Below are 57671 nucleotides of genomic sequence, written 5' to 3'. Positions count from 1 at the left end.
AATAATGTTTGCAAACTGCTGCAGGCTAAATTGGTACACCAATTGTTTTGTGTAGGATAAAAATATATCACAATGAAAAAAATAATTTTTCTATTGGTTGCTACTTCTGTTTTTGCAGCATGCAGCCGGAATGCAGTAACAGGGCGCAGGCAACTAAGTTTATTGCCGGAAAGCCAGTTGCAGGAAATGGCCTTAACAGAATATAAAACCTTCCTTTCCCAAAACAAGGTTGTAAGTACAGGTGCTAGTAAAGATGCAGAGATGGTCCGCAGAGTAGGGTCAAGAATTGCCTCAGCAATTACAGAATACTACACCAAACAAGGTAAGGGAGACGTATTATCGGGCTACAACTGGGAATTTAACCTGGTAGACAACAAAGAAGTAAATGCCTGGTGTATGCCGGGGGGGAAAGTGGTAGTATATACCGGCCTGTTGCCGGTTACCCAAAATGAAGCAGCATTGGCTATTGTGTTAGGGCATGAAATTACCCATGCTGTGGCCAGGCATGGAAACGAGCGGATGAGCCAGGAAATGCTTACGCAGGGACTTGGTTCGCTTGTAAACGTTGCTACCGCTAATAATCCCAAAGTAAATAGCATCTTTAATACTGTATATGGACCCGGGAGTCAACTAGGTTATTCGCTTCCCAATTCCCGGAGCCAGGAGTATGAGGCCGATCATTTTGGATTGATATTCGCTGCTATGGCAGGCTATAATCCCAGGGAAGCAGTTACTTTTTGGGAAAGAATGGCTGCAGCCAGCGGAGGGCAGAAACCACCTGAATTACTAAGTACGCATCCTGCAGATGCCAACAGAATTGAGAAAATAAAGGGATTCATGAATGAGGCATTGAGTTACTACAAGCCTGTAAAATAAAATTGAATTTAGTTGTGAATAAAAGACCTTCCTTCAGGAGGGTCTTTTTATTTGCCGTTCCAAAAAAAGCGGTAACTTTGCGCATTCCAATTACATTTTTGTCGCAGTATTATCCATTTCTTTTTAAAAACTCCTTACTATACCTATTAGTGTATGTACAGGTAATCTATTTTTACCACCTGTTTAAATCATTTTAATTATGGAAGTATTAGTACCGTCACAAACAATTTTAGAAAAACTTCAGTTAAAGGATGAAAGAAATCTGTTGATACAAGGTCTGCCGTCCACCATTGAAAAACAGTTTATCAAATTATCATTTGCCAAGAATATCACCCCGCTTTTAAAAATTAAAAAGATTGATTTCGCCTTAGTTTTCGCCATCAGTAAGCAGCAGCTAAGAGATATTTTAAAAGACGTGTTGCCAGCATTAAATGAAGATGCGAAACTTTGGATTGCTTATCCCAAGCAGACATCGAAAATTGTAAGCGATTTATCCAGAGACTGCAATTGGGAATGCGTAGCCCAGTTAGGATATGAAGGTGTCAGGATGATTTCGCTGGATCATGTATGGTGCGCCATGCGTTTTAAGAAGGCTGAAAAGGTGAAACATATTTTTGAAGATTCAGTTCAACTGGACTATGTTGATACCCACGCAAGAGTAATAACTACACCGCCGGAGCTGGAAGAATTATTTACTGAAAATGCCACGGCCAGGCAATTTTTTGACGGCCTTTCTTTTACCAATAAAAAGGAATATGTTGTTTGGATAACCGGATCCAAAAAAGAGGATACAAGAACAGCCAGGTTAAAATCTACCATAGAAAAATTAAACAACGGCAGAAAAAATCCCTCTGAAAAATAGTTATTCAGTGCCCGTTACCAACAGGTGATTGATGCGTTTTGCAAGCCAGCTGTCTTTAACGGGAACCATCCAGTTTTGGAGTAATTCCTGTTTTGAGGTAACAGTATTATTGAAATAAATAGTAGACCCATCAATAAAATTGTTTTCAACAGCATAATTCAACTGCGATAACGGCAGCAGTTGTACTTTATCTTTTATTATAAAAGCAAGCGATTGCCGGTCGAATAAATCTACTTTAAACAACTTTTCAATTTCTTTGATTACATGTACCGAACTGTCGGTACTGCAGCCACTAACACCGGCTGCAGATTCGTCCGCCATCAGCACAATAAACTGTCCAAAAAATAAGTTGCCATATCCTTTTACGGTTGCCCCGTGACTTTTCCAGCTACTTACAAATTGTTCCAGAATCTCTTCTATCTGCAATGCCTCGCTTAAAAAAAACAAGCGGCTGCACTGGTAAATCCACACCCTGGAGGACGGTAAAAAATCGGCTGGTATCTGTTCTTTAAAATTGATATTCATACTACAAAATTATTATAAACTTGCGGCAATAAGCTCAGCAATATCCAGCACCTGAATATCTTCTTCCTTATTACTGTTTTTTACGCCATCTGTCATCATGGTATTGCAAAAAGGGCATGCCGCGGCAATAATGGTTGCACCTGTTTCCAGCGCATCTTTTATTCTTTCCTGGTTAATGCGGATGTCTCCCTTTTCCTCTTCCTTAAACATCTGGGCGCCACCGGCACCACAGCACAAACCATTGCTGCGACAGCGTTTCATCTCCACCAGTTCGGCATCCAATGCTTCCAATACCTTCCGAGGCGCCTCATAAATATTATTTGCCCGCCCAAGATAACAGCTGTCGTGATAGGTAATTTTTTTTCCTTTAAAGCTGCCGTTTTCCCGCAGTTTTATTTTCCCCTCGTCAATTAATAGTTGTAAAAAACTGGTGTGATGTACCACTTCGTAATTGCCGCCTAATTCGGGGTATTCATTTTTTAAAGTATTAAAACAATGCGGGCATGCAGTCACGATTTTTTTAACATTGTAGCCGTTCAACACCTGTATGTTCTGGTAAGCCATCATTTGAAACATAAATTCATTACCGGCCCTTCTTGCCGGATCTCCCGTACACATTTCTTCTTTGCCCAATATGGCGTAGCTGATTTTCAACCGGTCCAGAATGGTAACAAAGGCTTTGGTAATTTTTTGCGCCCGCTGGTCAAAGCTGCCTGCACAGCCAACCCAAAATAATACTTCCGGACTTTCGCCTTTTGCCGTCATGGCCGCCATTGTTGGTACCTGCATACATTTTGAGTTGAGTATAGCAAATGTATTAAATGTTCATTGTTTTGTAAGGGTGTTTATTTGCAGGGAAGTGGTTAATTTTGACTGACAACTTATCTAGTGAAAAACATTTTACACCGCATTACAAACTGGGAAGCATGGCCATTTGGAATATTATACGCACCATTGTCTGTATTCTGGCTGTGGTATATCATCAGGTCACGTGCAGTGTGGTTTTTTACTTCCAGTAATCCTAAAATTACTTTTGGTGGATTGGAAGGAGAGCCCAAAAAAGAGATGTATGATTTGTTGCCTAAAGAACTTTACCCACCTACATTTTTTGTTTCAGCAAACGAAGCCATTTCATCTGTTGAACAGCAATTAACAACCCACAATATCAACTTTCCTTTTATAGTAAAGCCGGAAGTGGGCGAACAGGGCGTTCTTTTAAGGAAAATCAATAACCAAAATGAATTAATACACTATCACACTTTGATGCCATGGGACTATATTGTACAGCAACTGGTGCAATATCCCATGGAAGTGAGTGTATTTTACATCCGCCATCCCAAAGAGAGCAGGGGAGTAGTTACTGGTTTTTTACATAAAATGCCGCTGCAGGTAACTGGCAATGGAACTGATACATTGCAGCGCCTTGTGATGCAGCATCCCAAGGGTAATAAACAGCTTGCTTTGCTGGAATCAAAGCACAAGGAAAACTGGCTGCAGGTTATACCGGAAGGGGAAAGATACCTGCTCAGTTATGCTGCTAACCATAACCGTGGCGCCCGTTTTGTGAATTTAAAGCATGCTATAGATGACCAGCTCACCGCTTTGTTTGATGGTATCAGCAGTACAGGGAATGAGTTTTATTATGGCAGGTACGATATTATGTGCAGCAATGTGGAAGACCTGAAGGCAGGTAAAAATTTCACCATTTTGGAATACAATGGTTGTGGTGCAGAACCAAATCATTTTTACGATACAGGATATACTTTATTGGGTGCTTACAAAGAAATATTAAAGCATTGGAAAGCACTGTACCAGATCAGTAATTATAACAGGCAACAAGGTGCTTTACCCTGGTCGTTTAGCAGGGGCAGAAAGTTTTTAGCGGCATCAAGAAAAGTGGGTGCAGAAAGAAAAGCCCTGGATTTAAAAATGGGATAGAGAGCATAGCTGATGCCTGATTTTTTGATGACTGAATTTTTTCGATTGTAGACTATCCCAACATGGTTGTACGCTTTTTAGAAGGAATTTTTTGAAGACATTAAAATGGCTGACCATGAGTTTGCTTAATCAGCCAGCCTGTTAAAAACGGCAGCCTTTTCATTATGCTGATAAAAAGATTGGTGATCCATGTTTTGCCAAAACCCTCCTGTATAAGCCTTCCGGCAAATACCCTTTTACCAAATAATTGTTGCCAGTTACGGGCATAGACAGCTTCCATCTGTGGCCTGGTGGTAATATGTTCTAAAAAATCAGTAATAGCTTCCGCTGCAATTTTACTGCTGTGCAAAGCCATGCTCATACCGTTCCCGCACAGGGGTGTGATGATTCCGGCGGCATCACCACATAATAATACATGGTTTTGTACCTGCGATTTTTTTGCAAAAGATATTTGGGAAATGGTGACGGGTGTAGAAAACAGCATGGTGGCTGTTTCGAAAATATTTTTTAAATGTTTGTTTTTATACAACACATTTTTTTCCAGCTCTCTGATGGAATTATCATTGTCTCTTAAATTGGCAGCATTGGTTAAATAACAAAGACAGTAAGTATCATCCTCTACCTTTGAGATGCCGCAGTAGCCATCCTTAAAATTGTGCAGTGCAATCGTGTCAGCCGGAAAGTTTGTTTTAATGTGGTATTTTACGCCGACATAATTACTGAGCTTATTATTTTTTTTCAGGATGAAACTTCGTTTCCATTTTACATCCAGGTTGCTTCTTTTACCAAAGCTTCCTGCACAAATGGTACTGGTAAAGTTTCCCTTTGCGGTATGCAGTTCAAATTGCCCGTCTGCAAAAATTACATCTTCTACTTTGCAGTGCTCATGCACGCTTACTCCGGCAGCTTCAGCAATTTTCTTTAATTCAAAGTCAATAACGTAACGGCTGATGCCAAAACCGCCCAATGGCAATTGATGTTGCAATGCATTTCCGTTAGGAGAACTTACGATTAACTTTTTTATAACAGGCAATTGCATTGCTGATAACGGTAGTCCTAATCGTTCAATAAAATCCCAGCTTTCAAGACTGATGTACTCGCCACAAACTTTGTGAAAAGGATATTCTTCTTTTTCAAAAAGCGCTACTGAATATTTTTTGGCCGCCAGTTGAATAGAAAGTGCCAGCCCGGCAAGACCGCCCCCGATAATAGTTACATCGTATTGTGTCGTTTCAGTCATTGATGCAAACAATTAAATGCCGGAAAGCCCACTTCCAGCTGATAGAATAATTTTTTATGGCCGCACCTGTAAATATACTATTCCATTCACATAATTTAAAACCCCGGGCAACAGAAAGGGGCGCATCATTTTTTACAAGATAAGAGGAAGAAAAAATTCGCGTAATGAGCCGGATAGAATAATACGCCAGCCAATGCCTGTGGAGATCGTTGATAAAAAAGCCGGTACTACTTTGCTTGCGCATCCACTGCATCATTTTAAGCAATTGCTCATTTGTAAAGTGGTGACAAAAAAGTGAAGAAAATACAATATCCGGCTTCATTTTGTCAAACCAAACATCCCGGTAATCTTTTACCATCCAGTGACAAGGCAAATCGGGATATTGTTGTTTTGCAAAGTCAATACATTCCTGTTTGATATCAATCCCGATAAAATTTACAGCAATACCTTTTTTTGTGCACCATTTGTTTATAGCCTGTAAATTATCACCGCCGCCACAACCAATTTCGCAAATAGTGACAGGCTGATTTGGTTTAAAATGCTGCAGTAATTGTTGCATGCCCTTGATAGTGATTCCATGCCCACCGAGCCAGGTATTGATTACGTTCAGCTCCCGCATGTTTTGCTTGATATCGGCAAAAGCAATATTGTCGTTGTCCAGAATTTCTTTTTCAGCGGATCTGTTGGCAAGGTTAATCATAGGTTGCTATAAATGTTTCCATAGTTAACCCGGGGCCAAAGGCAGCTCCAAAAACAGCGGCATCTTTGATAGCCGTGCCCTCTTTTAATTCACGCAATATTTTTTCTAAAACAAACAAAACTGTGGGGCTGCTCATATTGCCATATTCCCTTAACACGTCGTAACTAAACTGCAACTGTTCTTCTTTTAAACCGGTACTTTGTTGGATGGCTTCCAGTATTTTTTTTCCGCCGGGATGTATACACCAATGACTTATACTTTCCTTGTCCATCCCGGCATTCAGGAGGGCCTTGTTTAATAAACTGTCAAAATCTTCCTTTACAAGATCAGGCACATACCCTGTTAAAGTCATCAAAAAGCCGCGGGAGGAGAGTTGCCAGCTCATATCTTTTTTACCTTTAAAAGCAACATCAGAAAAAAAGTTTTTCAGCGTCATACCTCCTGCGCTTGCGGCGTTATGCTGCATTAAAACTGCGGCGCAACCATCGGCAAACAGCAGGGTTGAGGTAATATTATCAATTGAATTTTCTTTTTGAAAATGCAGTGTACAAAGCTCAGTACATACGATAATTATATTTGCTTTTTCGTCGCCATTGCAAAGTGCATCAGCAATTTTCAATGCATGGATAGCAGCATAACACCCCATAAAATTTACCGATGTGCGGAAAATATTGGGAGATAAACCTAATGTTTCCATAATGTCAAGATCCATTCCCGGCGCACTCATACCCGTGCAACTAACCGTTATCAGGTGTGTAATTTCGGCTGGCTCAATTTTGTCTGCAATACAATCCCGGATGGTTTCTACAGAAAGTTTAGCAGCGTTACAGGCAAACCACTGCATTCTTTTTTCAAGGTCAGGAAAAGGTTCCAGGCTCTTTGATTTGGAATAGAATTGGCGGTCTTCCGCATTGCTGCTATAATCGGGCAGTACACTATACCTGGTGTCTATCCCGCTGTGACGATATAAAAATTTTAATTTCCTGCTGTCGGTTTCACTTTCACTATAAATAGTATCAGCAAACTCAAAAATAGCATCCTGCTGGTGTTTATATTGTGGTACACCTGTGGCTATTGAAATAATTTTGCTCAAAGTTTTTCAATTAAAAATAAAGTAATAAAGGCCGCATTGATGCAAACAGATGCCAGCAGTGTCATGCGCATGGTGTTAACAAAATTTGCCGCTGTATGTTTAAGGGTTACCTGCCTGAACCACCAGAAAAAATATACGAGCACAGGGATAAAAAAGATTTGAACGATAAAAAAACTGTTTTTCTGAAGTGTGGATAACAATTGATATGCCAGTGTTGAAACAGCAACGAAGTACACAATGGCGGTAAAAATAAAAGTTCCTTTGTACCCGAGTAGTAAACTCAGTGTATTTACTCCATCGGCTTTATCCTGCTGGTGCTGGTAAATTTGCGTAAGGGGATAAAAACCGCCAATCAGCAGGGAAGCCGCAATCATGCCAAACACTGGTACAGCGAGTGTTTTATCGTTGCTGCCGCCATGCATCACCAAAAAAAAAGTGACCGCTCCCTGGAAAAAGATCACGGTTACATAACCTGCGATTGGATATTTTTTTAAACGAATGCCGCGGTAACTGTAAGCCCTTGAAGCGAGAATGTAAGCCAGTATACCAAGCACAAAATAAATGCTGATGAAACAACTCAAAGCAATTGCAATGGCATCCAGCAAAATCGTCACGTAAAATAACTGCGGTGTGGGTTGCATGGGGTTTTTTATCCCCCCAACGCTTTCAGTATCCCTATCCATATAACTATTATAACCATTACTGGCGGGATATACCAGCAAATGCAAAATGACAAAAATCAATATAGCCCGGCCAGTATTGATTTGCGGTGTTTGGCTCAAAGCAAACCAATACACCGGCATCAGGAAAAACGAAAAATGAAACCGCAGTAGTTGTATAGTGGATGATTTTATCAAGAGCATAATTTATGCTGTAATTTAATGCACTTAAGCCAGCAGGTCAAAAAACCTGCTGAGGCAGACAGCATTAGCACGCCAAAATATTCAACCACTTATCTTTGCGTAATGCCAAATATTATAAAGGTTTTTCTTTGGGGACTTGTCATCAGTTTTTTAGGATCGCTTCCATTGGGCACGCTGAATGTAGCCGCTATGCAAATTGGCATACAGGAAAGTATCCGGGAAGCCATCTGGTTTTCTTTTGGTTCGTTGCTGGTAGAAATGATTTACGTGCGTATTTCGCTGGTTGGTATTGATTGGGTGCGTAAACAGACCCGGCTGATGAAATGGATGGAATGGATTACGCTGGCTATTATTGTGGCGCTGGCAATTGGTAGTTTTATTGCGGCTGCCAAAGGTGGTGGTAACACAAAAAATATCATGCTCAATAACCACCTCCACCGTTTTTTGTTGGGTATGCTGATGTGTGCTATTAACCCTGTGCAGATACCATTCTGGTTTGGCTGGAGTACAGTGTTATTTACAAAAAATATCCTGCAGCCTGTACAAAGTCAGTACAATGTCTACATCATTGGTATCGGCATCGGAACATTGATGGGTAACTGCGTTTTTATTTTTGGTGGTAAATGGATGGTCCAAAGAATTGCCAATAGTCAGCAATATTTAAACTGGGTAATCGGTGGCATATTCGCTTTAACAGCGGTGATACAACTTGTAAAAATGTTGCTGCATAAAGATGGGGTGTCTAAATTTCACGGGGAGAAGTAGGGACATGGAATGGATAATTGATTAGTGGATAATTAAATGCAGTCCGACCGACCACCGTACACAACTCGCTATCCACCATTGACAAGTCACCACTCACGCCTCATCTGAAAATAACCGTTCCCAACTGTTTGGTCAATTCAATTTCCATGTGTTTCAGGTGCTGGTGAATCTGCAGAAATACCAGCTGTTCTTCCATTGTTTGCTCTTTCTCCATGTCCCGCTGGTTCTCGTCCATCATGCGTTTTATCTTTCGCAATTTTAAATAATTCAGTGTGCTGAAAACTTCTTCCTTATATAAATCTTCTCTTGTAGCTATCTTCCCTTCAAACACATTTTTCCAGTTATGGCTTATCTCAAAATTATAGTCCATTACACTTACCACCAGGGCGCTCAGCGCAAAATCTTCATGGTATAAAAATGTTTTCGCATTCGGCTCCAGCCCGTTATCGTACCAGGTTTTATAGGTCTTTATCAGGTCAATCAGGCTTTTATTGTCAATCATTTCTTCCAGCTGGTTGTGCTCAATTTCTGCAAACATATGGTCTGCAACACGCTGTTCACCATCCCATTCTTTTAAACCGAATTCAAGCAAACTCCTTACCATGGCCCGTTCCTGCTGTTCATCCCTGTTTAATAATCCAACAGCGTCATCTTCAATTTCAAAAGGAGCGGCAGGCGCAGCAAAATTGTCATTGGCTTCTTTTCGGTTCGTTTTATTTTCTTCACTGGTAATTTTTTCCCGTATAAATTTATTCACCAGCGCATGCAAACCACCTTCTTCGATCTTTAATAATTCAGCGCTTTGCTTAATATAATCCTGCTGACGGGTAAAGTCTTCCGCCTTGTTTATTTTAGAAATCGTTTCTGCTACCTGGTTTACCACCGCCGATTTTTTTGCAGAATCATTTCCGGCATCTTTTAAAGAAACTTCCAGCTGGAACAGGATAAAATCTTTTTTATTGGCCGCAATAAATTCCTTAAATGCGGCAGCACCTACTTTATTTACATAACTGTCCGGATCTTCTTTATCCGGTATCAATACCAGTTTTACGTTCAGGCTTTCTTCCAGCGCAAGATCCATCCCCCGCAGCGCCGCTTTAATACCGGCACTATCACCATCATAAATAATCGTGAGGTTGTTGGTGTATTTTTTTACCAGCCGCAACTGGTCGGGTGTAAGCGATGTACCGCCGCTGGCCACTACGTTCTCAATACCGGCCTGGTGCAGACTCACTACATCGGTATAGCCTTCCACCAGCAAACATTCATCTGCTTTATCAATAGCCATGCGGGCAAAATAACTTCCGTATAAAATTTTACTTTTTACATAAATTTCATTTTCCGGTGTATTGATGTATTTTGGCGCCTTATCATTTGTTTTTAAAATTCTTGCCCCAAAACCAACCACTTTACCGCTTTGGTTATGTATTGGAAAAATAATTCTACCGCGGTAATTGTCCACCGGCCGCTCATCCCTGATGGCCACCAACCCGCTTTTTTGCAGCAGCTCCACATTGTATTGCGCCTGAATGGCTGCTTTTGCGAAACTATCCCTGGCCTCCGGGTTAAAGCCCAGCTGAAACTTTTTAATGATCTCTTCCCGGAAACCACGTTGTTTTAAATAGCTCAGGCCTATATCCTGGCCTTCCTCGGTATTTAATAAATGATTGGTAAAAAATTGCTGTGCAAAATTGTTGATGATAAATAAACTCTCGGCACTCTGTTGTTGTAATTTTTGTTCCGGCGAAACTTCTGTTTCTTCAATTTCCACATTGTACCGTTGTGCCAGCCAGCGAAGCGCTTCTACATAGGTGTACTTTTCATGCTCCATTAAAAAGCCAATGCTGTTGCCACTGCGGCCGCAACCAAAACACTTGTAAATTTCCTTTGCCGGCGATACCGTAAACGAAGGTGATTTTTCGTTGTGAAAAGGGCACAGGCCCAGATAGTTGGTGCCTCTTTTTTTTAGTTTTACAAAAGTGCCCACTATCTCAATAATATCAATCCTGCTGAGAATTTGCTGTATGGTATTAGGAGAAATCAAAAGTTAGGTGTTGTTTTATTTAAGCAAATGTAACAACAATGTCTTTATGATGAAGAGAGCATTGCTCCAAGCGCTGATTCTTTCAGGCGCCCGGCGGGCTGTCCGCTCTACTCCGCAGCGCCATAGTTACCACCTGCCAATAACCGGCATGTTTACGGCGCTTTGCGGGGTGCCGCTACCATCCCTGGCGCAACCGAATCGAAGTGTAAGCGGTTTCAGCCTGTACCTTTATAGGACCGATAAACGCAATGTTTTCCGTGCAGCGGCAGTTTTGGCAATAATTTTTAAATGTGCCCCCAATTATGGCATGGTTTATGAAATTTCCATGATCTTTTTATCCTAATTAACAACAAACTAATACCTTTAACGCCTAAAATAAAATTTGAAATGAAGAAACTTTCCTTTTTCGCAGCCGCAGTACTGTTGGTTAACATTGCATTTGCACAAAGCATTGATGATGTTAAAAAATATGTTTTGCTGCGTCAGACAAAACAAGCAAAAGAAGCTGTAGATAAATATCTTGCGGTAGAAAAAAATGCTCAAAAGCCGGATGGCTGGTATTATAAAGGCTTTGCGTATGATTTAACATCGAAAGATTCAGCAATGAGTATTACGGATGCAGGTGCCATGAAAACCGAAGCATTTAATGCAATCCAAAAATATTTTCAGCTCGATCCAAAAGCACCCCTTTCCAAAGACGAAAACAATTCTGTTCTGTTCGATTTGTATGCCGGTTTTTCGTCTGACCTGGGCGTAAAAGCTTACACGCAGAAAAATTATGATGTAGCTTTTGAAAATTTTAAAAAGGCCATCGAAGTACATGATTTTATTTATTCAAAAGGGCTGGAAGGCGCTAATAAATATAAATTCAATGGCATCGACACCATGTTAACTTTGTACACAGCAATAGCTGCAAACGACGCTAAGAAAAAAGATGATGCGGCTATTTTTTATAAAAAACTGGTAGATGCCAATATTGCTGATACACAATATGTAGATGCTTACCAGTACCTCGCAGATTACTATAAAAATAAAAAAGACCAGGCAGCTTTTACCGACATTGTAGAAAAGGGTAAAAAGTTATATCCTAAAAGCGCAGAATATTGGACAGCACTTGAAATTGAGCAGGCTACGGACGGTGTAGAAAAGCCGCAGATTTTTGAAAAGTACGATGCATTGATGGCGAAGTATCCTGATAATTACATCCTGTCTTTTAATTACAGCGTAGAATTGTACAGGTACATTTATTCCGATGAAATGAAAACCGCCAATACTACTGCTTTTAAAGAAAAATTGCCAGAAATCTTAAAAAAAGCCATTGCAATCAAATCAACACAGGAGGCTAACTTTTTAATGGCAAATTTCTTATACAACAATTCCATTGATCTGTCAGAAGATGCAAGAAAAATAAAGGGGCCAAAACCAGCCGATCTTAAAACAAAAAAGGATATGGAAGCAAATGCCACCAAGCAGATGAATGATGCCATTCCATATGCTGAAAAAGTGGTAAGCCTGTATGCGGAAAATCCTAAACCAAAGGCCGGTGAAAAAGTAAATTACAAGCAGGCACTTTCAATCCTGAAGAACATCTATGATGTAAAAAAAGATGCTGTTAAATCTGCAGCCTACGACAAAAAAATAAAAGAAGTACAATAATAGTTTGTTGAATTAATTTGTAAGAGCAGCATACTAAAATATGCTGCTCTTTTTTTAACTTGTAGCATATGAACATTGCATCACCCGTAATACAGCTGATTGAATGCCCCAGGGATGCTATGCAGGGCTGGCCCCGCTTTATACCAACAAATAAAAAAATTCAATACCTCAATGCTTTACTAAAAGTAGGGTTTGATACAATTGATTTTGGTAGTTTTGTTTCTCATAAAGCCATACCGCAAATGGCCGATACAGAGCAGGTAATCTGCGGGCTTAACTCAGATGGATCAAAAACAAAACTGCTCGCCATTGTGGCAAATGCCCGTGGCGCCAAGGATGCCGTAGTACATGACGCAATCACTTACCTGGGATTTCCTTTTTCCATATCGCCCACTTTTCAACTGCGCAATACCAACAGTAGTATGGAGCAATCCTTGCAAACTGTGGAAGAGATTCAAAATCTCTGTATAAAGAATCAAAAAAAAATGGTCATTTATATTTCCATGGGTTTTGGTAATTTATATGGCGATCCCTATAATGAAAGCATAGTTATGCAGTGGTTGGAAACCATGACAGCAATGGATATAAGCATTATATCAATTGCCGACACTATTGGCATTGCCACGCCACAACAAGTAGGGTCCATTTTAAAAGCAGTTATACCTGCGTATCCGGACACAACCGTCGGCGTTCACCTGCATTCTACAACACACAATTGGAAAGCTAAACTGGATGCGGCCTTGCAGGCTGGATGCCGTCGTTTTGACGGTGCATTAAAAGGCATCGGCGGGTGCCCGATGGCTGGAGATGAACTGGTTGGTAATATGGACACTGCTTTAATGATCCCCTATTTCAATCAATTGAATTTGCTCAATAATTTAAATGAACAGGCTTTATCAGAATGCATTGATCTAGCCAATGAAATATTTGTGTAATACCGTACCAACATAATACACTTACAATATCCGTATTTTATCAGTTTTAAATTATCCGTTCAAATGCTGTCCAATCAGTGTCATCAGCGTTCCATCCAATAGTGTTCTATCCATAAAAAACAATCCAGTAATTTTGCTTCATGGATTTTCACCTGGCCTTTTCACCCAAACCATTTGCAACAAGCATCAGTCACCAGCAAAAATTGTTGCTGGTTGGTTCCTGTTTCACAGAAAATATGGGCGCTAAATTAAAGCAGCACAAATTTGATGTGCTTGAAAATCCCAATGGTATTTTATTCAACCCCATCAGTATTACCAGGTCCATTACCTCTTATATTCATAACAAACAATACCAAGCAGCAGATTTATTTTACCAGAATGAATGCTGGAACAGCTGGGAGCATCACAGCCGGTTTTCGCATCCTGACCAGGAACAATGTTTACAAAGAATTAATCATTCACAACAAAAGGCACATGCATTTTTAAAAAGTGCAGACTGGTTATTGTTAACCCTGGGCTCTGCATTTGCCTATACGCTGGCAACGGGCACTAGTGCAGGGTTGCAGGGTGAAGTGGTAGCTAACTGCCACAAAGTACCAACAGATAAATTCAATAAAAAATTATTGACCGTAGAAGAAATCACCACGGCGCTGCAGCAAATGCTTTCTGAAATAAAGGTGGTTAACCCGTCCATTAAAACAATTTTTACTATCAGCCCGGTGCGGCATTTAAGGGATGGGTTTGTAGAAAATAACCGCAGCAAAGCCACGCTGATACAGGCTGTGCATGCATTGATTGAAAACGAGCAAGACCGGTTTTATTTCCCTGCGTATGAATTGGTAATTGACGATTTAAGAGATTACCGTTTTTATGCAGAAGACATGGTGCACCCAAATTATGCGGCGACACATTATGTATGGGAAAAATTTGTGGATGCCTGTATCGATGAATCCACAAAAAAGCTGATGGCTGAAATCAATGTGATCAATGCCGCCAAAAGTCACAAGCCCTTTAACCCAACATCGCAGCAGCACAAAAAATTTTTACAAACAAACCTGGAAAAAGTAAACCAGCTAAGCAGTCAATATCCCTACATCAATTTTGAAGAGGAGAGAAGCTATTTTAGTAAGATAGAAACGCACTTATAGCGGATGAAAAGATAAAGCTGAAGTGATTAATTTAAAAAATCTAATCAATGCAGCCTTTCAGCAAGCCACTGAATTAAAAATAAATCGAGCTATAAGTAAAAATACACTCCAACCTAAATCTCCAAAAGAAGTCCTTCTTTGGGATTTAGCGAGCTTTTCAATTTAGGGCTTGTGCTAATGTATCCTGTCCCCCCTTACTTCCATCTCGTCCATCACTGCCTTCTCATACACCAGCCATTCTTTCCAGCGCTTGCGAACTTTTTCTTTTTTGCAATAGGTTTCTGCCAGTTCAATAAATAAGGTATAATGTCCGGCTTCGCTTTCCATAAAGCGGCGGTAAAATCTTCTCATGTAGGCATCATTCAACCCTTCACTTAATCTTTTAAAACGTTCGCAACTGCGGGCTTCTATCAATGCCATGGTTAGTAAATGGTCCAGCATCCGCTCATCCGGACTGCCACCTTTTTGCTGAAATTCAATCAATCTGTTTACGTACGCATCTTTTCTTTGTTTGCCCAGTTGTAATTTTCTTCTATGCAGTTCAGCCAGTACGAGCCGGAAATGTCCCCATTCCTCTGTAACAATCGGGCTTAAACTGGTAACTAATTTTTCCTTATCACTATAACGTTGAATGAGTGTAATGCAAGTGGTAGCTGCCTTTTGCTCGCAATAAGCATGGTCAGTCAGTATTTCTTCCAGTTGCATTTCAGCGAGGTTGATCCAGCGGGGGTCGGTGGGTAATTGTAAGCCGAGAATATTTTTAACATCAATACTGTCTGTCTCCATCATACAAAAATAAATAATTGAAATTAGTTTGTTAAAGATGGATTTACTTATTTTACGCATACAAATTTTTTTATGAAACTCTTGCCATGCATTCTTTCCGCAGCTGTAACAACTGGTTTGATAATTACCCTTAATTCAAAACTGTTATTACCTGCACCACTTGGTAAATTGCTGAGTCCGCAACATGGTGTTTGGCAGAATGCCGAAAATGCTGATGCTACCTTTAATGAAACGTTTAATTTTCCTCAGTTGAAAGGTAAAGTCAATGTGTACCTCGATGACAGACTGGTGCCGCATGTTTTTGCCGAACAGGAAAACGACGCCTATTTTGTACAGGGTTACCTGCATGCTAAATTCAGGTTATGGCAAATGGAATTGCAAACCCATGCCGCTGCCGGACGGGCAAGTGAAATTATTGGTGAAAAGGCGCTTACGCATGACCGTGAGTTCAGGCGGTTAGGTATGGTGTATGCCGCCGAAATTTCATTGAAAGAAATGCAAGCAGACCCAACTACCAGGGCATCCTGTGATGCTTATACGGCGGGTGTAAATGCTTATATCAGCAATATTACAGAAGCGAAATTACCCATCGAATATAAATTAATAGGCTACCAGCCCGAGCCCTGGACCAATTTAAAAACGGCTTTATTTTTAAAATACATGTCGTATGATTTGGCGGCGCATGATGATGATATTGAAATGACGAATGCAAAAACTTATTTTAGCCCGGCAGATTTTGATTTGTTATATCCCTCCAAACAAGATTCCCTGGATCCCATTATTCCCAAAGGAACGATATATGCAGCACCCAAAGTATTGGTGAAAGCGCCCGCCACAGCAGATTCTGTTTACTTCGCCAATAAAGATCTGCTGGTAATGCAGGAAGAAAAACCCGATCCGGAAAATGGCAGCAACAACTGGGTGGCTGCAGGCAGTAAAACAAAAAGCGGTGCACCCATTTTATGCAACGATCCGCACCTGGGTTTAAACCTGCCATCGCTTTGGTTCGAGATGCAGCTAAGCACTCCCAACTTTAACGTGTATGGCGCTACTTTTCCCGGCGCACCCAGTGTAATCATCGGCTTTAATGATAACGTAGCCTGGGGCGTTACCAATGGTGGCCGCGATGTACGGGACTACTATGAAATAAAATTTAAAGACGAAAGCCGCAATGAATACTGGTTTGACAGTGCCTGGAAAAAAACGGAGTTCCGTACAGAAACCATTAAAATAAAAGATCAGGCGGATTATATTGATAAAGTAGCCTACACCGTTTTTGGTCCGGTGATGTATGATAAAACTTTCAGCGGCAGCAGAATCACCGGCAATAAATATTATGCTGTACGATGGAAAGCACATGATCCCAGTAAAGAACTGCTTGCCTTTAATATGCTGAACCATGCAAAAAATTATGCAGATTATTTAGCGGCTGTAACCAACATGCATACACCCGGGCAAAACTTTGCCTTTGCAGCCAAAAATGGAGATATTGCCATGCGCACGCAGGGCGAGTGGCCGGCCAAATGGAAGGGGCAGGGCGATTTTATTATGCCTGGTACCGACAGCAGTTATATGTGGCAGGGCATGATTCCACAGGATGAAAATCCGTTTCAGTACAATCCTGAAAGAGGCTTTGTAAGCAGCGCCAATCAAAAGCCTGCCGACTCAACTTATCCATACTATCTCGGTCGTAATTATCCGCCTTACCGCGGCTTAATCATCAACAGAAAATTAACCGCTATGAGCGCCATTACGCCGCAGGATATGATGGCCATGCAAACCAGTAATTATGATGTATTCGCCGAAATGGCGAGGCCATTATTTTTAAAAAATATTGATGAAGGCAAGCTGGACGAAAGTGGCAAAAAATACCTGGACCTGCTGAAAAAATGGGACCTTAACAACGACATCAATGCAACAGGTCCAACCATTTTTTCAGTGCTCTGGACTTGTTTTGATAGTGTAGTGCTTAGGGATGAATTTAAAAAGGCACCCCAGGTAATCTCACATCCTTTTGAGAGCAGTTTACTTGACGGCATATTAAGAGATAGCAGCTATAAATTTTTAGATAACATAGAAACATCCGCAAAAGAAACGCTTGCGGATGATGTAACAGCTGCCTTTAAAGCCGCAACGCAACAATTAAAAATTGAAGAAAGCAAATCCCATTTAACATGGGCGGCGTTCAAGGCAACAAGGATAAACCATTTGGCAAAACTGGAACCTTTCAGCAGGTTGAACTTGCCGGTTGGCGGCGGTTCGCATTGTATCAATGCGACCAAATCAGATCATGGTCCCAGCTGGAGGATGATTGTTAGCCTTACAGACAAGACAGAAGCCTGGGGCGTTTATCCCGGCGGGCAAAGTGGCAACCCCGGCAGCAGGTTCTACGATAATTTTGTTGACCAGTGGGTGGCAGGAAAATACTACCCGTTGTGGATGATGAAGGCCGGTGAAGAAAAAGACGGCAGGATAAAATGGAAAATGAGTTTCAGCAATTAGCAGCGTTGTGATATTTTTTTGCAACAACCATCCTTAATTTTCAAACAGATTATATGAAATTTATCGTCTCTTTAGTATTGATTGCCTTGTTAAGTGTGGCGGCTTGCCTGTACCTGCCCTGGTGGAGCATTGCATTTGTTGCATTCATTGTATCAGGTTTAATACCACAGCAGCCGGGTAAATCATTTTTAACCGGGTTCATCTCCATCCTGTTGTTATGGGGTTCTTTATCCTGGTATATCAGCAGTAACAACAATCATGTGCTGGCTCATAAAGTAAGCATACTGATGTTTAAAACAGACAGTCCCTTTATGCTCATTGGCATCACCGCTATCATAGGCGCATTGGTGGCAGGTTTTGCTGCGTTGTCCGGCAGTTATTTGCGGCGCAGTTAAGTTATTTTGGTCCGGGCCAGGAAGCTATGTGGTAAATTCTTGCATCGCCCTCTTGTACTGTTGCAGCTGGAGGGAACGCTTTCGGATCGAAAGCTTTTTAGAATTAATTGTTAATGGTAATTTCTTAAGCCAGCATAAAAATTGGATAGTTACCGGCATCTCCCAAATTTTTGTTCCCATTTACAGCTTCATAACATAATCCCTGTTAAATTCGCAGCTATTTATATTTAACCATGAAGAAATATTTTTTGCTTCTTGCCATATTGATTGCCATTAAAACATCAGCACAAAAAATATACGGCACTGTCTTCAATGCAAAGGGCGACCTGCTGCCTTATTCTTCTATCACCATTAAAGGTACTACCAACGGTGCCAGCGCTAATAACAGGGCTCGTTTTGCATTTAATGTAACACCCGGCACTTATACCATCGTTTGCCAGCACGTTGGGTATACTACGCAGGAAAAGGCAGTAACTATCAATTCACACGATGAAGAATTGGTTTTTATTTTGGCCGAACAAAAACTGGTAATGAAAGAAGTGGTCGTAAAAAGTAATGGTGAAGACCCTGCCTACCAGATCATACGCGAAGCCATTAAAAAAAGACCCGGTTATTTTAAACAGGTAAATGCATTTACCTGTGACCTATATGCCAAGGATATGATTAAACTGCGGCACCTGCCAACAAAAATTTTCGGCAGAAAAATTCCGGATGCAGACCGCCAGGAAATGATGCTGGATACGCTGGGCGTGGGTATTATTTATTTATCGGAGTCGGTGGCAAAAGTGGCTATTCAGCAACCTGATAAATTTAAAATGCAGGTTGTCAGCAGCCGCGTGAGTGGCAGCAGTGGCTTTGGTTTCAGCTTTCCAACGTTTATCAGTTTATATCAAAATACCGTAACCATTTTTGCAGAACAACTTAACCCAAGAGGCTTTATCTCGCCCCTTGCCGATAAGGCCATTAGTTTTTATAAATTTAAATTTTTGGGTAGCTTTTGGGAAAACGGTAAAGAAATCAACAGCATCCGGGTAACACCCCGCAGGGATTATGAGCCGCTTTTTTCCGGTATCATTAATATCACGGAAAACGATTGGCGCATTCATAGTTTTGATTTAAAGCTTACTAAAAAATCACAGCTGGAGATTATTGATACGTTGCAGATAACACAGTTTCATGTGCCGGTAAATGATGAAGTGTGGCGGGTAAAAAATCAGTTGCTGCATTTTAATTTTAATAAGCTGGGGATTGATGCAATTGGCAATTTTGTAAATGTGTACACAGATTATAACGTAGCTCCCAATTTCGCTAAAAATTATTTTGACAGAGTAATTATTAAATATGATACCAATGTAAATAAAAAGCCCGCTGCTTACTGGGACAGCATCCGACCTGTGCCACTGGAAAAGGAAGAGGTAAAAGATTACCTGGTGAAAGACAGTTTATTTGAGCGCCAAAAAGATTCTGCTATCAGCAAAACGGCGATTGATTCTTTAAAGAAAAAGCAGGGGAAGGTTAAAGTGCTGGACGTTTTCTGGAGCGGTATCAGTCGTACGCATTACAGCAAATTGCACACTTATAACTGGGGCGTAAATTCACTGTTAAAGAACATGGAATACAATACAGCAGAAGGGTTGGTGCTGAATGTTGGTGGTTATTATGAGAAAAATCTGCCGGCTGCCAGGCGGCTGACTGTAATGCCCAATATCCGCTATGGTTTTAGCAATGCCCATTTAAATGCATGGACAGATATTACACTTCGCTCAAGAGACATGGAATTGGATAAAAAAATAAAGCGGGAAGAATGGGCTTTTTCAGCGGGTAAAAGAGTAAGCCAGTTTAATAAAGAAAGTCCGATTACGCCACTGGTCAACAGCATCAGCACCTTGCTGTATGGCGATAATTTTATGAAGACTTATGAAAATATTTTTGTTGCCACCGGCTTTACCAAACGATACGAAAGTGGTTTACGTTTTAGCATAAAGGCATTGTACGAAGACCGGATACCATTGAACAACACTACTAAATTTACGGTGTTTAAAAGAGACAGCGTTGATATAACCCCCAATTATCCGTATGAAAAAATAGCCACCCAGTTTAACCGTTACCAGGCGGTAATAGTAAGTACCGACATTAGTTATAAGCCCGGTCAGCAGTACGTGCAATTTCCATATCGCAAAGTTGCGATTGGATCAAAGTATCCTACTTTCACCTTGAACTATACCAGGGGTTTGAATAGTATTTTTGGCAGCGATGTAAACTTCGATAAATGGAAATTCAATGTTGCCAATGATAATAATTTTAAACTTTGGGGCTTGCTGAAATACAATGTCGGTCTCGGCGGTTTTTTGAATAACAAAACAGTTTACATCCAGGATTACCAGCATTTTAACGGCAACAGAAGCACGCTGGCCGCGGAGTACTTAAACAGCTTTCAGTTGTCTTCTTATTATGCCAACAGCACAACGGCTAAGTTTTATGGAATGGCACATATCGAACATCATTTCAATGGATTGCTCACCAATAAAATTCCTGGGTTTAATCAGTTAAACTGGAACCTGGTAGCAGGTACCAACACGTTTTACATAAACCAGCTCAGCAATCACGTTGAGTTATTTATCGGACTTGAAAATATCCTGAAAATATTCCGGGTAGATTTTATTACGGCCTTTGAAAACGGTGGCAGAAGACGCACAAGTGCCATCAGCATAGGTTTTGGCGGTTTGCTGGGTGGTACTATCAATAAAGTCGTGAATACAGACAAGACGAACGGGTTTTAAAATCTTTGTACCGCAGATTACAAATAGCCTCATTTAATTTATCTTTGCGCCGCAATTTGGTTTGCCCTGCAAGCATCCAATCTTTCAAAGATTTCCCGAAACAGCCGGGATCAAATTAAATTATATGGCCGTATTACACAACCGGGTTTCCCAGGAGGAGCTCAAAAAACTACTGTACCAGGAAACTACTCCCCGTACAACCATTTCCTTCTATCAATATTTCACAGTCGATGATCCGCAACAATTCCGGGACGAATTGTACATCCACCTCAATGCATTAAAAGTATTTGGCCGCATTTATATTGCCAAAGAAGGCATCAACGCCCAGGTAAGTGTACCATTTGATAATGTGGAAGCGTTTAGAAACTATCTCTATTCCATTGCACCACTGAGTGGCCTGCGGTTGAATATCGCGGTGGATGATGACGGGAAATCTTTTTGGGTTTTGAAGATTAAAGTTCGCCAAAAAATTGTAGCAGATGGTATCACCGATCCGGCGTTTAGTATGGAAAATAAAGGCCGCTATGTGAATGCCATACAGATGAATGAATTGCTGCAGGATGAAGATACGGTAGTGATAGATATGCGCAACCATTATGAATATGAAGTGGGCCATTTTGAAAAAGCCATCGAAATACCCAGCGATACTTTTCGTGAACAGTTACCGATGGCAGTAGATATGATGCAGGATAAAAAAGAAAAAAATATCATCATGTATTGCACCGGCGGCATCCGTTGCGAAAAGGCCAGTGCTTATATGTTACACAACGGGTTTAATAACGTATTTCACCTGGAAGGCGGCATTATCAATTATGCAAAACAGGCAAAGGAAAATAATTTAGACAGCAAATTCATAGGTAAAAACTTTGTGTTTGACGACAGGCTTGGGGAGCGGATTACCAACGATATTATTGCCCGCTGTCACCAATGCGGCGAACCTGCAGATACCCACACCAATTGTAAAAATGAAGCCTGCCATTTGCTCTTTATACAATGTGCGGCCTGCGCAGAAAAATATGATGGTTGCTGCAGCGAAGGTTGCCAGGCGGTGTATAACCTGCCAATAGAAGTACAAAAAGAAATGCGCAAAGGCATCAAAAAGGGAACAATGATTTTCAATAAAAGCAAGCAGCGGTTAAGGCCAAGGCTGGATGAAAGAAATGCTAAGGGCTAAAAGAACAAAACTAAGGGCTAACTACAATCTTCAATGTCTCGCATCCAATGATGATTAAGTGGATGAACTTCAGGCAGAAAATAAAATACTCCCTGAACTTTAGCAAGAGTTTTAAAATCAGTAAAGAACAAGTCTGCTTGCGGGTAAAAGCTGCATTGTGCTTTCGGCTTTCAGCTTTCCGCCTTTAAAAAATCCACTTAATACATACAGGGTTAGCCACTTCAATGCGTTTGCCCGTGTCCGATAGTAAGCCTGTTTTTCTGTCAATTTTAAAGATAACAATGTTGTCGCTTGCCTGGTTGGCTACCAGTAAAAAATTGCCTGAGGGATCAAAGTTAAAATTGCGGGGCGTTTTACCTAAGGTAGACTGGTAGCCTGCTAATGCCAGTCTACCTGTTTTTTGATTAATGGAAAAAATAGTAATGGTGTTGCCATCGCCCCGGTTGCTGCAATACAAAAATTTGCCATCAGGCGACACATGAATATCTGCTGCGCCAACGTTTCCTTTAAAGTCCTTGGGGATGCTGCTGATAATTTGTAATTGCTTTAATAAGCCATTGTTATAGGCATAAGCTACCACGTTACCCGACATCTCTTCCATCAGGTAAGCAAAGTGATTATTGGGAGCAAAATCAAAATGCCTTGGACCGCTTCCCGGTGCGGTTGCGGCAAAGGAAACCGTTGCAGGCCGAAGATATCCTGTGTTATTATTTAATCGATAAATCATCACCTTGTCGATGCCAAGGTTTGGCACAAATAAATAATTATTATCCGGGGATAAAACAGTTGAATGCACATGTGGTCCTTCCTGCCTGTCTTTGTTGGGGCCGGTCCCGGTATGTTGTATTGTTTGGCTTGCGGGCTCTATATCGCCGCTCTGTTTTACTGGAAATACTGATAAAGTACCGCTGGAATAATTGCCGGCAAAAACCCACTTGCCCGATTTGGTAACTGACACATAACAGGGATTTGTACCACCAGATAACTGCGTACTCATAGCATTGAGTTTTCCATCTGCAAATGAAAAAGCGGTAACGCCACCGCCAACAACCGAACCCGTTGTATCAGCAGTTTCATTAACTGCATACACTGTTTTTTTATTTGGGGCAACGGCGAGGTAGGAGGGGTTTTTTGTTTTAGCTACACTAACTAAATCAGCAGTTGCATTTTTTTCATCAAAAGAATATACATAAATGCCTTCCGATTTTCCGGAGGTATAAGTGCCTACAAGCAGGTAAGGCTTTTTTTGAGCCACTATAATTTGGGTAACAAAAAGACTAAGCAATACTATTACAAAACGCATGGTATCTTATTTAAAATAGAAGATGATTGTTGATGATTTTTTAAGCTGTTATTTCTTGCAAAGCATCAGTGATACGGTTAAAAGTTTCGGTGTCGCTCAAAGTTTCCGGCACAAATTTTTCACCAATTACTTTTTCATACAACTCAATGTAACGGTTGCTGATGGTAGTGATCCAATCATCTGTCATTTCCGGAACGGTCTGTCCCTGTTTGCCCATAAAATTATTTTCAATCAGCCATTCTCTCACGAATTCTTTGCTCAGTTGTTTCTGCCTTTCGCCCGCTGATTGTCTGTCTTCATATCCATCTGCATAAAAATAACGGCTGCTGTCAGGCGTGTGTATTTCATCCATCAGGTAAATTTCATCACCGATTTTACCGAACTCATATTTGGTGTCAACTAAAATCAAACCCTGTTTAGCTGCCAGATCTTTGCCCCTTGCAAACAGCGCCCGCGTGTACTTTTCCATTACTGAATAATCAACTTCGGAAGCAATGCCTTTTTTAATGATGTCTTCCCGGCTGATGTCTTCATCATGCCCGACATCCGCCTTTGTAGAAGGCGTTATAATAGGTTCAGGAAAAAAATCATTTTCTTTCATTCCTTCCGGCATAGTTACACCGCATAAAATTCTTGTACCACTGCTATAAGTACGCCAGGCGTGGCCTGTGAGGTTTCCGCGGATTACCATCTCTACTTTAAAGGGAACACATTTTTTACCGATAGCGCAATTGGGCGCTGGTGTATTCACAAGCCAGTTGGGGCAAATATCAGCTGTTGCCTTTAGCATGTAAGCAGCTATTTGGTTTAATACCTGTCCTTTAAATGGGATGGGTTTCGGTAGTATTACATCAAATGCAGATATCCGGTCACTGGCTATCATTACCAGCCATTTATCATCAATTGTGTAAACATCTCTTACCTTTCCGCTGTAGAATTTTGTTTGCCCGGGAAAATTAAATGTTGCCATTCGGCTAAATTACAGGCAACTCGTCTAATCACCCAATTTACCCTTAAATAAAATTTCAACATAGCGTGCCAAATAAAATTTCAACACCATAGTAACAATGCTTATTTTGCCCGATATTTACTAACTAAACAATGCTATATGAAAAAATGTGTAACCTATATTTGCGCTATGGTGCTAATTACGCTTGTTACCATGCCTGCCCTTGCCCAAACCAATACCATCACCGGCACTATTTTTAACAAGGTAAATAATGAGAGGCTGTCCGCCGTATCTGTGCTGGTAAAAGGGTCAGATGCAGGAACTTTTTCTGACGATAAAGGAAATTTCAAAATCTCTGTAACACAGAAATTACCTGTAACGCTCATCATATCTTCCGTAGGATATGGCCTGAAAGAAGTGGAAGTTTCCGGCACAGAACAATCAATCACCATCAAGCTGGAGCCAGCCAATTCATTGGGGCAGGAGGTAGTGGTATCTGCCTCAAGGGTGCCACAAAAAATACTGGAATCACCTGTTTCCATTGAAAGATTAAGCGCTTCCAATATACGCAATGCTCCATCGGCTAACTTTTACGATGTGGTAAGTACTTTAAAAGGGGTGGATGTAACTACCTCATCACTCACCTTTAAAACACCTACTACCCGTGGTTTTGGCGGCAGTGGTAATGTAAGGTTCAATCAATTGGTAGATGGTATGGATAACCAGGCACCGGGATTGAATTTTTCAGTAGGTGCCATTATTGGTTTAAATGAACTGGATGTGGATAATATTGAATTGCTGCCAGGTGCTTCCTCTGCTTTATACGGCTCAGGTGGTATGAATGGGACCATGCTGATGACAAGTAAAAACCCATTTAAATACCAAGGTTTATCTTTTATAGTGAAAGAAGGAATTATGCACACAGATGGCAGCGAAAGATCACCCGCTCCCTATCACAACTGGGCTTTAAGATGGGGCGTAAAAGTATCTGATAAATTTGCCTTTAAAATAACCACGGAATTAATACAGGCTAAAGACTGGATAGGCACCGACTATAGGGATTACGACCGGTCAAACGGAAAGTTAAGGGCCGGCACAAGAGCCACCGATCCTAACTATGATGGCGTGAACGTTTATGGCGATGAAACAACTGCAGATATCCGCCAGGTATTAAATGGCGTGGCAGGACAAGCGCCGTTTTTAGCGCCGTTCATTGGTACTCTTACTTCGCAACCAATCAACGTATCCCGTACCGGTTATACCGAACAACAGATACTTGACCCCAACACAGTGAATTTTAAGCTTGGCGCTTCGCTTCATTATAAATTAACGCCTGGTACAGAAGCAACGCTGGCCGGCTATTGGGGCACAGGAAACACGGTTTATACCGGCGCTTCAAGATATTCCATTAAAGATTTTAAAATGGGCCAGTACAAACTGGAACTGAACAACAAAAACTGGATGCTGAGAGGGTATACCACGCAGGAAAATGCGGGTGAATCTTATAACCTTGGAGCAACCACGCAGAATTTTAATGAAGCATGGAAACCAAGTGGCGGCTCCACGGGCTGGTATGCGCAATACGGGCAGGCTTTTTTGGCAGCTAAATTAGGAGGTGCTACAGATGCGGATGCACATACAGTGGCCAGGGCAACCGCGGATGTGGGAAGACCAGTGGTAGGAACTTCCGAATTCAATGATATTTACAACCGGGTGCGCAAAATACCCGTGCCGAAGGGAGGCGCATTATTAGACAGAACAGATTTATATGGTGCAGAAGGCAGCTACAATTTAACTTCTTCCGCAAAGTCTTTTGCAGACATCATCGTAGGTGCCAATTACAAAAGATATGTATTGAACTCGCAGGGAACATTGTTTGCAGATACAGCGGGAACAATCGGTATCAACGAAATGGGCGCATTCTTACAGGCGTCCAAAGCCATTACCCCCGGTATTAAATTAACAGCTTCCGGCAGGTATGATAAAAACCAAAATTTTAAAGGCCGGTTTACGCCAAGAGTTACTGCTGTGATTAAAGCAGGAGAAAACAGCAATTTCCGGTTGAGTTACCAAACAGCTTACCGTTTTCCTTCTACCCAAATGCAATGGATTAACCTGGACCTTGTTTCCTACAAACTGATCGGTGGCAATGAAGCCTTTAAAAATATTTATCATTTTGATTCCAATCCTGCTTATGACAGGGATTCGTTAAAAGCGGGTAAAACGGTGCAGCAAAACTTTGCCACGTTAAAACCAGAAGCCATCTCTTCTTTTGAAGCCGGATACAAGGGGCTGATTGCTGATTCGAAATTATTACTTGACATTTATAGTTACTATGGTCAGTACACCAATTTCCTTGCGAGAAAAGTAGTAGTTCAATCACGCACAGGCGCTCCGATTACGCCGGCTGATGCAGATGCAGGGCAGATTTATTCTGTACCAATTAATTCCACATCGAAAGTTAAAACCTACGGTTTTGGTATTGGCATGGATTATAAAATTAGCCGCAATTATTCGCTGAGTGTAAATGCCGCTTCTGATAATTTAACCGATGTGCCAACCAATTTTATTGCGTCTTTCAACTCACCCAAATATAAACTGAACGCCACTTTTGCCAACAATGGTTTTGGAAAAAACAACAGGCTCGGCTTTGCTGTTGCTTATCGCTGGCAGGATGCGTTTTATTTCCAGGGAGATTTAGCTAACGGCAATTTACCGTCTGTACAAACGGTGGATGCGCAAGTGAGTTATAAAATTCCTTCATCAAAATCTATTATTAAGTTAGGGGCCAATAACCTGCTCAATCAATATTACTACAATGCAGTTGGTAACAGCCGCATCGGTGGATTGTATTACCTGAGTTTCGGCTATAATGTTTATTAATAACAACCCCGCATTTATAACGTAATAAAAAATTAAACTTTTTGTATGAAATACATTACCCAAATATTGAAAAATAATTTGTTGCACTTAGTAGCAGTCATGCTGATATTAGCTTCCTGCAACAAAGATGTGGAGCAGTTTACAGAAACACCGGTAACGCCCCCAACGGGGAAAGCATTGGGAGAAACCATTGCTGGTACCGCAAGCGACAGTTTGTATTACCGTCTAATTTCAAGAGCGGGACTGGTATCTACCATTAACAATAAAGCTACCAGTTATACCATGTTCGTACCGGACAATAATGCTATGAAGGTTTTCATCAATGCAATCTCCGGAGGGCTGGTTCCATTACAAGCGCCAGATGCAGTTTTTTCAGGCTTTATAAGTACCAAAATTCCGGCGGCAGCAGCGGCTGGCATTGTTAGTTATAACATTACTTCACAAACCTTGCTTTCTGGAGGCATTCCTGCTACTTTTCCCAATTTGCAATACCCCACAATTTTAAATCCGGCACCGTCTGTAAGTGCTTTATTAAGACTTACCACTTTTCCAACAACCCGCAACGGTGCATGGTTAAATAATATTCCGCTGACTTCGGTTGATATGGCGGCAGCCAATGGCGTTATACATCATACAGCGCTTGTTGTTACACCACCGCAAAAATTTCTCTGGGATAGAATCAGTACCGATACTGCTTTAACCTATTTAAAAGCAGCTATTAACCGTGCTGACAGCGGCACCGCTGCGCCGGGAACGTTGCAATCGGCTTTACTGAATATTGGTGCTAATCTTACCGTATTTGCACCAACTGACGCAGCCTTTAAAGCCACCCTTACGGGTGCTATATACAAGGGGTTGTTGCCACAAGTAATTCAGCAGTTAACAGCAGCATACATGGGCGGCGGAATGAGCCAGGCTGATGCAGCCGCACTGGCAGCAACCAATGCGCCACCAATTGCAATCGGACAGGCAACAGCACTTGCTTCTACACCGGATGTGTTTAGTAATCCGCTGCTGTTTAGTGTTTTAACAGCACAGACAGTTAAAGGCATTGTAGTGTACCATATTCTTGGTACTAGGGCTTATACAAATAATTTCCCCACCACTACTACCAATTATCCAACGCTGTTAAATGGAGCTGTAGCTGCACATCCTGGTGTTGGATTAACTGCTGTGTTTGGTGTTCCGTTTGTGACCTCCGCAACAATTAAGGGGCTGGGTAATGCCACTGCAGCAAATTTGATTATCAATGCTTCGCCTTTGTTGCCTGACCCTGTAGGTACAAGTGATCAAAACTATTTAAATGGGGTGTTACACAAAATAGACCAGGTATTGCTTCCGCTTCCGTTATAACTCTTTCAATAAAAATATTCAAAAGGGCTTCAGTTGTTGAGGCCCTTTTTAATGCAAGCAATTTGTAGTTATTTTTTGTCCGGGCCGGGAAGCTGTGTACAACTGCGGTGGCGTCGCACTCTTTTACTTTACCACTTTATTGAGCTTTTATTTTTGCGAACAAGAGATGACACCTCTTCTTGTTGTAAATCCATTTATGGTCGCTGAATAACCTATGTTGGTCCACCGATAAATTTTAATGCCGGAGTCTAAAAAAACAACTGCTTATCAGACGAAATTAGAAACTTTCCCAAAAGGTATAATGTAAAAGAGGGCGATGCAACGATGTTCCGCATAGCTTCTTAGCCCGGACAAATTATTGATACTCCATTCCCGCCGTGAAACTTTACTACAGCTGAGATATTTTCAAACTAACTCTCTTAGGGGATAGGGGCTACACATTAAACCTGAAATGCATCACGTCGCCATCATGCACTATGTATTCTTTTCCCTCAATTCTTAGTTTGCCGTTTTCCCTGCAGGCAGCCTCTGATTTATAGGTAATAAAATCATCGTAGGCGATTACTTCAGCTTTGATGAAACCCTTCTCAAAGTCAGTATGGATAACGCTTGCAGCCTGCGGTGCTTTCCAGCCCTGGTGGATGGTCCAGGCCCTTACTTCCTGTACGCCGGCGGTAAAATAAGTAGAGAGGTTGAGTAGTTTATAGGTGGAATGAATCAGCCTGTCCAATGCAGGTTCTGTCATTTTATACTCTTCCATAAACATGGCTTTATCTTCCGGATCTTCCAGTTCTGCAATTTGCGATTCAATGGCATTGGTCATCACAATTACTTCGGAGCCTTCTGCTTTTGCGGCAGCTACAAGTGCATCAGAAAATTTATTTCCGGTATGCATGCTGGCTTCGTCTACATTGGCTACATACAGCACGGGCTTATCACTTAAAAAGAAGTTTTCAGCAATGGCCTCGTTTTCGTCTTTGGTTAAACCCATGGAGATAATGCCTTTGCCTTTGTTTAAATGCTCTTTGCAGCGCAGCAGTACATCGTATTCCAGCTTTAATTTTGCATCGCCTGTCTTCAGCATTTTTTCTGTACGGGCAAGTTTTCTTTCAACACCATCCAGGTCTTTCAACTGCAGCTCTGTTTCAATAATTTCTTTATCGCTTAATGGATTGATGGCGCCTTCATCCCTTAAAATATTTTCATCTTCAAAACAACGTATCACATGTATGATGGCATCCACTTCGCGGATATTGGCCAAAAATTTATTGCCCAGGCCTTCGCCCTTGCTGGCGCCACGCACAAGGCCGGCGATATCAACAATTTCAATTTGTGTAGGAACGGTGCGTTGAGGTTGCACCAGTTCTGCAAGCTTATCCATTCTTGGATCGGGCACATTTACAAGACCTGTATTGGGCTCAATGGTACAAAAGCGGTAATTGCTGGCCTGCGCTTTGGCACTATTACTTACAGCATTAAATAAAGTTGATTTTCCTACATTGGGTAACCCCACGATACCTGCCTTTAAAGCCATGTTGTTAATTATTTTTGGTTGGTTGATTGCTGTTACTCTCCGCTGTATCATTTGTTTAAACAATGATGATCAGGCTGTTTAGTACAACAGAACAAATTTTCAGGCTGCAAAGGTAAGGTTTGCAATCAAATTTTGGGTTTCGGGATAAAACGCTAATTTGTGATCATGGTAAAATGGTAGTCATCAAAACGGAAAACCTTTATCAATACTCAAAAGCAAATTATTAATTATCCATTATCATTATGGCATTAAGCAGAATCTGGTCGGCTTTTATCATTATTGCTATCACGGTAGCGGGCATTAAATGTTTTTTCTTTGGCGACGCCCAGCTGTTTGCCTGGATGGTAAGCGGTAAAGCCAGTGATCCGCTGAATCCGCTTAAACTGGACGGTATTATTGAAACCTGCTGGGTTGCAGTAGATATTTGTCTTAAGCTGGTGGGTATACTGGCACTGTTTATCGGCTTTATGAATATTGCCGAAAAGGCTGGCGGAATAAGGCTTTTATCCCGTATTGCCGGTCCCTTCTTTTCTAAACTTTTTCCTGAAATACCCAGGGGGCATCCTTCCATGGGGCATATGATTATGAATTTTTCTGCGAATTTGTTGGGCCTTGATAATGCTGCAACGCCATTTGGTTTAAAGGCCATGGAAAGCCTGCAGGAGCTGAACCCCGATAAAGAAGTAGCCTCCAACTCGCAGATCATGTTTTTGTGCCTGCATGCCGCCGGGTTAAATTTAATTCCGGTGAGTGTAATTGCTGTACGGGCGGCACAACATGCCTCGGACCCCACCGATGTTTTTTTGCCCTGTATGATTGTAACTTTTGTGGGTACCATGGCCGCCATGATCATCGTATCCTTCAGGCAAAAGATTAATCTATTTCAGCCTGTAATATTGGCCTGGGTGCTGGGCATTTCTGCGGTTATTGCTTTGCTTGTATATTATGTTACCAGGCTGGATGCTGCTGGCATTCAGTTGTTTTCCAGTAAATTAAGCAATGGTATAATTTTGCTGGTATTTTTGCTGATAGTGCTGGGGGGCTTGTACAAGAAAATTGATTTGTTTGCTGCGTTTATAGACGGGGCTAAAAACGGGTTTGATACAGCTATCAGAATTATACCTTATATATTGGGGATATTGGTTGCAGTGAGTATGTTACGTACCAGTGGCACATTTGATGCGGTTATCAGTGGAATGAAACATTTTTTTGCCCTGCTTGGTGCCGATACCCGCTTTGTAGATGGCCTGCCAACAGCATTGATAAGGCCTTTAAGCGGCGGCGCAGCAAGGGGCATGATGGTGAGTACAATGACTACTTTTGGTCCTGATTCGTTTGCCAGTAAATTGTCGGGTATTTTTCAGGGCGCATCTGATACCACTTTTTATGTGGTGGCGGTTTACTTTGGCTCCGTGAGTATAAAGAATACCCGGTATGCTATAGGATCTATGCTGATAGCCGATTTAGTGGGTGTGATCACGGCGATCATTTTGTGTTATTTGTTTTTTGGCAATAGCATGTAGACGACGTTTTAAGACGCTTCCTTTTTATAACAGTTTAAAGCCTGTCAGCATTGTTAATTGCTGCCAGCCTTACTTTTTTTTAACGGCGTTTATGTCTTTTATTTTTGTGTTTCGATTTTGGCTGGACCTGTGCACTTTTATTTAAAAGAGCTGGTTGTTGAATGGTTGCAGGTACGCCATTTATAGGCAGCAAAATCTCTTTTACTTTTGAATTCTCAGTTTCATCTTCTTCGCTACCTCTGCCATTGTAGTCGCCGAATAAATTGGCCAATTCCTTTGCATGGTAAATATTACTGTTGTATTTATTACCAATAACAATAATGGCGACCGAATCGGGCAGCAAGCGAAGGAAGGCTGCATTACTGCCATGCCACCATCCATTGTGGTAAATGGTTTTTTTGCCGTTGGGAAAAATGTTCATCCTCCAGCCAAGGCCATAATTTTTTACGCCTGCTTTTTCATTGCTGTAAGGTGTATAAGCCTGCTCCAGTGTTTGTTTTGTAAATAGCTTACCGCCGGTCAGTGCCCTGTCCCACTTTAATAAATCTCTTGGTGTGGTATAAATATTTTTATCACCATATACGCCGTCTAAAAATCCAAGGGGAATCTGCCGTCCACGCCAGTCGTAGCTGGGGTTTACTTTAGAAGTATCCAGGCTGTTAAATAAAAAGGTATGTTTCATTTGCAGCGGTAAAAAAAAAGTTTGCTGCAGGTAATTCGGAAAATTGGTGCCACTTATTTTTTCCACAAGTAAAGCAAGTAAAGCATAGTTGGTATTGCAATAAGTAAAATGGGTATTTGGAGTTGCAATATTGGTGAGCTCTGCCTTGCGGGTGATTAAATAATTTAAGACATCTTCGTTTTTTATCAGTGTTTTTTTGTCCCATCCAAGTGTTTCCATAAAATACAAATAATTTGGCAAACCACTCCGGTGATTTAACAAGCTGCGTACAGTTACTCCAGGGTAATTAAATGCTGGAAAGTATTTGCTGAATTCATCATCAATATTGAGTTTGCCATCCTGCCATAATTTTAAAACAGCCATAGCAGTAAATGTTTTTGATACGGATGCTATGTGAAAAGAACTTAATGAATCGATGGGCTCCTTGCGGTTTATATGTGCATTGCCATTGTATGCTTCAAAAACAATATTGCCATTTTTGGCAACTACAATGCCCCCGTTAAAACCTCTTAATTTCAGTGCACTGTCGTACCATTGGGCGCAACCATCGTAAAGCCGCTGTGCTTCTGCTTTTGAGAGGGGTATGGGAGCGGCGCTGAGTAACAGGCCGGTCGAATCTTTTTCAATTACCGCCGTTTTAGGAGCCGCGGAATTGCATGCCGTAAAAAGTAATGGCATCAGCAAAATTGAATAACGTATATGGTTGCCAACAACCGTCGACAGATTGTGGCAGGAGTATCTTTTTAATGCGATCATAAAATATTAAGAAATAGATAGAATATATTTGTGCAAAATAACAAGTAAAATTCATGGCAGAGAAAAAATTAACAAGTTATCCAAAAGAGAAAATTAATATTCTTTTTTTGGAGAATATAAGTGACGTTGCAGTAAAATATTTTAACGATAAAGGTTATGCCAACGTTCGTAAATTAAACGGAGCATTGAGCGAAGAACAACTGATTAAAGAAATAAAGAATGTGCACCTGGTGGGCATAAGAAGCAAAACTAAATTAACAGCCAAAGTAATTGAAGCTGCTGAAAAATTACAAGCTATCGGATGTTTTTGTATTGGTATTAACCAGGTAGATCTTGCTTCGGCAACAGGGCATGGTATTGCGGTTTTTAATGCACCTTACAGTAATACAAGAAGTGTTGCCGAACTGGTGATAGGTTCGTCTATTATGCTGATCAGGAAGATCATAGATAAAAATAAAGCCGCCCATGAAGGTACGTGGAACAAAGATGCAGCAGGTAGTTACGAATTGCGGGGCAAAACACTGGGAATCATTGGCTATGGCAATATTGGCAGTCAGCTGAGTGTATTAGCCGAAGGCCTGGGAATGAAAGTAATTTTTTATGATGCCGAAACCAAGCTGCCATTGGGTAACGCAGAGCCTAAAAAAACACTGAAGGAATTAGTGTCCGCAGCAGATATAGTATCGCTGCATGTGCCCGAAACAGCGAGCACAAAAAATCTGATCAATAAAAATATCCTGAAGTCGTTTAAAAAGGGCAGTATATTGATTAATTATGCCAGGGGCGAAGTGGTTGACCTGGATGCATTGGCGAAAGCCTTAACAGACGGGCAATTGAGTGGAGCCGCCATTGATGTGTTTCCCTGGGAACCCGAAAAAAACGGCGACAAATTTACGAGTCCGCTGCAGGGTTTAAGCAACGTGCTACTTACCCCGCATATCGGTGGCAGTACGCAGGAAGCGCAGCATAATATAGGCGATGACGTGAGCAGCAAGTTATTTAACTACCTGGAAAAGGGAGTTAGTTTTGGATCGCATACGATACCTGCGTTGAGTTTACCGCCACAGGAGGGAACACATCGCATATTGCATATCCATAGAAACGTTCCGGGAGTATTGTCTGAAATAAATACTCAGCTCTCCAAACATAAAATCAATATCCTCGGGCAATATTTAAAAACCAATGATGCCATTGGTTATGTGGTGCTGGACGTAGACAAGAGTTTAAGCAATAACGCACTCGCCTTGCTGAAAAATGTGAAGGACACCATTAAAGTGAGGATGTTGTATTAGTTGGCAGCAGAAAAGGGCAAATTCAGCAGTTTTCGGTTTTTTTTAGAACATAATAGTTACGCATGTCGGATGAAATAATAAAAAATTTACTGGAGGCGCTTGAAGTATCGCCTGAAAATGTACCATTGCGTTTGCAGGTTGCGGGCATGTTGATGGCTGAAAAAAAATACGACGAAGCAACAAGGCAATACCAGGATGTTTTGCAGCGAAGCTATGGAAATGCAAAAGCCCAGGCAGGGCTTGCTGCGGGTTATTATTATCAGCAAAAATATTCAGCGGCCATTATCGTATATGAGCAAATGCAAAATGAGATGGGCGTAGCCGACCAGGTGCTATACATTAAGTCACTGATAAAAGAGGGATCAATGGAACAGGCGCTCAATAATTATCAGCAAGTGCTGGCGTTAAATCCCGGGTTTACGGATGAAGAAATTGACAGTCATTTGCGCATGCCTTCTGCAGGCAATTCAATGGATGACGATCTTGATTTTCTGGATGATGAGGAATACCTGATGGAAAAGCCTTCGCTCAGATTTAAAGATGTGGGCGGAATGGAAAAAGTAAAAGAAGAAATTTCTATCAAAATCATTCAGCCATTAAAAAATCCGGAACTCTACAAAGCATTTGGAAAAAAGAGCGGAGGCGGAATTTTATTATACGGCCCCCCCGGTTGTGGCAAAACATTTATTGCCAAAGCCACCGCGGGCGAAATAGATGCCCAATTTATCAGCATCGGTTTACATGATATTTTAGACATGTGGATAGGTAACAGCGAGAAAAACCTGCATGAGATTTTTGAAATGGCACGGCGTAACAAACCCTGTGTATTATTTTTTGATGAAGTAGATGCCATGGGGGCGAGCAGGAGCGATTTAAAACAGTCTGCCATGCGCCATGTTATTAACCAGTTTTTAGCGGAGCTGGATGGTGTAAGCAGCGACAATGAAGGTGTGCTGGTATTAGCGGCCACCAATGCGCCCTGGAGTGTTGATGCGGCTTTCAGGCGGCCTGGACGTTTTGACCGGATAATCTTTGTAGCGCCCCCGGATGAGGCAGCAAGGATAAATATGCTGCAAACAATGCTGCAAGCAAAACCTGTTGGCGAAATAGATGTGAAAAAGATAGCTGCTGCAACAACCGATTATTCAGGTGCTGATTTAAATGCCGTGATTGATATTGCGGTAGAAGAAAAGCTAAGGGAATCGATGAGTAAGGGAAGCATACAGGTGTTAACAACCAAAGATTTATTATCGGCTGTTAAGCAGCACAAACCAACTACTTCAGAATGGTTTGCATCCGCACGCAACTACGCCCTGTATTCAAATGAGTCGGGTTTATATGATGATATATTGAAGTACCTTAAGATAAAGAAATAACGCAATCTTAAGCATAAGGCTAAAAGCCTAAAGCATAAGGCAAAAACAAATGGACAGGCTTTCAATAAAATTAGCTCTGGCTTTCAGCCTCCAACCCGCAAAATGAAGTTATGGATCCATACATCGAAAGAGCTTCGCTGCTTTTAAGACAAGGTCGTGTAAATGATGCTATTACCCAGTTAAAAAATGCCCTTCAGCAAAACCCCGATAATGATGAAGCCCTGGCCTTATATGCCCGCTGCTATTTTGATAAAAAGGAATTTGATGAAGGAATTAAGACCACCCTTCGTGCAATCGCCATTGATCCTGCCAATCATTATTATTATTATTTACTTGCATTCGGTTACTACCGCAAAAATGATAATCCCCGAGCCATTGAATACCTGCAAAAATCTATCGAACTTAACCCCTGGTTTTGCGAAAGCTATGGTTTGCTGGCACTTGTGCTGATTGAAGATAAGGCATTTGATAAGGCATTGCTGAAAGCCAATGAAGGGCTGGAAATTGACCCTGAAAATATTACCTGCCTAAATGCGAGAAGCGTTGCGCTGAACAAATTGAAACGGACTGATGATGCCATTGCTACCATGCAATATGCATTATCGCAGGATCCGGATAATGAATTTACGCATTCTACCGCCGGATGGAATTACCTGGAAAAGGGAAAAAATAAAGTGGCTGCCACACATTTCAGGGAAGCCCTGCGCATCAACCCCAATAACATCAATGCAAGGCGGGGATTAAAAGAAGCGCTGAAATCATTAATACCACCATACCGCTGGTTGTTGCAATATAGTTTTTGGTTAAACAACAAAGGCAAAAAGATGCGGTGGGTTATTCCTGTCGGCTTGTATGTTTTGGTGCGGCTATCTGCTTCACTTTTACAATCGAATGCCGCTACACAAACCGTGGGTGCGGTGCTGATCGCCCTTTATCTTGTGTTTGTATTAACTACCTGGCTGATACATCCGCTGGCCAATTTTTTTCTTTTATTTCATAAGGATGGAAAACATGCAGTAGATGCAACCGAGAAATGGACGGCTCTCACGGTAGTAGGATCACTGGCAACTGGAGTGACTGTATTTTTAATCGCCTGCATAATTGTTCCCGGAGAGATATATCCGCCGATGCTGGTTGCAGCGATTGCATTTTGGGCCATGGCATTGCCGCTTGGCAATATTCAATACCCGCTTTCTTTTAAAGCCTATACTGGTAAAAATAAAATAGCGATGGTATTAGTTGTGCTGGGCATACTTACAGTAATCGCTGCATTTATCAACCTGGATGCAGCCATTATTATAGGCACCGTATTTATCGTACTGTTTGTGATCAACAGTTGGGTAACTGTTTTTCGGTAGCTATTTTTATTGTTGTAAAAATGGTTTTGCCCTGCTTTTGAAAGCCGCTGTTTGATAGGGCAGTTGCTCCCGAACCAGTAATTTTATTTCGGGTAATATTTCGGGATATAGTTTTGCAAGGTTGCCCAACACCGTTAACGAAAAGGCCTTGATAGCGACGGCTTCTGTCGGCGAGGCTACAGATTTAAAACACATATCCATCACCCTGCCCCTGAATTTTTCCGGAATATCAGCATACTGCAACAAACGGATGGTATTTCGTTTAACCGCATCATGTACCCCCGGTCTTTGTAAATTGTTCAGGAGGTTTTCAAAATGATTTTTAATAAACTCCGGGTGTGCTTCTACGCAATAACTCAGGGGCCAGGAGGCTCTTTGTGTTATCCTGTATTCGCCTCGTAAAAACAGCGCAAATAATTCATCAAACCGTTGTTGGGATTTGCCGACCCATTGCACGATCGTATTACATTGTTCTCTTGAGTGCTCTTTCAATATTTCGTCTTCCAGGTGCATCGGGTAGCAAATTTTGTTGTAGAAATAATTTACCTGTGCATGGATAACTTTTGAATCATTTCATTGCTGATGCTATCAGCGTACATTCCGTAAGCGCCTGTAAATACGCCTTTCATTTTGCCATCTTTCGATTCTACGGCGTACACCACTTCTTCATCTCCCGGGTCAGTGTCACCTTCAAAACGGTACACTTCTGTTATTTCAAACTCGTTTGGATTTAAACAATAATTATTTTGTTTGCAAATGATTTTATCGAATTCAATATTAAAATCCATTGTATATCCTTTGGCCTTTAGCCCGTTTACTGCTTCAGTTACTGTGTCGTAATTTTCCATGTTAAAAAGTTTAAAATAAAGTTAGTGAAATAATGGTTGCATTTTTTTACAGTAGGCGTTTAGAATTTTTTGAATGCTGACTTGATTTGAGAATGCCTTGTTTTACCGGTTACATTATTTGGGTATTTTATTTTTGTGCCAACGTCATGGCTATCCAATCGTACTTACCAATAGCTGCATCCTGCATCAGAGCTATATGCTTTGTGCAAGGTTTTCCCCGTAGCAATAGTTTGATTACCTTTGTAAGATTATAGCCTTGCGCATTGTGTACTTTTGAATGAAGACATTAAAATTAAAGCAGCCTGGCAAATAATGCAAGATACGCTTAGGTGAAAGTTTAATAATGATAACTGGTACAAGAGGGCGACGCAACGATGTCGACCAATGCTGAATATGCCCGGACAAAAAAATAAAAGAAAACCATTTTTTCCACCCTGGTTCAGGCAACGGAAATAGCAACATATTTATGAGTAAAGATAAAACAACAAAAAAGAAATCATCCCAAACCAGCACTGTCAAAGGCAAGTTGGATATTTCGAGAAGTGGAATGGCCTATGTAATTGTGGAAGGAATGGACAAGGATATTGTTGTAAGGCCAAATGATATTGGGCGTGGGTTTCATGGTGATATGGTGAAAGTACAAATTAGCCCGGACAGCGGACGTGGCCGGCGCACAGAAGGCAAGGTAACGGAGGTGGTTACACGCAATCAGACAACCTTTATCGGGAATATTTCTTTGAATAAAAATGTGGCCTTTTTTAAAGCCGCAACAGAAAAGCCAATGCCTGATTTTTATATTCCTATTGAAAAATTAAATGGTGCCGCAGATGGAGAAAGGGTAGTGGCTAAAATAGTGAAATGGGATAAATCTGATAAAAAACCGGAAGGTGAAGTTGTAAGCATCCTGAAGTCGGAAGATGTAAACGATATGGCGATGAAGGAAATTTTGATTGAAGCCGGGTTTCCGCTGGCATTTGAAAAAGCGGTGCTGGATGATGCCATGAAATTATCAGAAACTATTACAAGAGAGGAATTAAAAAAGCGAAAGGATTACAGGGATATTTTAACTTTCACGATCGACCCGGTTGACGCGAAGGATTTTGATGATGCTATCTCTATCCGGAATTTAGACAACGGAAATTATGAAATAGGCGTGCACATTGCAGACGTAAGCCACTTTGTAAAGCCCGATAGTATCCTGGATAAAAGTGCGTACGAACGAGCCACCAGCGTGTATTTGCCAGACAGGGTAAACCCGATGCTGCCGGAAAAAATAAGCAATGAATTGTGTTCGTTGCGGCCCAATGAAGATAAATATACTTTCTCTGTAATCTTCCAAATTACCAACCGTGGCGAGATTAAACACAAATGGATTGGCAGAACAATCATCCACAGCAATCACCGGTACACTTACGAGGATGTGCAGACCATTATTGAAACAAACGACGGGCTTAACCACAAAGCGATTTTATTGCTGGATAAACTGGCAAAAGGGTTTAGAGCGGAAAGGTTTGAGGCCGGGGCCATTAATTTTTCCTCGCAGGAAGTGCGGTTTCAACTGGATGAAAAGGGTAAGCCAATTGGCATTGTAATTAAAGAAAGTAAAGACGCACACAAACTGGTGGAAGAGTTTATGTTGCTGGCTAACAGAACCATCGCGGAATATGTGAGCCGGATAAAAATTAACCAGGAGCCGGTACCATTTCCCTACAGGATACATGACACACCGGATGATGAAAAATTAAAACCGTTTGCAGCCTTTGCAAAAAAATTCGGGTACACCTTCAACATACATGATGATGCAGCCGTGGCGGCATCATTTAATAATTTACTGAAAGATGTAAGTGGCAAACCCGAACAACATGTGCTGGAGCAATTGGGCATTCGTACAATGGCAAAGGCGGTGTACACTTCCAAAAATATTGGGCATTATGGTTTAGGCTTTGAGCATTACTGTCATTTTACTTCGCCCATCCGCCGCTACCCGGATGTAATGGTGCACCGGATATTACAGGAGTGTCTTGATAAAAATGTGAAGCCGGATAAAAAGATGGAGGAGAAATGCAAGCACTGCAGTGACCGCGAGCGTAAGGCGATGGAAGCAGAAAGAGCGAGCAATAAATACAAGCAGGTTGAATTTATGATGGACTACCTGGGAGATGAATTTGACGGAATAATCAGCGGGGTAGCCAGTTTTGGCTTTTTTGTAGAAACGGTTTTGCATAAATGCGAGGGTATGGTTACCGTAAGAGACCTGAACGAATTTGATGAATTTAAGCTGGATGATGCTGATTATGCATTGGTTGGTATGCGTACGGGAAAGAAGTTCAGGATGGGCGACGCGGTGAGAATAAAAGTGGTAGCGGCCAACCTGGAAAAACGCCAGCTGGACTATCATTGGGTGCAGGACGAAGGAAAAACCGAACTGAATGTTGCAAAAGCAAAAAAGCAGACCAAACACAAGAAATAATTTTACACGTAAATTGCTGAACAGATGTTTCAGCAATTTTTATTACAGCACCTATGCACTCCTTTATAGAACTGGCAAAAATTTTTGAAGACAGATTTAATACACGGCATTTTCCATTGCATACCACCACGCTGTACGATCCGGCGCAGTACATTTTGCAACTGGGCGGGAAAAGAGTACGGCCGGTTTGTGTACTGATGGGCAACGAATTGTTTGCAGAGATTATTCCAGATGCATTCCACGCCGCCACCGCGATTGAACTGTTTCATAATTTTAGTTTGATACACGATGATATTATGGACAAGGCCCCCATGCGCCGGGGAATGGAAACAGTGCACCAGAAATACGGCGAATCAACCGCGTTGCTGGCGGGAGATGTAATGTTTGTGCGGGCTTATGAATACCTCAATAAAATTGAAGTCAATAACCTGCAAAAAGTGCTGCACCTGTTTAATGAAACAGCCGCGGCCGTTTGCGAAGGGCAGCAGCTGGATATGGACTTTGAAAAACGAGCAACGGTAAGCCTTGACGAATATGTGGGCATGATTACGTTGAAGACTTCGGTATTGCTGGCCGCAAGCCTGCAGTTGGGTGCTATATTAGGTGGCGCCGGCGAAGGCAACCAGCAACACCTGTATGAGTTTGGTAAAAACCTGGGTATTGCTTTCCAGGTACAAGATGATTACCTGGATGTTTTTGGGGATCCCGAAAAATTTGGTAAACAGGTTGGAGGCGACATTCTCAGCAACAAGAAAACCTTTTTGCAAATATATGTGATGGAAAACGCATCTGCTGAACAGTTAACAGCATTGCAAAGTTTGATGCAGGAAAACGCACCGGATAAAGTGGAACGGGTAACAAAAATATTCAGGGATTGCAAAGTAGATGACTGGGCAAAAAAATTAAAAGACAGGTACTTGCAAACCGCGTTGCAACACCTGGAAGATACAGCCGTAACAAGCGGCCGTAAAAAACCTTTGATGGATTTGGCGGGTTATTTAATACAACGGGAATCATAATCCTGTATGCCTTGCAAAATAGCCCGGCGATTATTTCCTCCTTTTTAAAAGCATCAAAAAGCGCATACTTCAGTTTTATTAATTATTTTGGAGACTAATACGCCGTTAAACCAAAATATACATGTCTAACTCCTTATTCAGAACAAAAAAGATTGAAAGCATTTTAGCCGAAGGCGGTGACGATCCCCATGGCGGGCATGGCTTAAAGCGCGTACTATCCATGAAGGACCTTACCTTTTTCGGCATAGCCGCCATTCTCGGTGCAGGAAGTTTCAGTAGTCTCGGTGGGGCTGTTTTTCATGGGGGGCCGGGGGTGGTAATCTTATTTATAATTACGGCGATTGCCTGTGCCTTTACCGCATTCTGTTATTCAGAATTCGCAAGTCGTATACCTGTTGCAGGTAGCGCCTATACCTATGCATATGCTTCTTTCGGTGAATTGTTTGCCTGGATTATTGGCTGGGCGCTCATCATGGAATATTCCATCGGCAATATTTATGTGGCCTACAGCTGGAGTGATTACTTTACTTCTTTAATGGAAAAAATGGGCGTGCACATTCCCCAATACCTCTGCACGAGTTACATGGAAGTAAAACATGCCATGGCAGCAGGCAGTACTAATCCCGACGTGTTGGAGGCATATAAAACGGCGCCTGTGATGGGCGGCTTAAAAATTATTTTTGATTTACCTGCATTTGTTATTAATATTCTCATCACCTTACTGGTATTCCGCGGAGTAAAAGAAAGCCGCAATTTTAGCAATGTGATGGTGATACTAAAAATGATTGTGGTAGCACTGGTGATTATTGTTGGCGGCTACCTGGTTTTTTCCCATGGGTTAACACCCAACTGGACACCGCCCAATGACGAAGGTATACATTCATTTATGCCCAGGGGATTTAGCGGTGTGATGGCTGCAGTAAGTGGTGTGTTCTTCGCTTATATTGGTTTTGACGCGGTGAGCGTACTGGCGGAAGAAGCTAAAAATCCCCAACGCGATTTGCCAAGGGGTATGATATTATCGCTGGTTATTTGCACCGTTGTTTATATTTTACTAACACTGGTTTTAACAGGTGCTGTAAACTATAAAAATTTCGATGGAGTAGGAGATCCGCTGGCATTTATTTTTGAAAAGCAAAACCTCAACGTTGGGTGGATGCAGTTTTTTGTAGCCATCGCGGCGGTGGTTGCCATGACGAGTGTACTGCTGGTTTTTCAAATGGGCCAACCCCGCATCTGGATGAGCATGAGCCGCGATGGCCTTATGCCGCCAGTGTTTCAGCGGATTCATCCAAAATATAAAACCCCATCATTTGCTACCATTGTTACCGGGTTGGTAGTTGGCTTACCCATCTTGTTTACAGATAAAACATTTGTGCTGGACTTTACCAGTATCGCTACTTTGTTTGCTTTTGTATTGGTTTGTGGCGGTGTATTGCTAATACCGAGAAAAGTAAAAGAAGCAGGCAAATTTCACATTCCATATATTAACGGACAATATATTTTTCCATTGATTGTAGTTGCTTCCCTTTTCCTTGCGCACCACTTGTCGGCCAGTTATTTTACCGACATGTTTAATTTTGACTTTGGCAGCAATGAAGATTATGCGCAGGGAAAACAAAGTTTTATGGATATGGCAACACCTAATATTACCCTCATTATTTTTTGGTTAAGCGCCTTAACGCTGGCACTGGTAACCTTTTTAAAAAAATATTCTTTAATTCCCTTAATGGGCCTTATTACCTGTTTGTACTTACTAACTGGTATGACAAAAAATAACTGGGCATGGTTTCTTGGCTGGTTGTTAATCGGGCTGGTGATTTACCTGTTGTACGGGTATAAAAAAAGTAAACTGGCGAATTAAAAAAAATAGTTGCCCGGGCTAAGAAGCAATGTGGGGCTGCACGGGCGTCGCACCCTTGTACTATATTTTTTATGGCGCCTTTTATTGACGCGTAGATATGGCTAATATTGAATAATTCGATTCAATTGTAAAGTAAGTACTGCGGAAAAGTAAAAAATATACTGATTCGAATGAAGTGTCATGTTAAAGCACACCTTCTCGCCATGGTAAGTTGTTTTAAAATGCTTTTACCCATTTTCGCTTTCCATTAATTTTTGCCTCACAAACTAACCTAACTTTGCCGCTATACTTATTAAATAGCCAGGGGCAATGAAATACGAAATAGGAGATAAAATAATTGTGCTGCTTACCAATGAAGAGGGTAAGGTCGTGGAAATTATGAATGAAAAAATGGTAATGATTGAAGTAAAAGGGGTTCGCTTTCCGGCCTATATGGACCAAATTGATTTTCCTTACTTTAATATGTTTTCTCAAAAAAAAGTAGTCGAAAAAAAGAAAATATATATTGATAACCTGCCTAAAGAAAAAGGTGTAGCAAGAGATAAAAAGGATGAAGGAATGTTTATTTGTTTTGTGCCTGTTTTTGATAAGGACGTTTTTGATGATGATGTCGTAGAGAAATTAAAAATTTATCTTGTTAATCAAACCACTTCTTCGTTTGGATTTAAATACAATTTGCTGTTTAACGGCGAAAGCAGCTTTGACCTGGCCAATACCATCGAACCACTACATGAATTTTATTTACACGATATTAACTTTGACGACCTGAGCGACAATCCCCGTTTTGATGTGGAGTTTACCCTCACCAACCCCGATAAAAAGAAAGCACCTTATTATGAGACTTCTTTAAAACTAAAAGCAAAACAGATTTTTAAAAAAATTGAAGAGATAAAATTAAAAAACGAAGCCAGTTTTTTATACCCGCTTTTTGACCGTTTTCCCGATAAGGTGGAAGAAGAAAAAGTAGATATCAACAAGCTCGGCAACGCCGGGTATAGAGTATACGATTTATCAAGAGTGAAGGAGTTACTGCCCCCTGCAAGAACGGTGGTGGATTTGCACATAGAAAAATTAACAGATAGCTGGAAACACCTGAGCAACTTTGAGATATTAACCCTGCAGTTAAAAACTTTTGAGCATTTTTACGAATTGGCAGTATCACATTTTCAACCTACGTTAACCATTATTCATGGTGTGGGGGTGGGCAAATTAAGAGACGAAATTCATGCTATCTTAAAAACAAAAAAGGAAGTAAAATCCTTCGTAAATCAGTACAACCATCTCTACGGTTACGGAGCTACGGAAATTTATTTTGCTTACTGAGGCTGGTATTCCTTCTGAAAATAACGCTTTCACAATGTGTGGTAACAGATTTGGCCTGGTAATCGCATACCGTTTATTGGCGCACAAAACATTTTGCCCGGTTGCTTGTTAAAAACATATCGTATTCAAGCCGTATTTATAGCTTCCGGAAGAAAACGAAATGTTATTTTTTGGCTATATCCCCGAATTGTAAAATGAATTATCAACCACAAAAAATTATTAAATGAAGAAAGTGTTATTTGTTTTAACCAGCCATGATGAGTTGGGAAATACAGGAGAGAAAACTGGTTTTTGGATAGAAGAATTTGCAGCACCATATTACAAACTTTTAGACAATGGTATCCAGATTACGCTGGCATCGCCCAAAGGAGGCCAGCCGCCAATTGATCCCAAAAGTGAAGGGCCGGGCAACGATACGCCCGCAACATTGCGATTTAAATCAGATAAGGAAGCACAGCAAAAACTGGCGCATACAAGCATGCTTTCGCTGATGAAGGAGGAAGCGTTTGATGCGATATTTTATCCCGGGGGCCATGGACCGTTGTGGGATCTTGCCAATGATAAAAATTCAATCCACCTGATAGAGTCTTTTTATAGAAACAACAAGCCCGTAGCAACCGTTTGCCATGCACCGGGGGTGCTGCAGCACGCAAAAAATACGCTTGGTGAACCGCTGGTAAAAGCGAAAAAAGTAACCGGCTTTACAAATGAAGAAGAGGAAGCTGTACAACTGACCAATGTAGTACCTTTTTTAGTAGAGGATATGCTGAAAGAAAAAGGCGGCGAATATAGTAAAGTAGCCAACTGGCAGCCGTATGCCATACAGGACGGACTTTTAATTACCGGCCAAAACCCGGCCTCGTCTGAATTGGTAGCGGAAAAGTTATTACAGTTGCTGGATAAGTAATTGTTTTCTTTTTAAATGCAAGGTAAAATAAATGCAAGAGCCTGTTTAATCGAATTAAACAGGCTCTTGCATTATAACAGATAAGTTGCTTGTGAATACTACTATCCTTTTTTACCAAAAGTAGACTTCATAGCACTCATCATACCTTTGGTTGACCATTGGCCCGGTACAATCATTCTGCGAATGGTGTACAAGGGTTCTGTAGTGTCTCTTTTAGTAGATAAAATAAAGGCCATCTTATAACCATGGCTTTTTAATTCGGGAATTGCCGCCTGGTTCCACAAGCCAAACGGGTATGCAAAATAGGTTGGTTTCTTCCCGGTTATATCATTCAGGGTTTTTTCCGGCTTACTTAACTGCATGTCCCAGTCAGTGGGCGTATATTTGGTTACCATGTGGTGATCCCAGGTATGAGATTCAATGGCATGGCCGCTGTCAGACAAACTCTTGATTTGTTCCTTACTCATATAACGGGGGCGGTTAATAGAGATCGTCATGATAAAGTAAACCCCTTTAAATCCGTATTTATTCATTTCAGGTACAGCAATACTGTATTGTTCTTCGTCCGTATCATCGTAAGTCAGCATCACAGGTTTTGCAGGCATTGGGCCATTGTGCACCAGGTATTCGTACAACTGGTCTGGCAACACCGTCTGGTAGCCACTGTCGTGTAAAGCCTTCATTTGTTCTGCAAACTGGGCAGGCGAAACAGAATAACTCTTCATAGATTCGCTCTGCCCGGCCTTTGCTTCCCGGATGTGATGATAGCATAAAACCGGCACTTCTTTTTTAGCAAGCATTTCCTGCAAACTGGCTGCTGTGGCCGGTGTAGCGGCAACAACTTTTACTGAAGAATCAGCTGAACTGGCTGTCGTTGTCGCAGTCTTTTCCTTTTGAGGTGCGGCCTGGCAGCTGGCTATCAGGCAAACAATTAAACAATGTTTAAAAGAAATATATCTCATTTTTCGGGGAATTGGAACGATTACTGGAATTGGATGTAAATTGGTTTTGGCACAAACTTCATCAACTCTTCCGGCGTATACATACCGGTAGTATTGGGTTTGGTGTCATTCTTGTAAAATAATTTAAAGCCTGTAAACTGCACGGGCTCTCTGTAAATATAACGCAGGTAAGTAGACCGCTTTAAAATTTTATCGCCGAATCCGTCCATGTCCATCACCACCTGTACTTCAGGAGTGGTTTTAATTCTGTCGTATCCTGTCACCATACCTTGTGTGAAACGATGGACAATTAATATTTTGGGAGTAAGGTGATTTTTCCGCACTACATCAGTCAGAAAATCCACGGCGTCGTTGATGTCTTCCGCCGTAAAAGTGCCTATTTTTCTGCCCGGAACTTCTCCGTGTTTCATAGAAAATTCCGGATCAATTCCAAGATGTACATTGGGCAACTTTAAATAGGGTTCCAGCCAGGGTACTTCATTTTTTACCGTGCTGTGTCCTACCTGTATATCAACAAAAACCAGCGCATTGATAGGCTTGGCCCAGCTAATCATGGTGTCTATCTGGTTTCCAGGCATGCGGTAACGGTGCATGCCATCTTTGCCGGCAGCAACCTGTGCCGTGGTAGTAATATAATGCAAAGCGGGAATTACAGGAACGGTGGTATCTGCAGCCTGAAACCTGGCTACTTCATGCAGTAACTGGGCAATCATAGAATCATGTGGAATCTGCCCAAGAATACCCATTTTTTTAGAATAAAGGTTGCCGTAAAAAGATACGATCCTGTTGTAAGGCAACACGGCGCCGGGCAGGGGATAAGCCGCTTTTGCAGGCCACTTACCTGTTGTATCGTGGTTACTCAATGCCAGCATCTTTCTGTCATAATCTGCTGTATCCAGGGTGGCCGGGACGGGTTTTACTGCACTGCCGGTTACCGGTACAACTGCAGAATCTTTTGTCGCTGCAGCAGCCTGCGCATCGGGTTGATTGCAGGCGCTGTTGCTCAATGCAAGAAATAAGGAAAAAATGCCCAACGGCAATACCAAAGCCTCTTTTTTCATAGATATGTATATTATAAATATTTTAAGTGCAAATGTATATCTTTTGTCAAACACCTGTGCCAATAACAAAACGAATAAATGGAATGGAAGGTCTACAAAAAATGCAGTTTCATCGGTTGAATCCTGCACGGAGCTTAAACAATATAAATAAATGAAATATTGTTTTGGTTGATAAATAAATTAGTTAATTTTTTCAACTGCGAATTGAGTCAAACGAGATATATTGACTTTTTGCTAAATTGCAAGCTTGCTCAATGTACAGCGAATAAGTTGACAATAAAAAAGGTGGCCTGTAAAAGGCCACCTTAGCAACTGATTTTTTTTTAATTTAATTAGCTTCTTTAATCAGCTTGATTATTATTTTTTCTGATCCTTGTATGAACTCAGCGTAGTAAACTCCGGGCCTGTATTGCTGGCCAATCTGCAATGATTGTGTTGGAGAAATGTTCTTGCTTTGTTCGATCAATCGGCCATTGTAATCAAGCACATTCATTCTTATTACTTCTTTAGATGGAGAACTAAATAAGAAGGTGAATTGATTGTGAGATGGGTTTGGTAAAACCTTTGCTGTGAATTTGGTTGCCAAAGATTCTATTGCAGCCGGGGCAGCTACTTCCATGGTTCTTGCGGTTTTCGAAGTGCTGTGTATTACAATTGAACCGCCGCCTATCACAGTAGTAGGATCAAGATTATCACCCCCACCACCTACAAGGTTATCATAGACAGTAACTCCCGCAAGATCGGTAATTTTCATTCTTATTTTATCCAGGCCGCCTCCGTTGGTTACATCACCATCAATCGCAGTCAGCATAAATTTGTAACTGCCGGTACCATTAATAGTTCCGGTTCCTTTATAACTAGCCTTAGCCCCACCAATAACTAATGACATGTTTTCGTATGCTGAACTATTGAATTTAAGATTACCTGCCTGGAACTGGAATTCAGTTTCTCCATCTACAATTGTGGTTGAACCCTTCCTGTATTTAGCAACAAATCCAAAATTTGCCTTGCCTGTTAAAGTAGGGTTAGCTATATAAGCACCTGCAGGAGAATTGATCCATCCGCCACCTGTTACAAAACCTCCATTTGGATCGTAGATAACAATGTATTGGAACATACTTGTAATATTATTACCACAGGCATCGGTGCCCGTAATTTTAGGAGCATAAACCCCAGGTGTACTATAATTATGTGAACCAAGTGAAATTGAGTTTGTGTAAGGACCAGCCATTACAGCAGAACTTGTATTATCATCCCAATTGATAGTTACGTTTGTCAATGTCACTCCGGTAAAGGTTACTGTCGGACTAATAGTTATTCCTCCGCTCGCTGGAAGTTGTTGAGGCGTTCCATTAACATTAGTGCCTGACCATACATATGTCGGTGCAGCAGTTACAGATAATGTAGCAGTATTAGAAACTGAACCCAGGTAATTTGATTCTTCAGTAAAGCTTGCCTGAATTGTAGCTTCATTGGCGACGCAAACATTAAATGTTAAGCTTGCAACACCATTAATGTCTGTTGTTCCGGTGCCAACCGTGCTTCCATTAACTTTAAATGATATGGTTTTGCCACTTAAGAAAAGATTATTTGAAACATCTGTTAACGTAGCTTTCAGGGTTGTAGTTCCACCTGTTGTACCACTTGCATTGGCAGCTGTAATACTTGTGTTTGCTTTAGCGATCGCATCATTAACATTACCACTTGTGTTGTTATAGTTTGCAGCACCGGTAAATGACCACGGATCATTATTGTACGTTCCTGCTTTGGTATGCGTAGTGCCAGATACATTGATTGTTCCGACAGTTGCACCTGATTCACTATTCACACCAGTGATGGTGTAAGTAGCTGTATGAGCATTGCCATCGTAGGTCACACTGTATGGAGTAACAGTAACGGTAGGATCAGCTTTAGCGATCGCATCATTAACATTACCACTTGCGTTGTTATAGTTTGCAGCACCGGTAAATGACCACGGATCATTATTGTAAGTTCCTGCATTGGTATGAGTAGTACCGGCAACATTGATTGTTCCGACTGTTGCACCTGTTTCACCATTCACACCAGTAATAGTGTATGTCGCTGTATGAGGATTGCCATCATAAGTGACACTGTATCCTGTTACATTAACAGTAGGATTAGCTTTATCAACAATCAGTGTTACTGATGCTGAAGCAGGTTTATAATTTGATGTAGGTGCTGCACTTACGCTTAATGTTTGTGTGCCAGCATTTAATAAAGTACCAGCAACTGGGTTATAAGTTAAAGCACCCGGGGCAGATCCGCCAGCGACACCTGCTACTGATGCATTCAATTGTGTTGAACTTAGCAATGTGCCGTAGGTTATGTTGGCAGGGTTCGACCAGGTAATGATTTGGTCTGCTTTGCTTACACTGATCTTAACTGTTTTTGTTGCGGCATTATAATTTGTAGTTGATGCAACATTTGCAACAAGACTTTGATTGGACCCTGCATCTAATAGGGTACCCGACGATGGCGTGTAGGTTAAAGTACCAGGTGCAGTTGCACCCGCTGTTGCAGAACCTGTCACTACCGCATTAAGTTGCGTTCCACTTAATAGTGTACCATATGTTATATCGGCTGGGTTTGCCCAAGTGATGGTCGGATCAGCTTTATTTACGGTTATTAAAACCGTCGTTGGGCCTGCCGCATTATAGTTGGAAGTTGCTGCAGCACTCACACTTAAAGTCTGACCGACTCCAGCGTCTAATAGCGTCCCTGAAGCAGGTGTATATGTTAATGCTCCTGGTGCGGAAGCCCCTGCTGTTGCGGAACCAGCCACCGTGGCATTCAACTGTGTTGCGCTCAATAAGGTGCCATAAGTAATGGCGGCAGGATTTGCCCAGGTAATTGTTTGATTTGCTTTGTTTACATTGATCTGTACTGTCTTTGGTCCCGCAGCGTTATAATTTGTAGTTGCCGCAGCACTTACACTTAAAGTTTGCGCCAATCCTGCATTTAATAAAGTACCTGCTGCAGGAGTATAGGTTAATGCCCCTGGTGCAGAAGCTCCCGCTGTTGCAGAACCAGCCACCGTGGCATTCAATTGTGTTGCACCCAACAATGTTCCGTATGTTATATCGGCTGGGTTTGCCCATGTAATTGTTTGGTTTGCTTTATCAACAACAAGCGCTACTTGTTTTGTAGCTGCGTTATAGTTTGTAGTTGCTGCAGCATCCACCTGTAATGTTTGACTTCCTGCAGATAGTAACACACCTGATGCAGGTGTATAGGTTAATGCGCCTGGAGCAGATCCCCCAGAAACTCCTGCAACCGTTGCATTAAGTTGCGTTGCACTTAATACCGTTCCATATGTAATGTTGGCAGGATTTGCCCATGTGATTGTTTGGTCAGCTTTATTTACAATTAATTTACCAGTGCCAGAAGAGGCTGACCAAGTAGGAAGTTCTGCAGCAAAACTGGCCCCTACACCGGTATTGTATGTATTCGCATTTATTGCGCCAAGGCTAACAGATGAAAGGGTTGCGACTCCAGAAGCATTTGTGACAGCTGTATTTATCAAGGTGCCATTTAATGTAAAGCTAATAGTCTTACCTGAAATTGGAGGATTACCACCCCCTTGCTGTTTTAGAGTAGCTGTCAGCGTTACAGTTCCTCCATATATTCCCGTTACATTGTCAACAGTTAAACTTGTATTTGCATCTGTAAACGTCCATTCCGCATGTAAACCCGAGCTTCCACCATCCGCAGTCAACAAAAAAGTTGCCCCAAGGGCATCACCATCTGTTGGAACGTCCCAAGACGATGACACGTTTCCGCTATTATCTGCAACTGTGGTAAAGGGTTGGTGATACGCCGCATCAGTACCCAATGGATCGTCTCCCACGTGAATTACCTGCAGCGTTACCGTTTCACCGGGCTGAAAGCCGGTACCAGTAATAATTGCAGTTGATCCTGGCGGGTAATCCAGCAAATCAGTTTTAATGGTTGCCTGTCCTTGCGCCTTAAAGGCACCTAAGGTTAAAAACAACATAAATGCGAGTGTTAGCCGGGTAAAAATTAGCTTGCTCATATGGCTTGTTTTGGTTAAGATGTAAAATTTATTCTATTGTAAACTTGTTTATTAGTTGTTGCAATTATTAAAAGCTACAGTCCGTTACAATGCAACATCCATTATTGCATAGACTAATGATTTTAAAAAAGTATCTTCTTTGGAATGGGCTATCGTAAAACGACGTGGTTGTTAGTAAGGATAATAATCTTAGTTACGGAATGCAATAGGAACAAATAGAAGTGGAATTTGTAATGATAATGGATCAGAAATCAGTAGGTAAGAAAACGAAAGTAACAGACTTTTTTTAAAATTCCTAAATTTTGATAACTTTTTCTTAACAAAATTTCTTTTTAAACCTGAGAAAAGATCGGCAATTATTGGTCCGGCGTAAAACAATGGATAGGATTTCACTCTCGCTTACATCATTAAATATGTCCATTTTCAATTTGGGAAAAGATTCAAAGCAAGACACCAGGCCTATTGGGCCTGGTGTCTTGCTTTGAATTTAGTTGGCCTTCAGGGCCTGAACTTTTCGAGGGAAAATTCTCCTTCGATATGGATCTGTATTTCTCTAACTGAATTAATTAAGATCTAGTAAGTAAAATCCGCCGACCAGCTAACTCTGCGATGTGTGCCTGGAGCGGAAGTAGAGGAAATTACTATGCCGACTTCATCCCCTGCGGCTACTGTAAATGAGTTGGAAGTGTCAGAACCACTTACTGAAGGGTTACCTATGGTAGTTGTAAGTGTTTGTGCAGTCCCATTTTTATAAACCGTGACAATGAGATTATTACCACCACCGGGCGATCCGTCTAATTTTACAAATAAATTCCTGATTGTGCCGGCTCTGGACATCACCGTTCTGGTTCCTGCCTGAACGTCTGATGTTGAAACAGAACTTATTGTACCCGTAATTGGATAATAATTTTTTTGACCGCCACTCGAAGTAGTCTCTGTAGAATTATTTGTATTACCGCTTAACATCATTGTTCCGCCATTTACCCACACCGGTGTGGCCGCTCCGGCAGACTGCAGTATCTGTCCTGTTGTACCTGCAGCAGTAGAGCCCATTGCCGTTGTACTTGCCCCGTAAATAACACCACCAGCTGTTAGGTTGGATGTTTGCCCGGTACCTCCGTTGGCTACCGTTGTCGTACCGCCGCCAGCTTGCTGATCTAACTGGTAGCGGGTGCCGCCAACAGTTCCATAAAAGTGCGTACCATTAAATTCCACCGCGCCGTTTTCAGGGGTAGTAAGGTTTGTGCCTGCAGTGAATTTTAAAGGGGCTGTGTTTGCAGCTGCAGTACCGGCTCCGAGGTGTAAAGCAGCTGAAGGCGTGGTTACACCTATCCCGACATTCCCTGCTTCGTCCACCACGTCAAGTACATTACCTGAAGACGTTTTCCATTCCGTTAAATTGGCTGTTTGTGTAGCGCTGTTGCCTTGTATACCTAATGCAACACTTGCATCCCGCTGTGACGCCACAATAACACTGGTTCCTGAGATGCCCCCAATAAAAGCAGGGAACGCAGCTGTTTGTCTGTCACCACCTAAAATGGTAGCCCAGTAGGAGCCCATCTGCAGGGATTGTCCTCCGCCGCCCTGCCAGTAAATATCTCCACCGTCTCCACCAATTCTAAAGTTACCAGAACCGGCTGTATTTGTAAAAATCATCTGTGCCGTTGTAGCAGTTCTTCTTATCTCCAGATTATCTTTTACAGACAGGTAATAACCCGCAGTGGGGTCAGTTAAGCCAACCCCTACTTTACCAGTACTGTCAATAATCATTCTTTCAGTATTATTGGTTCTGAATCTTAAGGAAACATTGTTTGTTGAACCTAAAAAGTGGGAGCCTGCAGTGGCAGCGTTACCCGTCAGGCTCCAGGCTGTTCCTGTGGCCTGTTGATCCAGCTGGTATCTGGTAGATCCTATTGTTCCATAAAAGTGGGTGCCATTGTATTCTACTGCTCCATCTTCAGGAGTGGTTAGATTTGTTCCTGCATTAAATTTTAATGGAGCAGTTTTGGCCGCTCCTGTACTGGCCTTTAAGTGAATATTTGCGGTTGGAGCCGTTATTCCAAAACCAACATTTCCTACTGCATCAATCCTCATTTGTTCTGAGCCTATGCCATTCTCAAATGCAATTTGCCCACCTGTATTATAGGTTCCGATCCTTAGTAGATTTGAAGAATATCTCCAGACAAGCTGAGCTCCTATCGAATTACCAGGGCTGGCAAATAATATTCTGCTGTCGTTCGCATCAGGAGACAAAATAGTCATCCCTGTGTTAGATGGACCTTCTACCAAAAATTGATTGGCAAGGCTTGAAATACTACTGGCTCCTGAAGCTCCCGTTTTAACGTGAATAGTTGCCAGGGGAGAAGAGGTGCCCACACCTACTTTACCTGTGCTGTCCACCACCATTCTTTCAACATTATTGGTTCTCATTCTAAGCGAAACATTATTTGTTGAGCCCAGAAACTGTGATCCTGCAGTAACAGAATTGCCGGTTAAACTCCATGCTGTAGATCCGGGATTGGAAGACCAGGAAGGAATACCGCCTGCCAAAGTAAGCACCTGCCCGTTGGCACCTGCGGGTAATTTACTCCATGTGTTGGCAGCGGAACCGTACAGGAGATCACCTGTTGTAACGGATGTTTGACCCGTGCCGCCGTATATGGCGCCTACGGCAGTTCCCTGCCATGTTCCGGTTCCAATCGTTCCCAAAGTTGTGATGGTGTTTTGTCCAATGTAGGTGGAGCTAATATCAACTACACCAGCCGCTACCGAAATACGGTTAGCTGTTCCGGATACGGTTCCTTGTTTGTTGTTAAACGTATTCCAGTCGGCACTGCTTAAATAACCATTGGTAGAGGTTGTTGCTTGCGTAATGGCAAATGCACCTGTTGTGTTATTATACGTTAAAGGAGCCGAGGAAGAAAGCGCACTTAAAGAAATGCCTCCTAATCCTGCCAGGGTATAGGTAGGAACATTTAAGGTATTGGCCGCAAAAGTAGCTGCGCCATTATTGCCGGTAGTAGTTAATGAAATTGCTGCCTGCTTTCCGTTAAAAGCAGTCCAGTCCGCAGAAGATAAAGCGCCACGGTTAGTTGCAGATGCAGTAGGCACATTTAATGTAATTACCGGAGTTGTTGTTCCTGTTGCAACTGTTGATGTTAAGTCAGTTCCGGTTGTTCCCAGCGTTAATGCAGCTACGCTTGTTACCGTTCCTGCATTGGAAGGGTAAACAGGCACATTCAATACGCCAGTTATGTTATTGTAAGTTGCTGCACCACTTGTGCCTGTAGTAGTGAGGCTTATGTTTGTTCTACCTGTTGCAGAAGTGAGATAAGTATTATTATCGTAGCTAATAGTTGTCCCTGATGCTTTTACGAAACCTGTACCGTTTATTGCAGTCTGTTTACTGTTAAAAATATTCCAATCAGTATTGCTTAAGTATCCGTTTGCGGATGTTGTTGCCTGCGTAATGGCAAAAGCTCCGGTACCACTATTATAAGTTAAGGGTGCTGTCGCAGATAAAGAGGACAATCCTGCATAGTTGGGTATGTTGAGCGTGTTGCCAACCAATGTGGCTGCACCGCTACCACCGGTAGTAGTTAGCGAAATTGCTCCTTGTTTTCCGTTAAAAGTATTCCAATCCGCATTACTCAAATAACCATTGGTGGTGGTATTTGCCTGGTTAATGGAAAATGCCCCGGTAGTGTTATTGTAACTCAATGGTGTTGTGGCCGACAAAGAAGTTAAACCAAGTTTGCTATTGAAAATACTCCAATCGGAAGACGACAATGCGCCGCGGTTGACTGCTGAGGCGGTAGGTAAATTAAAGGTATGTGCCGTTCCGGAACTTGTTATTCCAAAATCGGTACCGGATGTACCTGTTGCAAATGTTTGCGTAACGCCGGTTAGCCCGTTGAGGGAGCTGATGGCAGCGCCACTGCCCATAGCTAAAGGCGTCCATAAAGGAACAGCGGGCGTGCCGGTATTCACTTTAAACACATTATCTGTGGTGTTAAAAATCAGCAAACCTGTGGCTGGAAGCGAAATGGCATTTTGCTGCGCTGTTGTCAGTCTCGGGGCGAGGAAACCCTTGTCAGTGGCGCTCACATCCAGCATAGCACTATTGTCGGGCAAACTTGATGTGGCGTTTATGCCAACATTCTGGGCCTTGGTTTTGGTAGCCAGTGCCAGCTGCAATATCAGCAGTGTCACGAGGTAAAGCTTTTTCATACTATTGGTTTATTTTTTGTTAGGTTTTGCCATTCACCAAATCCCCAAAATATTTCAGGGATTCAGTGTATTAATCTTTATTTTTTATCTGTTGTTTCCATTGTTCTTCTACCTGCTCATACGCCTTCTCAATTTGTGCATTATGCGATTCACAATTAATTATTCAACAATTACTTTTTGTGTTTCGTGCGTGTTATCTTGTCCACTGATTTCCAGCTGGTATACGCCTGCCGTTAGTTTAGATACCGTATTCAATGACTGCGTACCGGTACCACCTTGGAATTGGATGTCTTTTACAAGGATTACCTGACCTATTGCATTGGTTAATTGTACTTGGTATTTGCCGGCAAGTTGATTGGTCATTACAAGATTGATGACGTTGGTCGTAACAGGGTTGGGATAAATACTGTAGCCACTGGTACCAGCTGCCATTGTTGCTTTTACAATCACACTATATTTGATGTCACCATTGATGTCGTATGATTTAATCCTGTAATAATTAACTCCTTGCGTAGGTTTAACGTCTAACCAGCTGTAAGTATTGTTAGCGTTGCTTGTACCACTGACATCTGTAGTGTTTACGTAAGTGAATGTTGAACCGTCTGTCGATTTTTCAACATCATATTTTACCATATTGATTTCATTCTCTACATTCCATTCTACGGCTATTGCGGTATTCTGCTGGTACGCCTTCACACTAGTAAATGTTACGGGTAAAACAGTTGTAGTTTTGAACACGATTTTAAAACGGTTGGTTGCTGCAGAAGCAGCAGCAGCATTGATCGAAAATTTAACGGTAGTTTTTCCATCGAGGCTCACCAACGTGCTGGTGCCAAGATAGCTGTCCAGCAAATAGCCCACCATACCTGGCTGCTGCATATTGCTTGCATCAAACACAAACTGGTAAGCTCTCTGGCTGGTAGTCGTTAATTTAAAATAGATGGTATCATTTACAGTCAGTTCCGGCCTTCTTTCCGCGGCCAGTGAAGTTGTATTTCTTACAATGCTCAGGTTTTCATTTGTATTGCCAAATTTTAGGGCATCATTACGGTCAAGTCCACTGCTGAACTTATTGTTGAACTGAACGAAAGTGCCGTCCGCCAATGTGGTTGTATTATCTGCATTTAATAAGTATAACGTGGTTCTGATAAGTCCTGATGGAACACCCATTGGCCGAAATCCTACATTGCTTCTGTTAACACTTTTGCTTGACTCATTAAAGCTGATAGAGGCTGTACCTGCAGCCAGGGTTTCTACAAAAAATGCCTGGCCTGATTGAATATCAGTAGTCTGGGCACTTGGTACAGACTGCAGCCAGTTGCCAGTTCCATCCACGTCATCCATTGAAACATAGCCGCCTGTTATGTTCAATGACGGATCCCATACGTAAAATCTTTTGACAAGATTATTCCTTGTAAGATTCTCAAAATTTACCGGAGAAGCATACGGATTGCCGATCAGTGTATATTTACCAGCTACAGAAGAAGCAGGGAAAGTCTGCGTGCCTGTTTGTAGTGCACCAATGCTGCTAACAGTTGTGTTTGTAAAAGTGCAGGTACACGTATTGGCAGGGTTACGGTCACCCCTTATGAATATAAAATACCCGGTATTGTCTGCACTGCCGGTGTTACCGGCAGAAATA

General features: G+C 41.7%; 42 protein-coding genes. 23 read left to right on the top strand and 19 right to left on the bottom strand.

Annotation, left to right across the window (positions count from 1 at the left end; genetic code table 11):
* The first annotated feature begins 72 nt into the window (after window positions 1-72).
* Window positions 73-876 (top strand): M48 family metallopeptidase, encoded by an 804-nt coding sequence (locus tag JWR61_RS12180; protein WP_301928080.1) that lies wholly within the window; start codon window positions 73-75, stop codon window positions 874-876.
* A 199-nt stretch (window positions 877-1075) separates the two neighbouring features.
* Window positions 1076-1738 carry a YdeI/OmpD-associated family protein gene (locus JWR61_RS12175; RefSeq protein WP_301928079.1) on the top strand — a complete coding sequence of 221 codons (663 nt, stop codon included), beginning with the start codon at window positions 1076-1078 and terminating at the stop codon, window positions 1736-1738.
* On the opposite strand, the gene JWR61_RS12170 is transcribed toward JWR61_RS12175, so the two are convergent.
* Window positions 1739-2263 carry a hypothetical protein gene (locus tag JWR61_RS12170; RefSeq protein ID WP_290336063.1) on the bottom strand — a complete coding sequence of 175 codons (525 nt, stop codon included), beginning with the start codon at window positions 2261-2263 and terminating at the stop codon, window positions 1739-1741.
* 12 nt (window positions 2264-2275) lie between these two features.
* Window positions 2276-3052 carry a (Fe-S)-binding protein gene (locus tag JWR61_RS12165; RefSeq protein ID WP_301928078.1) on the bottom strand — a complete coding sequence of 259 codons (777 nt, stop codon included), beginning with the start codon at window positions 3050-3052 and terminating at the stop codon, window positions 2276-2278.
* Window positions 3053-3151: 99 nt separating this feature from the next.
* On the opposite strand from JWR61_RS12165, the gene JWR61_RS12160 reads away from it, so the two are divergent.
* Window positions 3152-4201 carry a hypothetical protein gene (locus JWR61_RS12160; protein ID WP_301928077.1) on the top strand — a complete coding sequence of 350 codons (1050 nt, stop codon included), beginning with the start codon at window positions 3152-3154 and terminating at the stop codon, window positions 4199-4201.
* A 100-nt stretch (window positions 4202-4301) separates the two neighbouring features.
* Here the strand turns inward: JWR61_RS12160 and JWR61_RS12155 are convergent, their stop codons facing one another.
* From JWR61_RS12155 to JWR61_RS12140, 4 genes are read right to left on the bottom strand one after another with little or no spacing between them, the layout of a single operon-like run.
* On the bottom strand, window positions 4302-5441 hold the full coding sequence (locus JWR61_RS12155; RefSeq protein ID WP_301928076.1) for an NAD(P)/FAD-dependent oxidoreductase: 1140 nt from the start codon (window positions 5439-5441) through the stop codon (window positions 4302-4304).
* Window positions 5434-6141 carry a methyltransferase domain-containing protein gene (locus tag JWR61_RS12150; RefSeq protein ID WP_301928075.1) on the bottom strand — a complete coding sequence of 236 codons (708 nt, stop codon included), beginning with the start codon at window positions 6139-6141 and terminating at the stop codon, window positions 5434-5436. The genes JWR61_RS12155 and JWR61_RS12150 overlap by 8 nt, the downstream gene beginning before the upstream one ends.
* Window positions 6134-7234, bottom strand: coding sequence for a type III polyketide synthase (locus tag JWR61_RS12145; RefSeq protein WP_301928074.1), 1101 nt, complete (start codon window positions 7232-7234; stop codon window positions 6134-6136). The genes JWR61_RS12150 and JWR61_RS12145 overlap by 8 nt, the downstream gene beginning before the upstream one ends.
* A complete protein-coding gene (locus JWR61_RS12140) occupies window positions 7231-8097 on the bottom strand; it encodes a UbiA family prenyltransferase (RefSeq protein WP_301928073.1) in 867 nt (288 codons plus the stop codon). The genes JWR61_RS12145 and JWR61_RS12140 overlap by 4 nt, the downstream gene beginning before the upstream one ends.
* A gap of 102 nt (window positions 8098-8199) precedes the next feature.
* Here JWR61_RS12140 and JWR61_RS12135 point away from each other — a divergent pair, with 102 nt between their 5' ends.
* Window positions 8200-8862: a LysE family translocator gene (locus JWR61_RS12135; RefSeq protein ID WP_301928072.1), complete on the top strand. Its 663-nt coding sequence runs from the start codon at window positions 8200-8202 to the stop codon at window positions 8860-8862.
* Between the two features lie 100 nt (window positions 8863-8962).
* On the opposite strand, the gene dnaG is transcribed toward JWR61_RS12135, so the two are convergent.
* Window positions 8963-10906, bottom strand: a complete 1944-nt coding sequence (gene dnaG / locus JWR61_RS12130) for a DNA primase (RefSeq protein ID WP_290336054.1) — start codon at window positions 10904-10906, stop codon at window positions 8963-8965.
* 46 nt (window positions 10907-10952) lie between these two features.
* Between dnaG and JWR61_RS12125 the strand changes: the two genes are divergently transcribed.
* The 4 genes from JWR61_RS12125 (at window position 10953) to JWR61_RS12110 (ending at window position 14645) form a co-directional block, all read left to right on the top strand.
* A complete protein-coding gene (locus tag JWR61_RS12125) occupies window positions 10953-11249 on the top strand; it encodes a hypothetical protein (RefSeq protein WP_301928071.1) in 297 nt (98 codons plus the stop codon).
* Between the two features lie 44 nt (window positions 11250-11293).
* A complete protein-coding gene (locus JWR61_RS12120; protein WP_301928070.1) occupies window positions 11294-12562 on the top strand; it encodes a hypothetical protein in 1269 nt (422 codons plus the stop codon).
* 68 nt (window positions 12563-12630) lie between these two features.
* Window positions 12631-13497, top strand: a complete 867-nt coding sequence (locus JWR61_RS12115) for a hydroxymethylglutaryl-CoA lyase (RefSeq protein WP_301928069.1) — start codon at window positions 12631-12633, stop codon at window positions 13495-13497.
* A gap of 140 nt (window positions 13498-13637) precedes the next feature.
* Window positions 13638-14645, top strand: a complete 1008-nt coding sequence (locus JWR61_RS12110; protein WP_301928068.1) for a GSCFA domain-containing protein — start codon at window positions 13638-13640, stop codon at window positions 14643-14645.
* A gap of 174 nt (window positions 14646-14819) precedes the next feature.
* Here JWR61_RS12110 and JWR61_RS12105 read toward each other — a convergent pair whose 3' ends face one another.
* A complete protein-coding gene (locus tag JWR61_RS12105) occupies window positions 14820-15491 on the bottom strand; it encodes a tRNA-(ms[2]io[6]A)-hydroxylase (RefSeq protein WP_301928067.1) in 672 nt (223 codons plus the stop codon).
* Window positions 15492-15503: 12 nt separating this feature from the next.
* Here JWR61_RS12105 and JWR61_RS12100 point away from each other — a divergent pair, with 12 nt between their 5' ends.
* The 4 genes from JWR61_RS12100 (at window position 15504) to JWR61_RS12085 (ending at window position 22282) form a co-directional block, all read left to right on the top strand.
* Window positions 15504-17933: a penicillin acylase family protein gene (locus JWR61_RS12100; RefSeq protein ID WP_301928066.1), complete on the top strand. Its 2430-nt coding sequence runs from the start codon at window positions 15504-15506 to the stop codon at window positions 17931-17933.
* A 53-nt stretch (window positions 17934-17986) separates the two neighbouring features.
* Window positions 17987-18328, top strand: a complete 342-nt coding sequence (locus JWR61_RS12095; RefSeq protein WP_301928065.1) for a hypothetical protein — start codon at window positions 17987-17989, stop codon at window positions 18326-18328.
* 233 nt (window positions 18329-18561) lie between these two features.
* Window positions 18562-21108: a DUF5686 and carboxypeptidase regulatory-like domain-containing protein gene (locus tag JWR61_RS12090; RefSeq protein WP_301928064.1), complete on the top strand. Its 2547-nt coding sequence runs from the start codon at window positions 18562-18564 to the stop codon at window positions 21106-21108.
* 124 nt (window positions 21109-21232) lie between these two features.
* A complete protein-coding gene (locus tag JWR61_RS12085) occupies window positions 21233-22282 on the top strand; it encodes a rhodanese-related sulfurtransferase (protein ID WP_301928063.1) in 1050 nt (349 codons plus the stop codon).
* 184 nt (window positions 22283-22466) lie between these two features.
* Here JWR61_RS12085 and JWR61_RS12080 read toward each other — a convergent pair whose 3' ends face one another.
* Both JWR61_RS12080 and JWR61_RS12075 read right to left on the bottom strand, forming a co-directional pair.
* Complete coding sequence (locus JWR61_RS12080; protein WP_301928062.1) at window positions 22467-23585, bottom strand: lactonase family protein; 1119 nt, start codon at window positions 23583-23585, stop codon at window positions 22467-22469.
* 40 nt (window positions 23586-23625) lie between these two features.
* Window positions 23626-24555, bottom strand: a complete 930-nt coding sequence (locus JWR61_RS12075) for a phosphoribosylaminoimidazolesuccinocarboxamide synthase (RefSeq protein WP_301928061.1) — start codon at window positions 24553-24555, stop codon at window positions 23626-23628.
* Window positions 24556-24693: 138 nt separating this feature from the next.
* On the opposite strand from JWR61_RS12075, the gene JWR61_RS12070 reads away from it, so the two are divergent.
* A complete protein-coding gene (locus JWR61_RS12070) occupies window positions 24694-27417 on the top strand; it encodes a TonB-dependent receptor (RefSeq protein ID WP_301928060.1) in 2724 nt (907 codons plus the stop codon).
* Between the two features lie 45 nt (window positions 27418-27462).
* Window positions 27463-28770, top strand: coding sequence for a fasciclin domain-containing protein (locus JWR61_RS12065; protein ID WP_301928059.1), 1308 nt, complete (start codon window positions 27463-27465; stop codon window positions 28768-28770).
* A 433-nt stretch (window positions 28771-29203) separates the two neighbouring features.
* Here JWR61_RS12065 and ychF read toward each other — a convergent pair whose 3' ends face one another.
* Entirely contained in the window at window positions 29204-30304 is a 1101-nt protein-coding gene (ychF, locus tag JWR61_RS12060) for a redox-regulated ATPase YchF (protein WP_301928215.1), read from the bottom strand.
* Between the two features lie 242 nt (window positions 30305-30546).
* On the opposite strand from ychF, the gene JWR61_RS12055 reads away from it, so the two are divergent.
* Window positions 30547-31827 (top strand): nucleoside recognition domain-containing protein, encoded by a 1281-nt coding sequence (locus JWR61_RS12055; RefSeq protein WP_301928058.1) that lies wholly within the window; start codon window positions 30547-30549, stop codon window positions 31825-31827.
* Window positions 31828-31906: 79 nt separating this feature from the next.
* Here JWR61_RS12055 and JWR61_RS12050 read toward each other — a convergent pair whose 3' ends face one another.
* Window positions 31907-33187, bottom strand: a complete 1281-nt coding sequence (locus JWR61_RS12050; protein WP_290336039.1) for a serine hydrolase — start codon at window positions 33185-33187, stop codon at window positions 31907-31909.
* 131 nt (window positions 33188-33318) lie between these two features.
* Here JWR61_RS12050 and serA point away from each other — a divergent pair, with 131 nt between their 5' ends.
* The 3 genes from serA to JWR61_RS12035 all read left to right on the top strand — a co-directional run bounded on the left by serA (window position 33319) and on the right by JWR61_RS12035 (window position 37291).
* Window positions 33319-34557, top strand: coding sequence for a phosphoglycerate dehydrogenase (serA, locus tag JWR61_RS12045; protein WP_290336038.1), 1239 nt, complete (start codon window positions 33319-33321; stop codon window positions 34555-34557).
* Window positions 34558-34619: 62 nt separating this feature from the next.
* Entirely contained in the window at window positions 34620-35933 is a 1314-nt protein-coding gene (locus JWR61_RS12040; RefSeq protein ID WP_301928057.1) for an AAA family ATPase, read from the top strand.
* Between the two features lie 110 nt (window positions 35934-36043).
* Window positions 36044-37291 carry a lipopolysaccharide assembly protein LapB gene (locus JWR61_RS12035; protein ID WP_301928056.1) on the top strand — a complete coding sequence of 416 codons (1248 nt, stop codon included), beginning with the start codon at window positions 36044-36046 and terminating at the stop codon, window positions 37289-37291.
* A gap of 6 nt (window positions 37292-37297) precedes the next feature.
* Here the strand turns inward: JWR61_RS12035 and JWR61_RS12030 are convergent, their stop codons facing one another.
* Window positions 37298-37804 carry a hypothetical protein gene (locus JWR61_RS12030; RefSeq protein ID WP_301928055.1) on the bottom strand — a complete coding sequence of 169 codons (507 nt, stop codon included), beginning with the start codon at window positions 37802-37804 and terminating at the stop codon, window positions 37298-37300.
* 29 nt (window positions 37805-37833) lie between these two features.
* The gene (locus JWR61_RS12025; protein ID WP_290336034.1) at window positions 37834-38139 is read right to left on the bottom strand and encodes a phosphoribosylpyrophosphate synthetase; all 306 of its coding nucleotides are present in this window, start codon (window positions 38137-38139) and stop codon (window positions 37834-37836) included.
* A 466-nt stretch (window positions 38140-38605) separates the two neighbouring features.
* On the opposite strand from JWR61_RS12025, the gene rnr reads away from it, so the two are divergent.
* The 5 genes from rnr (at window position 38606) to JWR61_RS12000 (ending at window position 45722) form a co-directional block, all read left to right on the top strand.
* A complete protein-coding gene (gene rnr, locus JWR61_RS12020; RefSeq protein ID WP_301928054.1) occupies window positions 38606-40609 on the top strand; it encodes a ribonuclease R in 2004 nt (667 codons plus the stop codon).
* A gap of 53 nt (window positions 40610-40662) precedes the next feature.
* Window positions 40663-41628, top strand: coding sequence for a polyprenyl synthetase family protein (locus tag JWR61_RS12015; RefSeq protein ID WP_301928053.1), 966 nt, complete (start codon window positions 40663-40665; stop codon window positions 41626-41628).
* Window positions 41629-41749: 121 nt separating this feature from the next.
* Complete coding sequence (locus JWR61_RS12010; protein ID WP_301928052.1) at window positions 41750-43492, top strand: amino acid permease; 1743 nt, start codon at window positions 41750-41752, stop codon at window positions 43490-43492.
* A gap of 309 nt (window positions 43493-43801) precedes the next feature.
* The gene (locus JWR61_RS12005; protein WP_301928051.1) at window positions 43802-44815 is read left to right on the top strand and encodes a Smr/MutS family protein; all 1014 of its coding nucleotides are present in this window, start codon (window positions 43802-43804) and stop codon (window positions 44813-44815) included.
* Between the two features lie 223 nt (window positions 44816-45038).
* The gene (locus JWR61_RS12000; protein ID WP_301928050.1) at window positions 45039-45722 is read left to right on the top strand and encodes a type 1 glutamine amidotransferase domain-containing protein; all 684 of its coding nucleotides are present in this window, start codon (window positions 45039-45041) and stop codon (window positions 45720-45722) included.
* A 101-nt stretch (window positions 45723-45823) separates the two neighbouring features.
* On the opposite strand, the gene JWR61_RS11995 is transcribed toward JWR61_RS12000, so the two are convergent.
* The 5 genes from JWR61_RS11995 to JWR61_RS11975 all read right to left on the bottom strand — a co-directional run.
* The gene (locus JWR61_RS11995) at window positions 45824-46684 is read right to left on the bottom strand and encodes a polysaccharide deacetylase family protein (RefSeq protein ID WP_301928049.1); all 861 of its coding nucleotides are present in this window, start codon (window positions 46682-46684) and stop codon (window positions 45824-45826) included.
* A 20-nt stretch (window positions 46685-46704) separates the two neighbouring features.
* The gene (locus JWR61_RS11990; RefSeq protein ID WP_301928048.1) at window positions 46705-47745 is read right to left on the bottom strand and encodes a hypothetical protein; all 1041 of its coding nucleotides are present in this window, start codon (window positions 47743-47745) and stop codon (window positions 46705-46707) included.
* Between the two features lie 328 nt (window positions 47746-48073).
* On the bottom strand, window positions 48074-51799 hold the full coding sequence (locus tag JWR61_RS11985; RefSeq protein ID WP_301928047.1) for an Ig-like domain repeat protein: 3726 nt from the start codon (window positions 51797-51799) through the stop codon (window positions 48074-48076).
* A gap of 573 nt (window positions 51800-52372) precedes the next feature.
* Window positions 52373-56029, bottom strand: coding sequence for a hypothetical protein (locus tag JWR61_RS11980; RefSeq protein WP_301928046.1), 3657 nt, complete (start codon window positions 56027-56029; stop codon window positions 52373-52375).
* A gap of 159 nt (window positions 56030-56188) precedes the next feature.
* Window positions 56189-57671: T9SS type A sorting domain-containing protein (locus tag JWR61_RS11975; RefSeq protein WP_301928045.1), on the bottom strand; the 1483-nt coding region annotated here is incomplete at its 5' end.

The organism is Ferruginibacter sp., assembly GCF_028288465.1.
In the GTDB taxonomy this organism is placed as follows: Bacteria; Bacteroidota; Bacteroidia; order Chitinophagales; family Chitinophagaceae; genus Ferruginibacter.
The sequence above is the reverse complement of the archived record's forward strand: the minus strand, read 5'-3'. Positions and strand labels throughout refer to the sequence as shown.

Coding starts and splice junctions, on each gene's coding strand:
- JWR61_RS12180 (WP_301928080.1), top strand. CDS start 73: ATGAAAAAAATAATTTTTCTATTGGTTGCTACTTCTGTTTTTGCAGCA.
- JWR61_RS12175 (WP_301928079.1), top strand. CDS start 1,076: ATGGAAGTATTAGTACCGTCACAAACAATTTTAGAAAAACTTCAGTTA.
- JWR61_RS12170 (WP_290336063.1), bottom strand. CDS start 2,263: ATGAATATCAATTTTAAAGAACAGATACCAGCCGATTTTTTACCGTCC.
- JWR61_RS12165 (WP_301928078.1), bottom strand. CDS start 3,052: ATGCAGGTACCAACAATGGCGGCCATGACGGCAAAAGGCGAAAGTCCG.
- JWR61_RS12155 (WP_301928076.1), bottom strand. CDS start 5,441: ATGACTGAAACGACACAATACGATGTAACTATTATCGGGGGCGGTCTT.
- JWR61_RS12150 (WP_301928075.1), bottom strand. CDS start 6,141: ATGATTAACCTTGCCAACAGATCCGCTGAAAAAGAAATTCTGGACAAC.
- JWR61_RS12140 (WP_301928073.1), bottom strand. CDS start 8,097: ATGCTCTTGATAAAATCATCCACTATACAACTACTGCGGTTTCATTTT.
- JWR61_RS12135 (WP_301928072.1), top strand. CDS start 8,200: ATGCCAAATATTATAAAGGTTTTTCTTTGGGGACTTGTCATCAGTTTT.
- JWR61_RS12125 (WP_301928071.1), top strand. CDS start 10,953: ATGATGAAGAGAGCATTGCTCCAAGCGCTGATTCTTTCAGGCGCCCGG.
- JWR61_RS12120 (WP_301928070.1), top strand. CDS start 11,294: ATGAAGAAACTTTCCTTTTTCGCAGCCGCAGTACTGTTGGTTAACATT.
- JWR61_RS12115 (WP_301928069.1), top strand. CDS start 12,631: ATGAACATTGCATCACCCGTAATACAGCTGATTGAATGCCCCAGGGAT.
- JWR61_RS12110 (WP_301928068.1), top strand. CDS start 13,638: ATGGATTTTCACCTGGCCTTTTCACCCAAACCATTTGCAACAAGCATC.
- JWR61_RS12105 (WP_301928067.1), bottom strand. CDS start 15,491: ATGCGTAAAATAAGTAAATCCATCTTTAACAAACTAATTTCAATTATT.
- JWR61_RS12100 (WP_301928066.1), top strand. CDS start 15,504: ATGAAACTCTTGCCATGCATTCTTTCCGCAGCTGTAACAACTGGTTTG.
- JWR61_RS12095 (WP_301928065.1), top strand. CDS start 17,987: ATGAAATTTATCGTCTCTTTAGTATTGATTGCCTTGTTAAGTGTGGCG.
- JWR61_RS12090 (WP_301928064.1), top strand. CDS start 18,562: ATGAAGAAATATTTTTTGCTTCTTGCCATATTGATTGCCATTAAAACA.
- JWR61_RS12085 (WP_301928063.1), top strand. CDS start 21,233: ATGGCCGTATTACACAACCGGGTTTCCCAGGAGGAGCTCAAAAAACTA.
- JWR61_RS12080 (WP_301928062.1), bottom strand. CDS start 23,585: ATGCGTTTTGTAATAGTATTGCTTAGTCTTTTTGTTACCCAAATTATA.
- JWR61_RS12075 (WP_301928061.1), bottom strand. CDS start 24,555: ATGGCAACATTTAATTTTCCCGGGCAAACAAAATTCTACAGCGGAAAG.
- JWR61_RS12070 (WP_301928060.1), top strand. CDS start 24,694: ATGAAAAAATGTGTAACCTATATTTGCGCTATGGTGCTAATTACGCTT.
- JWR61_RS12065 (WP_301928059.1), top strand. CDS start 27,463: ATGAAATACATTACCCAAATATTGAAAAATAATTTGTTGCACTTAGTA.
- ychF (WP_301928215.1), bottom strand. CDS start 30,304: ATGGCTTTAAAGGCAGGTATCGTGGGGTTACCCAATGTAGGAAAATCA.
- JWR61_RS12055 (WP_301928058.1), top strand. CDS start 30,547: ATGGCATTAAGCAGAATCTGGTCGGCTTTTATCATTATTGCTATCACG.
- JWR61_RS12050 (WP_290336039.1), bottom strand. CDS start 33,187: ATGCCATTACTTTTTACGGCATGCAATTCCGCGGCTCCTAAAACGGCG.
- serA (WP_290336038.1), top strand. CDS start 33,319: ATGGCAGAGAAAAAATTAACAAGTTATCCAAAAGAGAAAATTAATATT.
- JWR61_RS12040 (WP_301928057.1), top strand. CDS start 34,620: ATGTCGGATGAAATAATAAAAAATTTACTGGAGGCGCTTGAAGTATCG.
- JWR61_RS12035 (WP_301928056.1), top strand. CDS start 36,044: ATGGATCCATACATCGAAAGAGCTTCGCTGCTTTTAAGACAAGGTCGT.
- JWR61_RS12030 (WP_301928055.1), bottom strand. CDS start 37,804: ATGCACCTGGAAGACGAAATATTGAAAGAGCACTCAAGAGAACAATGT.
- JWR61_RS12025 (WP_290336034.1), bottom strand. CDS start 38,139: ATGGAAAATTACGACACAGTAACTGAAGCAGTAAACGGGCTAAAGGCC.
- rnr (WP_301928054.1), top strand. CDS start 38,606: ATGAGTAAAGATAAAACAACAAAAAAGAAATCATCCCAAACCAGCACT.
- JWR61_RS12015 (WP_301928053.1), top strand. CDS start 40,663: ATGCACTCCTTTATAGAACTGGCAAAAATTTTTGAAGACAGATTTAAT.
- JWR61_RS12010 (WP_301928052.1), top strand. CDS start 41,750: ATGTCTAACTCCTTATTCAGAACAAAAAAGATTGAAAGCATTTTAGCC.
- JWR61_RS12005 (WP_301928051.1), top strand. CDS start 43,802: ATGAAATACGAAATAGGAGATAAAATAATTGTGCTGCTTACCAATGAA.
- JWR61_RS12000 (WP_301928050.1), top strand. CDS start 45,039: ATGAAGAAAGTGTTATTTGTTTTAACCAGCCATGATGAGTTGGGAAAT.
- JWR61_RS11995 (WP_301928049.1), bottom strand. CDS start 46,684: ATGAGATATATTTCTTTTAAACATTGTTTAATTGTTTGCCTGATAGCC.
- JWR61_RS11990 (WP_301928048.1), bottom strand. CDS start 47,745: ATGAAAAAAGAGGCTTTGGTATTGCCGTTGGGCATTTTTTCCTTATTT.
- JWR61_RS11985 (WP_301928047.1), bottom strand. CDS start 51,799: ATGAGCAAGCTAATTTTTACCCGGCTAACACTCGCATTTATGTTGTTT.
- JWR61_RS11980 (WP_301928046.1), bottom strand. CDS start 56,029: ATGAAAAAGCTTTACCTCGTGACACTGCTGATATTGCAGCTGGCACTG.